Here is a 57671-nt window from a genome sequence, read left to right on the forward strand (position 1 = left end):
ACACAAACACGACAATATACTTCATTCCACTCCATCACCCTATTCAATTGGGCATTATTATAACTTAATTAAGTTAAGGGGATAGCTATGGAACACAACTTATCTGCAAGTGATTTTCTATAATCGTTTTATTGTATTCTGTCTTTTTCAAGTGTATTATACTGTGTCTGGGATATTCAAAGAGTCCTATTCCCCCTCCCTCAATAAACTTTTAATCTTTTGCTTGTATAATCAATCTAATATAATTTTTATCTACAAAGGATCGCTATGCGTAAAATAGCACTTATTGCTTTAACCGCTCTACCTCTGTTTGCAGGATTTTTTCCTTCTACCGTACATACTTCTGTCTCAAAAACAGGAGAAAACACTGTTTCACTAAAATCCTCTCTTCCTATTAACGGTATGAGTGCTGTAGTAATCCATGATTATGGTAATTCCCTGGAGGCTGTCACTGCTTATCTCACACAGACTTCATCTGACGGAAGTGCAAAAATCATAAGCAGGGACATCATACACCATGATGCACTGCCAACAATCAAAACAGCTGTTACAAAGGGGGACAAGGTTATCGGAGGATATCTTTACAATACTGTTCTGCTTTTAGCCCCGAATGCGGACACCTATGCCAAAATCACTTCTGCATATCATAAGAAATGGGTTCACCCGGATCTTTTTGCACTTTTTCTTTCTGAAGCGGGAGAATCACATCCGACCAGAGAAAATCTTGCAGCATTTGCCAGAAAATATGAAGTAGGGCTGATCTATATCGTACGTAATGGTTCCGCTGTACTTTTAGACCCTGTTTCCGGTCAGATAGTCAGCCAAAAAACCATGAGTAATCTTCCTAAACAAGGATTATACCCTTTCTATATGCGTTTTGATGAGATACAAACAGGCTGGTTCTCCAAAAGTGAAAAAGGAAACTACTACGAAACTGTGGAGGCCCTATAGTGCTGGATCCCAAACATATACAATCACTTAAAGATATTGTAGGAGATGAGAATGTCTATAGTGACAAAGCACATCTCATTGCCTACTCCTATGATGCTACCCGTACACGCTTTGAGCCTGATGCAGTGGTTTTTCCCAGAGATGAAGAGGATGTAAGCCGTATCCTTGTCTACTGTAACCACCATCACATTGTGATCACACCTCGTGGTGCAGGTTCCGGTTTTACAGGCGGTGCACTGCCTACCAGCGGCGGTATCACACTTGCTATGGAAAAACATATGAACAAGATCCTTGAGATCGATATGGAAAATATGGTTGCAGTCGTACAGCCTGGGGTGATCAATATGGATCTGCAAAAAGCGGTAGAAGAAGTAGGTCTTTTCTATCCACCGGATCCGGCAAGCGAGGAGTACTCAACACTGGGAGGGAATGTCAGTGAAAATGCCGGCGGTATGCGTGCAGCCAAGTATGGTATTACAAAAGACTACGTCATGGCATTGCGTGCAGTACGTCCCAATGGTGACATTATCCGTGCAGGAAAACGTACCATTAAAGATGTAGCAGGATATAACATTGCGGGTATCCTGATTGCAAGTGAAGGAACACTTGCGGTATTGACTGAAATTACGGTCAAGCTTATTCCAAAACCTAAATTTACCAAAGCCTATATGGGTATCTTCCCTTCTGTAGATGATGCGATGAATGCTGTGTTTAAATCTCTGGCAGCAGGAGCAAACCCTGTAGCAATGGAGTTCATGGATGATTTGGTTGTTCAGGCACTCAAAGAGAAGTTAGGTATTGAACTTCCTGAAGATGCAGGTGCACTGCTCATTGGAGATGTAGATGGAAATGTGACAGAGGAAGTAGAGTTCCAACTTGAGATCCTTGGAAAATCGTTCAAAGAGAATGGTGCACAGGAGTTTGTCATTGCCAACAATGACAAAGAGAGAGACGAACTCTGGTATGCCAGACGTAATGCATCCCCCTCCATTACCATCTTTGGAAGCAAGAAACTTAATGAAGATATCTCAGTTCCTAGATCCATGCTTCCAGAAGCACTTAAACGCATCTATTCCATCGGTGACAAATACGGATTTAAAGTACCGTGTTTCGGACACGCAGGCGACGGGAATATCCATGTTAATGTCATGGTGGACGGTTCTGATGAGAAGCAGCTTGAAGAGGGGCATCAAGCCATAGAAGAGATATTTGAACTCGTAGTCGATATGGGTGGTACACTCAGTGGTGAACATGGTATAGGCACAAGTAAAGCACCGTTTATGAATATTGCATTCAATGCTGCAGAACTTGACCTTTTCAAAAGTATCAAACATGCATTTGACCCTAACAACATTCTAAACCCTGGGAAAATGGGGTTACCTAATTAAAAGGGATAGACTCGTTCCCAGGTTCTCCGAGGACATGAGTCCTGTCAGGAGTAAACAATGAAAAAAACAAATACCGCATTCAAAACACTTCTTCGAAACTATTATCTATTCATAAGAGATTTCTTCAAAGACCTTTTTGAAGATAAACTGGGACACTATGCTTCCAGTTTAAGTTGGAGTACACTTTTTTCCATTATCCCTTTACTGGCTATCATGCTTGCTATTTTTACTACACTACCTCTTTTTGATACCGTTTACAGTAAAATAGAAACACTCATTTTTTCCAATCTGATGCCCACAGACTCGAAAGAAGTAATGGGATACATCAACACCTTTATCGCAAACTCAGATAAACTGGGGGTTATGGGTGGATTTTATGTACTCTTTGCCACTATCATGTTCTTTAAAAACTATGACTATATCGTTAATGATATTTTTAATGTCCCTACCCGAACGGTCTGGAGTGCCGTTAAAACGTATTTATTACTCATTCTTATTATACCGGCTATGATGGGGGGATCATTTTACGTCTCTTCCTTTATCCAAAGTTATCTGGATAAAAACAGTATTACAAGCGCCATACACATTTATACATTTTTACCTTACTTTATCGTTTGGATGATGTTCTATGCAGCCTATCAACTCTCCGCAAATACACGTATTGATGTACGGGCTGCCATGATAAGCTCTTTTATCGCTTCACTTATCTGGTATCTTTCTAAAAGTGCATTCATCTTTTACGTTATGCATAACAAAACCTATGCAAGTATCTATGGAAGTATCAGCACCTTACTCTTTTTCTTTTTATGGATCTACATTTCCTGGGCTATCTTTCTCCATGGATTAAAGTTCTGTGATCTGCTCAACAGGGATGAAGAGATAGAGCATATATAATACTGCTGCTCCAAAAACCATATAAAACAATCTCCGGTTCCAAATGGCTCCTAATGATAAACCAACATACCCAAGCACAGTCCATACAGGTAAAAGCTTTTCTTCTCCCCCTTGCGGAAGATCGAATAACCATGATAAAGTACTGTCAAATACTCCACCAAGACTTACTAGATGCAATACCATTACCAAAGGATAAAAAGGGATGAAGAGGAGTGATAACAGAGGAGACAAAAGCTGATACCCGCTTGTTAGACCAAAAATAGTGTGTACTATGGGAAGCATCAAGATAAAAATACCCAAAGGAATAAAAAGTAAAGTAATAATCCATGCATCAAACTTCTTCGTATATTGCAATAAAAGAAAAATATAAAACACTCCGGCAACAGAGAACCAAAAGCCAAGAGAGACCAAAAGAGAAGGGAAAAGTACCACAAGTATACACAGTACAGTTGTCAAAAATGTGAAACTTAGAAGTTCCATCCCCAGCAGAAGTACTGCCCACCCTACCAAGACCATTGCATATGAACGCAGAAGAGAAGGAGGAAAATCTACGAACCATACATAAATACCCAAACATATAACCGTAAACAGACCTACATCGAAAAGTGCATGACGATAAGGGAAATACCGCTGTTGTACTGGTCGGTAAAGAAAAGACAGCATTCCATATACCACTCCCCACAGTATTCCCAGATGAAATCCACTCAGTGCTACAAGATGACTTACTCCCAGCATACTTATTTTTTCTCTTAACGCTTTTGGCAAAGGAGTAGCAAAAAAGATCGCATGATAAAATGGCCGTAAAGTGGTCTCCTTATGCTGGGCAGAGACTTTTTTAAGCAAATCATCTTTAAATGTAAAAGGAAGGGCTTCTACATTTTTAATGCGGCTCTTCACATAGAAAGTACCTAAGTAACTAAGGAATGTGATCTTATCACTGGGAAATAACTGCATACGCAAACGTTGACCGGAAAAAGATCTTTTTTGATAACTGGTCGTATAAAAGGTCAAGCCCTCATCACTGCGTAGTTTCAATACTTTATAGGTTTTGCCATGTTTTGTTTTACTTGTTTCAGAAAGTACTTTGGCATAGGTATAGTAAAAAGGCTTGGAAATAAACTCCTGGTAAGTCCGGTACTCTATCGCAAGCCGTATTAAGATTATACATACCAAAATCCCCATTACCCATAAAAAACTTTTGGTTTCAGGAAAGAGTTTCGGTTTTTCCAGTTGCATAGTCCCCCACTTTGAATGGCCGCAGCTTCGGTTCCGCCAAACAATTTAAAATATATATCATAAATCGACTAACACCAAACTTGCATACAAACACATTATATCGGAGGCAACTCAATATTCCCTGTATTCATTGGTATATCATTCTCTTCATATACAACTTCAAATGCCGGAGAAACAGAAGCATCAACAAAACGTGTATATTTCTTCTGAAAGATCAGATCTACCGTACCAGTTGGTCCGTTTCTCTGTTTTCCTATGATGATCTCAGCCTGTTCTTCAGGTTTTTTTCTAAATTCGCTGATATATTCTTTCCCTTCTGCCTTTGCTTTCATCTCTTTCTCTTTCTCCTGTGCTTCACGATAGACATCATCACGATAGACAAAAAGAATAATATCAGCATCCTGCTCGATGGCTCCGGATTCTCTCAGGTCAGAAAGCATCGGACGTTTATTTTCCCGGCTCTCTACACCACGGTTAAGCTGGGAAAGGGCAACTATCGGTATTTGGAGTTCCCTTGCCAGCTGCTTAAGCCCTCTTGATATCTCAGAGACTTCCTGTTGTCTGCCTTCACGGCCTTCTCCACTCATTAACTGCAGATAATCGATGATCGCTACAGAGATCTCGGGATGTTGTGCTTTAAGCTTGCGAAGTTTGCTTCTCACATGGTGGATGGTTGCATAACCTCCGTCATCTACAAAGAGTTTCTTTTTCGAAAGTTCATCAGTCGCAGCTGAGAGTTGACTCCATTGCTCATCTCTAAGGTCACCTACCCGGAGGGCCTGAAGAGGTATGGAAGTCTTTGCCGAAAGCAGTCTGAGCATCAGTTGTTCAGCCGGCATTTCCAAAGAGAAAAAAGCCACCCCTTCATTACGTTCTATAGCTTTGAGTGCCATATTGAGTACCAATGCTGTTTTACCCATTGCCGGTCTGGCAGCAATAATGACCAGATCCCCTTTACCGAAACCGGATGTTTTATCATTAAGATTCCTAAACCCTGTATCTGTACCGATGAGTTTGGAGTTGCCCAATGCTTTAAGACGGTTGATCTCATCCATCATGGCAAGAGTGATCTCTTTTGAGTCCCTGAAATCTTCATTGGTATTATTCTGGGTGATCTCATACAGTTTCTTCTCAACAAGATTCATGATCTCTTCGGCAGGGAGATCATCTTCTATGGTTACTTTTTTGATCTCTGTGGCAAGTGTTGCCAAAGCTCTTTTACTGGATTTTGCTTTGATCTCGGCAAGGTATGCCGCTGTATTTGAAATAGGATTTGCTGAAAGCAGATCAAGCATTGCTACTTCATCAAATTTTCCCATAGAAATAAGTTTTGAACGCAGGAACTCTTCATCTATCGGTTTCTCTTCACGGCTCAACTCTTCCATTGAAGTAAAAACATACTGATGAAAAGGCAGATAAAAATCATGTGCCCTCAGTTTTGCAGCGATCTCTTCATAAATTTCCGGATCGAAAATAATAGCTGAGAGTACTGCTCTCTCTATGTTCAAGTTATACATATTCTCCATTATTGATTATCCTCTGCAAACTTCTCTACTTCAGCAACAAATCTGTCGACCAACTCTTTTTCCGGTAATTTGGCAACCACCTCCCCCTTTACCATGACAAGGCCTGTACCTTTGCCGTAGGCAATTGCCACATCTGCATGCTTGGCTTCACCGATAGCATTGACCACACATCCCATCACTGAAACATCCATTGGTGTTTTAATGTGTGCTGTCCGTTTTTCCACTTCTGCAACTGCTGTGACCAAATCAGCCTCTATGCGCCCGCAGGTAGGACAGGAAATGATATTCAACCCTTCCTGTACCCGTCCGGAATCCTTAAGTATGGCTTTGCCTACCCTGATCTCTTCTTCCAGCTCTCCTGTAATCGAAACACGCAGAGTATCACCGATACCGTCAAGCAGAAGCGTCCCTAAGCCTATGGCAGATTTCACTGTTGCATGGAAGATAGTCCCTGCTTCTGTTACCCCTAAGTGGAAAGGGTACTCATTTTTGGGGCGTAACATTCTGTAGGCATCTACGGTTCTATCAACATCAGATGCTTTAAGTGAAACTTTAATATCGGTAAATCCGAGATCTTCCAGGAATTTGATATTATACTCCGCAGAGGCTACCATACCCTCAGCAGTAGCCCCGTATTTCTGGTCAAACTCTTTTTCAAGTGACCCTGCATTGACCCCTATGCGTATAGGCAGAGAGCGTTCCTGACATGCCTTTACTATCTCTTTGATACGGGATTTCTCACCGATATTTCCAGGATTAAAACGGATACAGTCTACCCACTTTGCAGCTTCAAGTGCCAGTTTATAGTTAAAGTGAATATCTGCAATAAGGGGCAAAGAGATCTGCTCTTTGATCGCTTTAAGTGCCAATGCATCCTGCATCTCAGGTACAGCCACACGTACCAGGTCCGCCCCTGCAAAATGCAGACGGTTGATCTGCTCCACGGTCGCAGCTACATTATGTGTATCACTATAAGTCATAGACTGTACAGAGATCGGTGCATCACCGCCTACAGCTACATTGCCGACATAAATTTTCTTTGTTTTTACTCGTTCTTTCAACTTTTACCTTTGATTTTAATCTCATTCCCAACGTCCTCGTTGGGAATGCATATTCAATGTTTGCAGTATTGGAAGTTTTTTCCCAATCAATATCTATATATTCCCAAGCTGGAGCTTGGGAACAAGGTAATATTTATAAAAATATTCTATCCAAAAAACCCACTATTCACTATTAACTATTCTCTATTCTCTTCGAATTTTTACGAGAATTCGACCGGATCCATATCGATCTCAATTTCTCTACGATCCACACTGTGTAAAGCTTTAAGTAACGGTACCCTGCTTTCAGCTCTAAGCAAAATATGGAACCGGAACTTATTGGCTATTCTCTCCACAGGTGCTTTACCGTGTCCTACAATTTCAATATCTTCAAAGGTTTTGAGCTTTGTCACAGTATCCAGTGTGATCTTACTTGCTTTACTCTCATCTTTATGGGCTATGAGTATACGTGCAAGCGATGCAAATGGTGGATAATGCGCCATTTCCAAAAATGCCAACTCATCTTTGATGAACAGTTCATAGTCAGAGAGATAATTTTTGAAAAATGCTGCATCTCCTGTCTGCACGATGACATTAGCCTCTTTAGCCCTGCCGCTTCTACCTGCGATTTGAAAGAGTAAACTCATTGCTCTTTCTCTTGCACGGTAATCTGCCAATCCCAAGATATAGTCAAGCCCCATGACGACCGAAAGCGTTATACCCGAGTAGTCATGCCCCTTACTGAGCATCTGTGTTCCCAGCAATAAGTTACTCTCTCCACTCTCAAAGCGTCCCAGTGCCTCTTTAAGCTTCTTTGCTGTCGTAATGCTGTCTTTATCAAACTGCTCAATCTGTATCCCCTCTATGGCTGTACTTATGACTTCTATAGCTTCTTGTGTCCCCATACGTTCACTTTTAAGCGGTGTATGTCCACAGTTCGTACACGTATCTTGTATGGCTTCTGTAAAATTACAGTAGTGACATTTCAAATGTCTATGGTTTCTATGCAGTGCCATCCCCACAGAACAGTAGGGACAAAGATGCGTTTTTCCGCAACTCTCACAATAGAGGTATTTGAAGTTACCTCTGGTAGGTAAAAACAGTAGTGATTGCTCTTTTGCTTTATGGTTATGGTACAGAGCATTTAATATGGAGGAAGAGATACTGTCTCCTGTGATAAATGTATACTTTTTCTTGGCATCAATATAAGGTTTATCCAGTTTCACTACATTATACTTGTAATAAGAAGTCATACTGGGTGTCGCAGAAGCCAGGACTACTTTGGCACTTAATTTCTGTCCCATCAGTACTGCTACATCACGTGCATGGTAACGTGGTCTGGTCATAGCTTTGTAACTGTCATCATGCTCTTCGTCTACAATGATAAGTCCCAAGTCTTTAAGTGGTACAAACAGAGCAGAGCGAGCCCCCGCTACAATACGAACTTTTCCACTATATATACCTTCTAAAATAGATTCTTTTTTCTTTTTGGTCAACTTGGAATGCCACATTGCAACAGTGTCACCAAAATAGACTTTAAGACGTTTTTCCATTTGAGGGGTCAATGATATCTCAGGCATAAGGAATATGCAACTTTTATCCTCTTCCAGCATCTTTGCCATCAATGAAATAAAAATTTCTGTTTTGCCTGAACCGGTAACACCAAAGAGGAGAGCTTTATCTTTTTCCAGAAGTTGATCATAGGCTTTTTGCTGTTGTTCTGTCAATGTAGGGGCAGACCCCTGTGTCTGCCCATGGGCTGTTGAAGCTATTTGAGCTTCTATTGCATCCAAAGGGTCAACACAGGGGTTGCCCCCCGCAACATACGGTAAAAAAAGCGAGATCGCCTCTCCAAAAGAAGAAAAATAATACTCAGAGATAAATTTTGCTATTTCTATCTGTTCAGAACTGTAATATTTGTCTGAAACAGAAGCGATCTCTGCAGTTTCAAACTCAGGGATTTCGGTCTCTTTTAGAACAATGGCCTCTTTAAGCGTAGTTTTCAAAGGTACAGAAACAACCGACCCTTCAGGTATCGGATGTGGGGAACAGTAAGTCAAACCCGGAGCACTTGACCTTGTGAGAAAAATTTCGTAATAATACACTTACTTAAAAATCAAAATTACCACAATTGCTTGTACAAGTCAATTTGTTTCCGGAAAGGGTAAAAGTCACATCTGTACTGCCGGGTTCACGATAGGTATAGGTTGAGGCATCTACTCTGTTCCAGCAGGATCTGCTTGAAGCACTGCTGCAGTTCTTCACAGGATATTCCAGGACAGGGTAAGAACTGTTGCTGTCAAAATATCTGAAAGCATAGGTACTGTCTCCCAGGTCACCAATATCTGTAAAAACTCCCCGAAGGATCCTTTTCTGGCGTTCTGTGCTTAAAGAACTTCTTACAGAAGCAAAAGTTGTCCTGGCATTGGATATCTCTGCATCATCCCTTGTTGCAGCCAGTTTCGGAATAGCGATCGCTGAAAGGATCCCTATGATCACGATCACAAATACCAATTCCACCAGTGTGAATGCAGTTCTGTTACTATAGTTGTCAATTTTCATCATTCTACCCTCTTGCCTGATCACTTAGCGAACCATTTCAAGCTTTTATAAAAATATAAGTATATTCTATCATAATTTTGGCCATATTCGGGCCTTTTCATTTTATCATCATATAAATATTTAAAAAAGTAGATAAAGTTTTTTAGGAAAGAGTATGGGAAGAGGTACATCCAACAGGAACGTTGGATGCACTGTAATTAAAAGGATTTATTCCTTTTAAAGTAAATTTACCATTGGACTTTTTGTCCGCTGACCGTTACGTTTCGATCTGCAGGAACACCGAGATCATTAATCAGCATGTTTACAATTCCTGTTGATCCAGCACTTAATGCAACTTCCAGTTTTACACTATCTGTTGTACTGTCCGGGCAAGCAGCTAATGTATTGTTTGTATCAGCATCTTGCAATGTCAATGTAACTGTACCACCATCTCCATCACTATATGTTGCTATACAACCAGTAGTATCAAAGGTCCATACATTCTCATCTATACTCATTGCCTGCTTAATATCTGCGACTTTCTGTCCCTGATACCATGCCGGGATCGCATTGATCGCTGTTCCGATATCTGATTTGATAGATCCTGCTTTTGCATCATCTCTTGTTGCTGCCAATTTAGGGATAGCAACTGCTGCCAAAATACCTATAATTACAATTACAAAAACCAATTCTATCATTGTAAATCCGCGTCTCATGTTTGTCATGATTAACTCCTGAAAATAATTTTAGTACCAATTCAATAACCGGTCTGTTTTAATTCTACAACTTAAAACCTTAAGTATATCTAAAGCTTATGTATTTCCTTTATAAAAGCCTTATAATTTAGGCATTACAAATAAACTTCTACTCTGTTTTAGACTATGTTATAATAAAGAAGAAAAGAAGCTATTGAAGATAAAAGACTTTTATTACATTCTAAAAGAGAATGGAAAGGGGGGGGGGTAGCAGTTTGAGATTCTATAAACAGCACAGATCGGCTTTCAGTATGATGGAACTTATTTTCGTCATATTCATTATTGCGATATTGGCAGCGGTGGCTGTTCCCAGATTAGCTGCGATGAGAGACAATGCAGCGCTTGCCAAGGATGTATCCCGTATGGCAATATGTATCAAAGACGCAAATTCCCATACTCTGGGTACCGGCAGAAATTTTGACATCAACGACTCGGAAATCTGCCAAATCGTAAAATGTTATGATATCAATAGTAGTAATTACCGGCTTACTGTCACTATAAAAAGCGACAACCCTCCCGATTTTTGTGCCGAAATAGACGAATTGGGAAGTCACCTGGTAGGTACTTACGAACTTCGAGGGCATCATGCCAAATTTTAAGCGGCTGCGTTAGCAAAAAAGGATATTTTATGCAAAAAGAATGGTCATCATTCAGAATAACACTTTTACTTTACAGTATTGTTTTGATACTGCCTTTTAGCTTTTATTTTGTGTATAGCTCATTCAAAACGATGCAAAATGATACTAAGACAGGATATCTTATCAATTGGGCAGGAGGTGCCATAGAGCATCTTGCTATTGTACCTTCAGGACAGAATACCAGGCAGATGGTCGTACGTATCGATGATACTTTGCAAAAGATCTCCGGCTGGGTCATACAAAATGAGGATTCAGACCTATATATAGGTGCAGCAACACTTGCCACAGATTTTTCGACAGTACAGTCCTGTTGGAATGACTACAAACAGAAACTTTCACAGCACAATGAAGAAACAATAAGAGAACATGCTCTCCACTGTTACAGTTTAGTAGCTGATCTGGCGATCATTATTGAAAAAATGGTCTATTTGAAACAAAATAAAATGATCAATATATTTTATTTCAGCCTTGCCGTAGCAATGCTGCTTGCACTGCTCATGATCTATCTGGTAAGAGTATATATCCATATTCAAATGAAAAAACATGCCATATATGACCATGAGACCAGACTCTTTAACAGAAAATACCTTTTATCAGAACTTAAGACCACCTGCTCCAGATCTATACGATATAAGTATCCTCTTTCACTGTTATCGATCACTATTGCGGATCTTGCTGAAACAGATCATACCTATGACAAAAAAACAAAAAAACATATTCTTAAGATATTCGGTGCTCTTATGATCTCTTTAACCCGTGCAAGTGATGTTGCCTGCCGATATGATAAAAATAGTTTTTTTATTATATTGCCATTTACCGAAGAGAAAGATGCATTGATCTTAGAAGAACGTATACGAAAAGCACTTGAAAAACATGATTTCTTCACTACTCCAAAACCAAAATTCAAATTTGCAACAGATCATCTTAATTACGAAGAGACAGCAGAAGGATTTGTAACACGTATAGAGAACCTGCTGCACAAATAAGAAATTGCCGCTTAACAGATGGACTAAACTATTTAAAGTCCATCCAGGGTTTCAATAAGCAGTTCTATTTCATCTTCGTAAGAGGTCGCCTGTTTGGCTAAACGCAAATACGCTTTAAGCAGTTTATCCGGTTTGTTGTCTGTATGTAAGTTCACACCTGCGTCCTGTAAATCCCGGTTTACAAAGTCTGCAAAGGTGTCTTCCAGTTTTATCTCATAACGGTTACCCGAAACTGTAAGTGCTACGTTTTTCATGCTGTTCCTTTTTCTCACATTATCCTCATAAGTGCATTTCCTGCAGGATCTCCAGGCTACTTATGGATCCTGAGTCAAGCTGAGGATGACAAAAAATGATATTATTATGCTAATAAACTCTCTACCTGTGCGATGATCTTCTCTATCTCTGCATCTTTTTCTGCAAGTTCACGCTTGAGTGCTTCTATCTGCGACTCTTTTTCACTTTGTGTACCGGATATATTTGAAAGTTCTATTTTGAGTTGTGCATTTTCACTTTTAAGTGCTTCATGATCTACTCTCCACTGTTCTATCTTCTCCTGTAATTTTTGTAATGCCGACATTTTATACTCCATAATTTTGTTGTGTTATAATAGCAAAAATTTAAAAAAAACAACATAAACCAAAGGTTAATTTTGCCAAATTTCACAGTATCAAGTCCATACAAGCCTGCAGGTGACCAGCCTGCTGCTATAGAAGCCCTCAGCCATTCCATAGAAGAGGGAAACAAGTACCAGACTTTACTGGGGGTTACAGGTTCCGGAAAAACATACACCATGGCAAAAGTCATAGAAAAGACCGGAAAACCTACCCTTATTATGACACATAACAAAACTTTGGCAGCACAGCTCTATTCTGAATTCAAAAGCTTTTTTCCCAACAACCATGTTGAGTATTTCATAAGTTATTATGACTATTACCAACCTGAAGCATATCTGCCCCGTCAGGATCTTTTCATAGAAAAGGACTCTTCCATCAACCAGGAGCTGGAACGTTTACGCTTGAGTACTACAGCTTCTCTGCTCTCTCATGATGATGTTATTGTCATTGCTTCTGTTTCAGCCAACTATGGTCTGGGTTCTCCAGAGGATTACCGTTCCATTGTACAAAAACTTTCCGTAGGACAAGAGTATAACCAAAAAGCCCTCTTGCTCAGGCTTGTTGATATGGGATATAAACGCAACGATGATTTTTTTGACAGGGGAGATTTCAGGGTTACCGGAGAAGTCATAGATATTTACCCTGCCTACTCTGAGGAATTCGCTATACGTATAGAGTTCTTCGGAGATGAAATAGAAGCCATATATGAGTTCAATTCACTGACCGGTGAGAAGGAAAAAGAGATGAAAGAAGCCACTGTCTATTCTGCCAATCAGTTCATTGTTTCCAAAGAAAAACTGGCACGTGCTGTCAAAAGCATTGAAGAGGAACTGGATGAACGTTTGGCATATTTTCAACGTGAAGGCCGTATGGTAGAGTATCATCGTCTCAAACAACGTACGGAATTTGACCTTGAAATGATAGAAGCTACAGGCATGTGCAAAGGTATCGAAAACTATTCACGCCATCTTACAGGAAAAAAACCGGGTGAAACACCCTATTCCATGATGGACTATTTTGAAGCAATGCATGATGATTACCTTGTCATCGTTGATGAGTCCCATGTTTCACTGTCCCAGTTCAGAGGGATGTACGCAGGTGACCGAAGCCGGAAAGAAGTACTGGTTGACCATGGTTTCAGGCTCCCCTCTGCACTGGACAACCGTCCTTTAATGTTTGATGAATATATCAACAAAGCACCTCACTTCATGTTTGTTTCTGCCACCCCTAATGAACTTGAACTTGAACTTTCTTCCGTTGTAGCAGAACAGGTTGTACGACCTACAGGTCTTCTTGATCCTCTTATAGAAGTGATAGACAGTACCTATCAGGTAGAAAACCTGCATGACCGTATGAAACCTGTTATTGCACGGGGTGAACGTGTACTTGTCACTGTATTGACCAAAAAGATGGCAGAGGAGTTGACAACATACTATAATGATCTTGGACTCAAGGTACGTTATATGCACTCGGATCTTGATGCCATAGAGAGAAATCAGATCATACGCTCTTTACGTTTGGGTGAATTTGATATTTTGGTCGGGATCAACCTGCTTCGGGAAGGACTTGACCTGCCTGAAGTAAGCCTTGTTGCCATACTCGATGCAGATAAAGAAGGATTTCTTCGATCCAAAACCTCACTCATCCAAACTGCAGGACGTGCAGCCAGAAACATCAACGGACATGTACTCATGTATGCTAAAAAGATCACGGATTCCATGCAGGCAACTATAGATGTCACCCAACAAAGACGCAAAAAACAGATAGCCTACAACAAAAAACACGGCATCACTCCCAAAACCACCTTACGAGAACTTGATACCAACCTCAAGGTAGAAGATGCGGGAGAGCTTTACAACAAACGAAGCAAGCTTGACAAAATGCCAAAGGCAGAAAGACAACAACTTGTCAAGGAACTCAAAGCCAAAATGTTAGCCGCTGCAAAGAATTTGGAGTTTGAAGAGGCTGCAAGGCTGAGAGATGAAATTGCAAAAGTGAAAAAACTGTAAATTTCGCTATAATACAGACAATCATTATAAAATAACAATCCTCGTTCCATCTCTCCTGAGGCTGTGAAAGAACTAGGTACCCCGGAAGTGAAGGCTTCAGCCTCACCCAAATATTTGCATATTTTTAGGTTATTTTGACAGAAAAAGCAATATTTTCCATTAAATACAGACTTTTTTAGGCAAAAAAGCTTTTTGGTGGGACTGAAGTCTCCACTTCCATGGGTTCTTTATGCATTCCCGCTCAGGAGAGTGGGAACGAGACGCTATAAGGTATAAAATGGCATTAGACTTAAATTCATCACAACTCTATTTTAACCGTGAACTTTCATGGCTACAGTTTAATTCTCGTGTTTTGGCACAGGCACTTGATGAAAAGCTTCCTCCACTTGAACGTTTAAAGTTCCTTGCTATTTACGGAACGAACCTGGATGAATTCTATATGATACGTGTGGCAGGGCTTAAAGCACTTTTCAAAGCACGCATACAGGAAACCGGTGCCGACAAACTCACCCCCAGTGAACAGTTGAAGCAGATACATGACTATCTGCATAAAGAGCATCAGGTGCTTGAATCCTGCTATACTTCCATCATCTCTGAACTGCATACCCACAGTGTCCATGTAAAGAACTATGATGCACTGAATTCAGAAGAGCAGACAGAAGTCAAAGAGATGTTCTTTAATGAAATATACCCCGTGATCATCCCTATCGCAGTAGATGCAACACATCCTTTCCCGCATCTTAACAATCTTAGTTTCGGTTTGGCTATTACACTCGAAGATGACTCCAGGAACATCAAACACGGACTGATAAGAATCCCCCGGATACTTCCAAGATTCATACAGATAGGACAGATTTTTATTCCTATAGAAAGTGTCGTTGAACACTTTGCTTCCGAACTTTTTCCCGGTTTTACACAACTGGCTTCTACACCGTTCAGAGTCACAAGAAATGCTGATATAGAGATAGAGGAAGAGGAAGCAGATGACTTCCTTGAGATCCTTCAGGAAGGTCTACGTTCCAGAAACAAAGGTTCACTTATACGTCTTGAACTCATGGAAGGTGCCGATAAAGGACTTCTCAACTTTTTACTTTCTCATCTTAATCTTGATGAAAATGATATCTACTCTTACAAAAGCCTGCCGCTGAATCTGGGTTCTTTATGGCAGATCGTAGGTGATAAAGCACTCTCTCACCTTGTTCTCCCTACCTTCAGCCCCAAAACACTTCCCCCGCTTGACAGCGAAAATATCTTTGAAGCTATAGAGAAGCAGGATATACTGCTTTATCATCCTTTTGACAGTTTTGAACCTGTAGTACAGTTTATCAAACAGGCAGCTTCTGATCCGGAAACACTTGCCATACGTATGACTCTCTACCGTGCAGGCCAGAAATCCCCTATTGTCAAAGCACTTATCGATGCTGTACGTGACGGAAAACAGGTCACCGTACTTGTAGAACTGAAAGCACGCTTTGATGAAGAGAACAACCTGCGTTGGGCAAAAGCACTTGAAGATGCAGGAGCACATGTTGTTTATGGTATTCCCGGCCTTAAAGTACATGCCAAGATCACACAGATCATTAAAAGGAAAGGTAAAAAGCTCCAAAGTTATGTTCATTTGGCTACAGGGAACTATAACCCCAGTACAGCAAAAATATATACTGATGTATCTTACTTTACAGCAAAAGAAGTATTTGGCAAAGATGCAACACATTTTTTCCATTTCCTTACAGGTTTTTCAACCTATACCAAACTGGACACACTTTTCATGTCCCCTGTACAGATCAAACCCGAACTGATCAAACTGATAGAAAAAGAGAAACGATATGGCAAAGAGGGGCATATTATTCTTAAAGCGAACTCTTTGGTAGACAAGGATGTGATCAAAGCACTTTACCATGCTTCACAGGCAGACTGCAGAGTTGACTTGATCATACGGGGGATCTGCTGTCTGAAACCAGGTATTAAAGGGATCAGTGAGAATATCACTGTCTCTTCCATCATCGGGAAATACCTTGAACATCCCCGCATCTATTTCTTTAAGAACCATAAAGTGAAATGTTATATCTCAAGTGCTGATCTTATGCCGCGCAACCTTGTACGACGTGTAGAGCTTATGACCCCCATCCTGGAAGAAAATCTTACAGAGAAAATCGAACAGATCCTGATGCTGCAGCTTGCAGACAACCAGCTGCGTTGGGAACTTCAGGAAGACGGGAACTATATCAAAGTACCTCTTTTGGGGAAAGCAGTGAACAATCATACCATTTTGGAACGGTATGTCAATAAAATCCATGATAAAACCAAAAAAGAGACTCCTGATTATGTGAGCCGCCTTGCCAATCGTATATTGAAGGATAATTGATGATTTTAAAATTCAAAGAGTGGGCCCCGGAACTAGGAAAGAACAGTTGGATAGCGGAAGGAGCCTCCGTCATCGGCAGAGTAAAAATGGGAGAGGATGCTGCTGTATGGTTCGGTTGTGTGGTACGCGGTGATGTACATTTCATCACTATAGGTGACAGAAGCAATATTCAGGACCTCAGTATGATACATGTTACCCACCACAAAAAAGCAGATATGTCTGACGGGAACCCTACTGTCATTGGCAATGATGTTACCGTAGGCCACAGAGTCATGCTGCACGGATGCACCATAGAAGATGCCTGTCTCATAGGTATGAGTGCTACTATACTCGACGGTGCTATCATTGGCAAAGAATCCATCGTCGGGGCAGGAAGTCTAGTCACCAAAAACAAAAAATTCCCACCCCGAAGTCTCATTATGGGAAGCCCTGCCAAAGTAGTACGTGAACTTACAGAAGAAGAAGTAGCAGAGCTCTATGCTTCTGCCGAAAGATATGTAAAGTTTAAAAACGAATACTTGTAACATAAAAAAACTGTACTGAGGGATACAGGAGTCAGTTCCCTACACAAGCAGAAAGGAAACCCATGAAACAGATCATTCAAAAAAGTTTACAGGACATTCTCTCCAAAGAAGTCATCTTTTTTGTACTCAAAGTCGGTTTTGGTTCGATTCTCCTCTGGATCATTCTCCTGTGGATCTCATGGGATCTTTATGCAGGAGTGATTTCTGCATATATTCAGAAAATTCCTTTTATCGGGAGTTGGGAGTGGTTTCAATCCAGCGGTGCTTTTCTGACAGCATTGATCATAGGCTATATGCTGATCATCATCACGATCTCCATCCTTACCTCTCTCTACAGTGAGCCGCTCCTCATCAAGCTGGCACAGAAACACTACTCCCATGTCACAGTAAAGGGCAGTCCGAAGATCACAACCTCTATTATTTTAAGTATCAAAGCAGGTCTTGTTTTCCTTCTGCTGTTTCTTTTTACTTTTCCACTGATCTTCATCCCTATACTCGGACAGATATGGATGTTATGGCTCTGGTCGATACTCATCAAAGAACCCACTGCCTATGATGTAGCTTCACTTTTTACTGCAGAAAAGAAAAAGGGAAAAGAGAAAACAAAAAGCTCAGTAGCGATCGCCATGATCGCATCACTTTTTAACTATATACCTGTATTGAATATTTTTGCACCTGTATTTGCACAAATACTGTTTTTACATCATATTTTGGGAGAGAAGTCCCACTAGGGGGGGACACAGGGGTCCTCCCCTACAGACACTCTTTCTTTATACGTCTTGCTTTCTTACTTGAAACAGAAAATCTCAGCAGATCATCCGTTGTTCTGACATACTCCGGCAGGGTCTCAAAACTCTTTTCCATCACTTTCGCTGCACATACTGCATCACTGTAAGCCCGATGATGTGTTGCTGTTTCTATCTCAAGAGCATCTATAAGAAAAGCCAGTCCGTAACGTTCACTTTCAAAGGTACGTCTTGCCAGATCAATGGTACAAAGCTTTGGATTACCGATGCCTCCCAGGCCAAAACGGTCAAATGAAGCATTAAGGAAGCTGTAGTCAAAGTTTGCATTATGTGCTACAAAAACTGCATCACCCATAAAGTATCTCAACTTCGTCAATGCTTTCCTTCTGCTTGGTGCACCAATGAGATCGGTCGGTTCTATCCCTGTGATCTTGGTAATGTACTCAGGAAGAAAAGCACACTCGACAAATGTTTCAAATGTATCGACGATCTTACCCTTCTGTACCATTACGGCACCGATCTCTATGACTTGTGAAGTACCCGGTTTGCTTCCATTGGTCTCAATATCTATCACGCAGTACTTCTGCTCTGTATAAGGCGTAAAACAGGTTTTCAGTCTGTACATTCCGTCTTCAAGCAGTTCTATGGGATAACCTGACGCCTGAAGCAGAATAAAGATCGTATCACTGTCTTCCAGTAATGTAGTATATTTGATGGCAATATGCGTATATTGTTCCCTGTTCAGTACTCCGTCATGTTTACGGAATGCTGTGGTCAGCTCATCAAAGACTTTTTGCATTAGCGATGAACTGTTCCACTTTTTTAGGATCTTTTTTACCTTTGATCAACTCTACGCCTGAACTTACATCTACACCATAAAAACCAAGTTTTTTTACCGCTTCCAAATTATCCGGGGTCAATCCGCCGGCAAGAATGATCTTGGAACAATCCATCCCTTCGAACCATGCAAGATTGAGCTGTTTTCCTGTACCGCCGTATATTTCACTGTATGCATCCACCAAACGGTATCTGTCTGAGAATTTATGAATATCTTCCGGAGATTGTGCCCGTACAACAGGAAGTGTTTTATAGCCTATAGCATTCAGAGACTCTTCATCTACATCAAAATGGATCTGTGCAAGAGAGATACCTGTATATTTGCAGATCGTATCTATCGTTTCAACACTTTCGTTGACAAAAAGTCCTACTCTCTCCACAAAAGGAGGAAGTTCATCAATGATTTTTTTTGCTGCAGCAGGAGTAATATAACGCGGTGACTGGTTATAAAAAACAAATCCCAATGCATCTGCTCCGAATTCTACTGCATGGAATGCATCTCTAAGATTGGTGATACCGCATATCTTTACTTTTAACTTTCGTTCTTTATTTTTCACTTTTCATCCTTTATTTCAAAGAAGCGATCGCTTCTTTTACCCCTTTTGGATGTTTATACACGAACGAACCTGCAACAACAATATCAACACCGGCTTCCTCGAGAAGCTTTACATTTTCATCATTTACTCCACCGTCTACCTCTATGAGACATTTCAGATTGCGTTCATTAATGAGTTTTTTAAGTCTTTTGGCTTTTTCTATGACCGAAGGAATAAATTTCTGTCCTCCGAAACCGGGATTGACACTCATAAGCAGAACCATATCGACATCTTCAAGCAAAAATTCTATCGCTTCAGGCGGAGTATGCGGATTCAATACAATTGCCGGCTTTATGCCTAAAGCACGGATCTTCTGTATCAGTCTGTGCGGATGTTTTTCTTCTTCTATATGAAAGGAGATGAACCCGGGCTTCAAAGGAGCAAAAAGATCTACAAAAAAACTGTTATTCTCAACCATAAGATGCACATCAAGCGGCTTGCTTGCTGCTTTGGCTACAGCTTCAACCACAACCGGGCCTATGGTCAGATTGGGTACAAAATGTCCATCCATCACATCAACATGTACAAGATCACATCCCCCCTCACAAATAGCCTCAACATCACGGGCCAAATATCCAAAATCGGCAGAAAGTATACTTGGTGCTACTTGCATATCTCAGCCTCCTCTGCCTGGAACAGAGTCCCTGCTAAATTCCTTTCACATTTAAGGCTGACGCCCAATGCATGAAAACCATCAAATAATTTCTTGTAAAAGCTTTGCCTTTGGCTCAGAAATTTCATTTCATTTATCCTAATATAAATATTTTTGACATTATATCTATATCTTACTTTGAGTCATTATCTATATTTCCTAATGATTAATTAAGTTCTTTTTGTCTATAATCGCACAAAATATTCACCGTTTTCCACTTCACTTTTAAAAATAGTGTATATAAAACGATTAATCTAAAGGAAATATCATGGCAAGAAAATGCGACATTACGGGTAAAGGCCCATTGACAGGGAACAATGTTTCTCACGCAAACAATAAAACAAAAAGAAGACAGCTTCCGAACTTGAGATCTGTCAAGATCACACTTGAGGATGGGACAACAAAAAGAGTAAAAGTTGCGGCTTCTACTCTGAGAACAATGAAAAAGAAAGCTGCCCAAGCTGCAGCGGCCAACTAAAAAGCTTAGCCATATACGAAGCAAAAAGTGACCAGTCACTTGAGCCTTCTGCTGAGGAGAACTCAGCGTTAGCTTAGCTTTGTTCAGCTTTGCTAAAAAGCGTCCGATTAATGGCTGCTATACAAAAAACCAAAAAGTTTCTCGGATGGAGAAGCGCACCCAAACCACATATCACACTGAATGACGAATATTACAGTCATTTAGCCCCTTTTAGACTTCCCCTTATTTTAACTGTTCTTATCATGCTCCTGGGTACGATAGGATATATGGTTATAGACGATTTTCCACTGATGGATGCCATTTACCAGACAGGTATCACTTTCACGACTGTAGGGTTCGGAGAAATACATCCTATCTCTGACATGGGACGTATCTTTACCATTACACTGATCATCTTTGGTTTTGTCGTCTTTTCTATTGCAGTGGGGATCATTGCTGAAGTGGTTAAAAAAGGTGAATTTCAAAAAACTGCCAAGGAGCGTAAAATGCTTTATGAGATCGCTAGACTTAAACACCATTTTGTCGTCTGTTATCACAATGAGTTTACCATTCAGGTTACAAAACAATTACGTGCAAACCATATCCCGTTCGTTGTAGTAGATCCGAGAGAAGATATGGAAGAGATAGCAAAGAAACACAAATACCCCTACTTTGTAATGGCTGAAGCCCATACAGAAGAAGGCATATTGAAATCACATCTTTCTTCTGCAAAAGGGGTGATCACCCTTGCGGACAATGTGGCAGACAATATTGCAACGATTGCTTCTGCACGTCTTTATGAAACAGAGATCCATAGAGGCAGGAAATATCTTATCATTGCCAATGCAAAAAGCTATGAAGATGAACAAAAACTCCTGAAATTAGGGGCGAACAAAGTAGTAACGGCAACAAAACTTATGGCACAGCGCATTAATGCAATGGCAGCACGGCCGGATATGGAAAACCTGCTTCAGGAGTTCCTCTATAAGAAAGATACACCACTGGATATGGAAGAAGCCAGAGTCTCAAAAACTTCATGGCTTGTACTTAAAAAGATCAAAGCTGCAAGATTCAGAGACATTGCCAACGTTACAGTCATCGGTATTCGTCAGAAAGACGAGAAGTTCATTCCCATGCCAAAAGGAGACACTATCATCATGCCGGAATCAAAACTGCTTCTCATCGGTACAGGAGAAGGCATACGTAAAGCCAAAAAAATACTTCGCAAAAAAGAAAAACCGGAGGAATTAAAATATGTTTAACATTCTGTCTCTTGAAAATGGTCTGGAAAATGTTCAAGGTTTTTTTTGCGGGGCGACAAATGCAGGCATGCGGACAAACCCTTCAAACTCCGGTATCGGTGATCTTGACGGAGATGTTGCTTTTATACGTTCTGAGACTCCCTGCGACATCTCTGCAGTTTTTACAAGCAATATATTCCAGGCAGCACCTATCAAACATTTTCTAAAGTACCCTAAAGGATTTCAAACCGATTTTGTACTCATCAATGCCAAAAATGCCAATGCCATGACCGGTGACAAGGGGATAGAGGATATTGACACTATCATGTCAACACTGCGCAAGAAGATCAATGTTCTCAACCCAGTAATGAGTTCTACCGGTGTCATAGGGTATCGTTTACCGGTTGACAAAATTACTTCGGCATTTGACACTTTGAATTTTTATGCATCAGATTCCCATAAAACAGCACGTGCAATTATGACTACCGATAGTTTCAAAAAGGAACTGGCCTACAAAGTGGAACTTGGAAACGGTGAAAGTTTCAATATCTCGGCTATATGCAAAGGAGCAGGAATGATAAATCCTGCAATGGCAACAATGCTCTGTTTTATTATCACAGATGCCGATATTCCGAAAAATGAGATGGATGAACTACTCATTCAAAGTACAGAAAATTCATTTAACCGTATCTCTGTAGACGGAGATACTTCCACAAACGATACCGTCATGCTTCTTACAAACAGGAAAAGTGGTATCTACGACAAAGAAGCCTTTAAAGAGGCCCTTAACAAGATCATGTTCGAACTTGCTATGATGATACTAAAAGATGGTGAAGGTGCAAACAAACTTGTAGCCTTTGAAGTCAGAAGGGCAAAAAGTGAGGAAGACGCAAGAAAAGCAAGTATTGCACTAAGTAACTCCCTGCTGGTAAAGACCGCCCTCTTTGGTGAAGATCCGAACTGGGGACGGATCGCTTCCACTATCGGAGCAAGCGGTATTGCATGTGACGAAAAGAAACTTACCATACATTATGATGATCTTCTGATCTATTCCGATACTTTTCGTGAACTGGATCAGAAGAGAGAAGACCAAGCCTACAGTATCATGAAACAAGAGCATTTCAAAGTCACTTGTGACATTGGTCTGGGTAATGGTTCTTATACCTCTTACGGTTGTGATCTGAGTTATGAATATGTTAAAATCAATGCAGAGTATCGGACATAAAATTCTTCCGTTCAAACTGATTTTAACTCTTTACTAACCACAAAAAAGTTATAATACAAATTATATTAACACTAGGAATTGACATGTTACATGAATATAGAGATGAGATCCATGACCTCAAACAGGAAAATGCACACTTTGCAAGAATTTTTGAAAAGCATAATGCTCTTGACCAAAAAATAGAAGATGCAGAAGCAGGAAGAGAGATTCTGACTGATATGGAACTTGAAACACTTAAAAAAGAAAAACTTCTTTTGAAAGATGAAGCTTATAAAATGATCATGGATTACAGAAAAAGCAAAGCCTAATGATCCTGCAGTGGGCTTCGGCTCACTTTCCTATTAATATAAACTATTCTACTAGCATAAATATACTGCATATAACATCCGGGAAATACTAAACATGGCATCATTTAACACCATAACGAACATACCAAAAGCACTTCTAGACATTATCGATACATTTAATTTCAGTGAAATGAGTGAGATACAGGAAAAGGCTGTCAACCCGATCCTGGAGGGCAAAGATATTCTGGCCCAATCCAAGACCGGTTCAGGTAAGACATTGGCTTTTGGACTGCCATGTATCATGCGTACAGATATGAGCAGGAACAAACCCCAGACCATTATCATAACTCCAACCCGGGAACTGGCAGACCAGGTCGCAGTAGAGCTTAGAAAAATAGCTGCTTATAAACCCAACCTCAAAATACTGACACTTTACGGAGGTGTACCTCTTCGTGCGCAAGCAGAGTCATTAGCCAAAGGTGCACATATACTCATAGGAACTCCGGGACGCATACAGGACCATTTGGCCAAAGAAACCCTGGTGCTTGACACTATTCAAACACTGGTACTCGATGAAGCAGACCGTATGCTGGATATGGGGTTTTATGATGAGATAGTCAAGATAGGCTCCAACATGCCCAGGAATAAACAAACTCTACTCTTTTCAGCCACCTTTCCGGAAAAAATAGAAAAACTGGCAAAAGCTCTCCTGAAACAACCTCTTACTATCAAAGTAGATACCGTGCAGGAGAGTACCAAGATCGATGAAGTCGTCTATGAAACTTCCGATAAATTCAAAACACTCACTGCACTCATACAATCCTATAAACCAGAGTCGTTGCTTATCTTTTGTAATACTAAGGCGGAAGTGATCTCGCTTGCTGATAAGCTGCATAGACATGGTCACTCTGTGATAGACCTGCATGGAGACCTTGATCAAAGAGAACGCAATGAAGCTGTCATTGCGTTCTCTAATGGTTCTAAACGTATCCTTGTCGCCACGGATGTTGCTTCAAGAGGACTGGATATTAAAGGTATTGAACTTGTTATCAACTACGATTTGCCTTTTGACAAAGAAGTTTACACTCACCGCATAGGACGTACAGGACGGGCAGGAGCCACAGGAACAGCGTTCTCTCTATATGGACCTAAAGATAGTACTAAATGCTCTTATATTACTTCTCATGCACGTATGGGAGAAATGAAAAAATTACGAGTAGATGCAACATTTAAAATGGTCTCTCAGTTCGATACCCTCTGTATCAATGGCGGGAAGAAAACAAAACTGCGTGCCGGAGACATCTTAGGGACATTATGCAAAGAGATCGATATTGATCCTAAAATGATCGGGAAAATAAACATTACAGATACAAAGTCTTATGTTGCACTTCATCATACTGTTATAAATAAGGTCTCTAAAGCATTAAAAAAAGTCGCTATAAAAAAGAAAAAATATGTAACTTGGATATTGAACTAGCCCTCAAAAAAGATATGCTTCTGCTCCCACTTCTCCCCCCATCATAAAGTAAAACTTTGACAAACTTTGACAAACTATTGCTATATACTTTTACATTATGCTGAAAGGTAGACATGGGCAAATGCAACTTATGTAATTTTAAAAAATTAGTAATGAATAAACAGATCGATACAGAAGAAATAAAAGTAGATCTGTGCAGTATTTGCCTTTTTAAAACATTGACAGGGAGACAAATAGATGAGCTGGTCAAAATCAGTTCTGTTAAACAGTTTCATGAAGGAGAAATTCTTTTTCTTGAAGAAGAGAAGCCTGCTTATTTATATTTTTTACTAAAAGGAGCTATTAAAGAATATAAATATGATTCATTTGGAAATACAGTAGTGGTACAAAACTATTTTATTCCTAATATGGTTGGGGAAGCAGCCAATTTTGGATATACTGTCTATAATACCACTGCCGAATGTGTTAATGAGTGCACAGTATTCATTATTACTTATAAAGATTTTGAAAAAAAATTTTTTAAAAACCTGGATATTTCCCTTAAATTAAGGCTTCTGCTTGCAAAAAAATTAAAAACGGCCATAAACTACAATATACCAAAAAATTCTATCTCCAAATTGGCAGAATTTATTTATGAACATGAAGAATTATTTAATACAATGAAAAAATACAAAATAGCCGAGATCCTTAATATTTCACCTGAAACTCTTTCCAGATTATTTAAAAAACTTGAAAAACAACAAATCTTCAAACGCACAGAAAATGGCCACTATAGTATAGTAAACAAAGAAGGGCTGAAACAGTTTTATAAAGGGGATTTTGAATTATTATAAGAGGTTAATAACTACCCTGTTAAAACAATGTTTTATGGTATTATTTGATATTACTATACCGATTAATCCAATATCTCTTTTCTTCTTTTATTGCGAACAATATAAAAAAGCGTGATCAATACTGCACAAATTAAAGCAATGGCAGTTGCCGATCTTAGATATTCTGAAATAAGTGCTTCATTCGAGCCCAGTAAATACCCCAAAGCAACTAATACCATTACCCAGATACCTGCACCCAGTCCCGAGTAAAAAGAGAACTTGGCTATATTCATTTTTGCCAATCCTGCCGGCAGAGAGATAAGTTGACGTATACCGGGAATGAGTCTTCCGTTGAAAGTGGAAAGTTCTCCATGTTTCATAAAGAACTTTTCCAGTTTGTCCAGTGTCTCTTCATTGATGAAAAAGTATTTTCCATATTTCAGGATGAATTTTCTACCGAAATGCATTGCCAGATAGTAGTTAAAAAGTGCTCCTGCAACAGAGCCGATGATACCTACTAATATAATAATGTAGATATTCATCTCACCTTTAAAAGCAAGATAGCCTGCCGGTATCATAATAATCTCACTGGGAAAAGGGAAAAAAGTGCTCTCAAGGAACATAAGAATAAAAATACCAAAATAGCCCATATCTCCAATGTACTGGACGATAGATTGGGCTATTTCATGTATCATTAATGAAAAATTCTAGAGAAGATTATTCGCTATATGCGCCAACAGCAGTCAATCTTTTATAGCGCTGATCCAGTAATTCATCTACTGTTAGCTCCCGAAGAGATTTGACATTCTCCAAGAAGTAATGCTTCAATACTTCTGCAGCAGTAGCTTTATCTCTATGGGCACCGATAAGAGGTTCATCAAGTACATCATCGATCAGTTTATGTTCAAGTAGATCATTTGGTGTAATTTTTAAAGCTTTGGTTGCTGTCTCGACTTTGGACGGGTCATTCCATAAAATAGCTGAACATCCTTCAGGAGAGATAACTGCAAATACAGAGTAACGCATCATTGCAAGTTTGTCTGCAACACCGATCGCAAGTGCCCCGCCGGAACCGCCTTCTCCTATCACCACAGAGACCATAGGTACTTTCACTGAGGCAAATTCAAAAAGATTCTTGGCGATCGCTTCACTTTGACCTCTCTCTTCCGCACCAAGCCCCGGATAGGCACCCGGAGTGTCTATAAGCATCAGTACAGGAATATCAAACTTCTCTGCCATTCTTACTGCACGAAGTGCTTTTCTGTATCCTTCCGGATTTGGCATACCAAAATTTCTTTTGATCTTGTTTTTTACTCCACGCCCTTTCTGCTCACCTATGAGCATGGTCTTTTGGCCATCGATCCAACCGATATAACATAAAATAGCCGGATCATCACGAAAAGCACGGTCTCCATGTATCTCATAGGCATCATCCATGATAAATTTGATATAATCCAAAGCATAGGGCCTGTCCGGATGACGTGCCAGTTGTAGTTTCTGATAATCACTGAGAGAACCGAAAGTCTTTTCAACTTCTTTTTCCAACTCTTTTTGATACTTCTCAACTGCTTCTAAATTGGCAATGGCATGTGCAGATACGATCTCTTCCTGTATCTTTTCAATTTTATTCTCAAAATCTAAATAAGTTGCCATTTCTTTGATCCTTATATTTTCTTAAAGATGACTACACCGTTCGTACCACCAAAGCCAAATGAGTTGCTCATCACAACATTGATCTCTGCTTTTCTCGCTTCATTAGGAATATAATCAAGGTCACAATTCTCATCAGGTGTTGTATAATTGATCGTTGGAGGCAGAATACCATCTCGCATAGCCATCAATGATACAACTGCTTCAATAGCACCTGCTGCACCGAGGCAGTGGCCGATCTGGCCTTTGATTGAACTTACAGGAGGACAATTCTCTTTTCCGCCAAACACTTCTTTCAATGCAGCTGTTTCATTCTTGTCATTCACAGGAGTGGATGTTCCGTGTGCATTGACATAATCCACTTTTGGTTCTCCTGCCATTTTGTATGCACCCTTCATTGCACGAAGCGGTCCATCCATTGTTGGCGTAGTGATATGATTGGCATCTCCACTCTCACCGAAACCAATGAGCTCTCCATATATCTTTGCACCGCGAGCAACAGCAGCATCATAACTCTCAAGAACCAAAGCACCTGCACCTTCACCCATAACAAACCCGTCACGATCTGCATCAAACGGTCTTGAAGCCGTTTTTGGATCATCATTTCTGGTAGAGAGCGCTTTCATTGCAGCAAATCCACCTACACCTACAGGGCAGATAGCAGATTCCGCACCTACAACAAGCATCTTGTCAGCAGTACCTACCATGATACTTTTTGCTGCTTCACCTATGGCATGTGTCCCTGCTGCACAGGCTGTTACAGAAGAGAGGTTCGGCCCCTTAAGGTTTTGATAGATGGAGACGAATCCGCCAAGCATATTCACCAGTGAAGAAGGGATGAAGAAAGGAGAGATTCTTCTTGGTCCTCTGTTTTCACATACAACAGAGTTTTTTTCAATATTTGGCAGTCCGCCTATCCCTGATGCAGAAGCAACCCCGAATCTTTCCCTGTCAACATCTTCCGGAAGATTTGCATCGTCCATCGCTTCAGCAGCAGCTTTAAGCCCGAGCTGGATGAATCTGTCCGCTTTTTTTGTCTCTTTTGCATCCATTACACTTAACGGATCAAAATCTGTGATCTCGCCTGCAATCTTTGCCGTCTGCTTCTCAGGATCGAACAGTTCTATGGTCTTAATACCACATTTTCCTTCTATAATAGCAGAAAATGCACTCTCTTTATCAAGCCCTAAAGAATTTATCATTCCCAAACCTGTCACTACTACTCTTTTCACTGGTTCTCCTATGTGTTCTCAAATAAGATATATGTCAAAATTTAACATAAAATACTGAAATATATATTATTTATCCCCATTAAAGGGGATAAACTCTTTTATACATTTTCGATAAATTTGATCGCATCTGCTACTGTTGCGATAGCTTCTGCCTGATCATCAGGAATTTCGATATCGAACTTCTCTTCAAGAGCCATTACCAACTCAACAACATCAAGACTGTCAGCCCCAAGATCTTCTACAAATTTAGACTCTTCTTTCACCTCATCCGGGCTCACATTTAGCTGCTCTACAACTACCTCTTTTACATCATCAAATAATGCCATTGATTACTCCTTAAGTTTGTTAAAAATACGTACAAGTATAACAAAAAAATGATAAAAAGGAGTTAGGCCCTCTTTATATCCATTAAAAATATTTCTTTTTTCTTTACGGATACCAAATGCAGTATATTATTGTCCTAAAAGCTTCTTTTTAACAAAAGGATCATGGAGGTTCTTCCCCTGAAGCATCAAAAGCTTCATCTCATCATAAGGGATAAACCCCTCTTTTTTATTTTCATAGGCAGCAAATCCGTAACCCATAGGCGAAGGAGCTGTACGCGAATACCAGGCTCCGGTCGCATCAACCCACCGGTGTGTATCCAGGGTCTGCGTCACGATCTTGTTGATCTGTGGTGTATGATTTTTAAGCCAAAGTACTACACATCCTATATCATCAAAAAAATACGTATCACCTTCTTGGGTAATAAGCTCTGCTGTATAGTTCAGATCCACTACATCCATATTGCATTCTGAACATTGGTATTCTTTGGGTTTGACGGAAACAGGCTGATGTGCTGTATTTCCTTTATAGACGTATCTTGCTCCTTCTTCACTTCCCAATGAAAGTAACAGTATCACGATCACAGCGACAACGATGACAAAAGTCAAAAGATTTATAAGTATTTTTTTCATAAAAAGACTCCGTTCTTTAAATAATAGATAATGACATATACACTGCACAGTATGACGAAAATCGTAAGCAATAATAGCGAAAATCGCTTTATGGTTTTTGAATATTGATGAAAAAAATATTGCATCACGGCACTGTCGATGATCAAAAAGACACTCAGCAGCAAAAATCCCCAAACGGCATAGCCCACATAATAATAATGGTCCTGCAGCATACAAAAAGGGCATTGATGTGTCGGTAACTCATAAATATAAGTACCAAAAAAATAGACAACTGCATAATAAGCCACCACAGCAAAAAGCAGACTTGCAACAATACTCATAAGTGCAAGGTCTGAAAATACTGTCAAAATGACCAATGCATAAAGCAGATAAAAAAGCATCAGGAGTTTGGGGATATCCAAGCCGAAAGGAAGTCCGTTCGCCCCGCCGGTCTGTCCGAAGATCACAGAACAGCAGCTCACTGCTTTTGTCGTTTCTATATGGGTAAAATAAAGTATATCCAGTAAAAATTCAATACTTAAAAACAAAAAAATTGTGATGAAGAACCATGATTTCAATTTCAGATACGGGTAATCCTTTGCTTTAAGATCGATCTGGTTGATACTCAGCCAGATACCGCTCAGAAAAAGTATGATGATCTTAAGCGATAAAAGCGGATTACCGTATGCATTTGCCTTAATGACCCCTGCTCCGCACATCGCTCCGGGAATAAGATCGGAAAGATTATCAATAGTATAAACAAAATAAGGGAGCAGGATCACTTTAAGCAACATCACAAAAAAGATAATGGTCATTACCAGATAGGAACGGTTTTCCAAAGTGAACTGCTCTGTAGTAAAGGCATTGAAATTCCATTTTCTCAACAATCCGATCGTAGAGAGAAAAGCAATCAAAAGCAAGAAATAAAGTACTGTTTCGGAAAGAAGATAGACAATTACTTCATTACTTAATAGTATCTCATTCAAAACTGCTACCTGCTATCTGCTTGCTGTCCACTATACTGCCATCCTCCATATGAACCAGTCTAACAGGAAAAGAGAGTGTCTCAAAAAGCGGATCATGGGTTGCAACAATAATTGTTTTTCCCAATTCATGCAGGGAATGAAGTATCTCTATGAAATTAAGAGAATTCTCTCTGTCAAGATTGGCAGTAGGTTCATCACAAATAATAAGTTCAGGTTCATGTACCAAAGCTCTGGCAATAGCACAACGCTGTTTCTCCCCGCCAGAGAGTGCTTTGACCTGCTGATCCGCCTTATGCTCAATAGCAGACATTTTCATACTCTTTGCTGCTTTGGCTTTGATCGTTTCAATATCAAGTCCGGAGTTGATCAGGGGTGCGATCACATTCTCTTCCACACTCAATGCCTCCAGGAGATTAAAATGCTGAAATATGAACCCTAAACTTTTTGCACGATAGGCTGATGCATGCAGATCAGGAAGTTTTGATATTAGCTCCCCATCAACCACTATTTTCCCTCTACTGGGTTTATCGAGTGCAGCGATGAGTGACAGGAGTGTTGATTTTCCGCTGCCACTTACACCACTTAATATGATCGTTTCACCTTTAGCTATCTGCAGATCAATAGACTTGAGTGCTTCAAAAGCCTGGGAAGTTTTTTCATTGAATATTTTATTGACATTTTCTATTCGGATCATCATAACATTGCCTCTTTAGGTGATGTCACTGCGATCTTCCAGGCAGGAATAATTACTGCAGCAAAAAATGGAATGGCATAAAAAAGGAAAATCGATCCCAACAATCCAAACTTTATCACTGGTACAAAACTTACATGATTGGGCAAATTTACACCTCCTAAAAATATCTGACTAAGCAGTGGTGCACCCCATACAAATACATACAGATATGCCAACACCACACCCAATATAAAACTAATCACTACAATCACTGCTGTTTCATAGAATTTCAACTTCAAAATATCTTTGATACTCCAACCTACTGCACGAAGTATGCCTATCTCTTTTCTCTCTGTTGAGTACACCATAGAGTAACGCTGGTAGAGTATAAGCATAAAGGTGACTATGGTAACAAGATAGAGTATTAAGAAGAGTCCCCCTTTGTAGTTATAGAGGTTTTCATAGGCTTTTGCAACCTCTCTTTTCTCCACCACCCGAACATCATAAAATAGCAGGTGTAGTTTAGTGATAATGTTGTCCCACTCTGCATCATTGGGAACATTGAAAGTAATATCCGTTATTTCATCTTCTCCCAATCCAAAAATTTCTCTGGCCAGATCTATAGGCATAATGATCATATCATTAGCGATGAGATTACTCTGAGTAGGAAGTGTTTGGTAGATTTGTACTTTTTTAAAACTCCCTTCCGGGGTCTTAAATGAAAAATTCTCACTATAATAGTGTTCTGACAAAAAGGTTTTTACCCCTTCGCCTACGATCATACTATCTGTAGATAAAAAGCTTTTGAGGTCTATACTCTCTATAAGTGATCGAAGTTCTCTACTGCTTTGTTCATCAAAAAAATCTACGCCGACCACTAAAAAGGATTTCCCGCGAGGGGTAAAAAAATACCTGCCATAAACCCTGGGTGCAACCTTGGATACCCCATCGATCTCAAGTACTTTATTTAGCCAACCCATAGGTGTGTTGACAGCTCTTCCTGCTTGAACTTTATTTAACGTAAAATCCGCTTGACTCTCCAGCGTACTCAAAAGTGAATTTTGCAAAGAGGAGGAGATAAAGAGTACAGAACTCAAAAGAAAGATGATGGTCACAGAGATCAACACTGCTCCAATATGTTTACCTTTTTGTTTAAAAAGCAGCAGTGTAAGAAAGTGCAGAAAAGCACTATGTCCAAAAATATTATTTTGCATAAACCAGATCCATTTTATTTATAGTCTGCATTTGAGGATATGCAGGATTTGAGACCTCATCATAGAAAAGAACTCTTGGTTCATAGTAAGCAACACTTAACGAGGGAGAAGAGAGTTTTGTGACCTTCGCAACACTACTTAACATCTCTTTTGAGGAGGTGCCGCTATAAGTCAGATAGTGTACAAGTACAAAGCCTGCCAGCAACAGTACCATGGATACCAATATAGAAAATTCTTTAATCAATTGCTACCTGCCAATTTCTAATTACAGCTGTTCTATGCCATCTAATGCCATCACCATTTTATCGGTAATTTCATCAAACTTCACTATCGCTTTACCATGATGCTCAGACATAAATGTTTTTGCACTTTTTTGGCTCTTAAACGGGATAAGTTCATATCCCATCGGTCCAAAAATATCTGCATCCAGCACATAAAAAGCCTCTTTAGCAGGAATCTCTTCCAGTGTGTAATAATCACTCACTGTCATCTGGGAAATATGGCTACGGTCGTAGAGGAAATCCCCATCAAAGATGTAATATTTCATCATATCTTTCACGCCGTCAAAGTAGTGTTTTTTACCATCATACTCCATAGATGCTACCCATTTTGGATACTTACTCACAAACATACCGCACACAGGACATTTTGCATCATGAGGAACATGTATATGTTTACTTACTTTTTTCATACTCCCATTACTCACAAAATACGCTACTGCTTCCAATTTAGATTTTGAAAGAGCCGGACAGGCATGAGAGGTTTTAATCTTTTCTATTAATTGTTCTATACTGCCTGCAGCCTTTGGTAGTTTTCCGCTTTCACAAAGTGTTTGAACAATCTTTTCACCTTTTTGTGAAAGCTTTATTACTTTGGTAGAACTACTCTCTTGAGCATAAAGCAACCCAACTGTATATATTCCTACAAAAATAATCTTCTTCATGCAATCCCACCCTTACTCTCGTTCCCACGGTTTCCGTGGGAATACATACTAACTTATCTATTTTTCAAATAAAGTCCAACAGCCTGTAACTGTTTACCATTCAAACCTTTACAGAGTTTATTCTCAACGATGAATGCTTTTGCTTCAGCTGTAGTAGCAAACTTCTTATCAGTTTTCTGACACATTTTACCATACATCATTTTACCTTTTTCAGCCATCATTGCTTGTTTTTTAGCAATCATCTTACTGTCTTTGGCAAAATCACCTTTAGCAGCTTCTAATGCTCCTTTGAAATCAACCACTTTACCACCATTGGCTTTAACAAAAGCATCTGCATCTGCTTTGGAAACAAAAGCATATTTACTCACTACTGTCATCGTACCTTTTTTACTGCTTCCTACAACATAAAAAGCTTTTGCAGCATCAATAAATTTTAAAGAGTTTGTATCAACCACTTTGATATCTGTAAGTTTAGAACCTTTTTTCATATCTTCTACGACACAGTGAATAGAACAATACTGTTTTACTTTTCCATTTACTGTTGCTGCATGATTCGTTTTATAGAACATTGGCAGTGTCATTCCGCACTCAGTACAAAAAGCTTTAGCTTTCCCCTTCTGTAAAAGTATTGCTTTCTCTTTAGGTACCGATTGGAACATCTTCATCATTTTTTTCGGTTTTCCCGGTGCTTTCATAGCTGCACCACATTTTCCCGGAGCACATTTCATCTCTGCCTGTGAAAAGCTGACTATTGTACCCAGTGCCAATAGAACCAGTAACATTTTTTTCATTTTATATCCTTATAGTTTTGATAATATATAGTAATATACTTGTGTTAAATAAGTGTTAATGGATATCTTGCAAAACCCATAAATAGATATATTTGATTGAGTTCTCATAAGATATCTAATATAGTCTATGAATTTCCTCAAGCATATTGTCAACTGTTATATCATCTCCGTGAGATTTTAAAAAATCAGTCAAATACTTCTCGGATACTTCCATACCACCCTCTTTTTCAATCTCTACCAATTTTTTATAAATAGGTTCAAGTACCTCGGTCACATGTTTGGATATTTTCTTTCTTGAAGCTTTATATCCTGTTATTTCACCATTCTCATCTCTGAGTACTTCAAAATGAGTAAATACCCAGTAATATCTTCCGTCTTTTGCAAGGTTTTTCACTGCTGCTACAAAATTATGTCCATTTTGTATACGGTCCCAGAGGATCTTGAATAAAATCTTAGGCATATCGGGATGACGGACGATACTATGCGGCTGTCCTATCAACTCTTCTTTACTATAACCAGATATTTCGGCAAAATAGTCGTTACAGTAGGTAATGATCCCTTTTGTATCGGTATCACTTTCTATATAAACATTGTTTTTAAGTTCTATCTCTTCATCTATGGGTTCTGGTCTTTTCATGGTCTATCCTTTCTTTAAAGTTCGTGAATAAAGCAGTTGTCATTTACTTAACCGGTTTCCTGTCTTCACGGCTACGCTATGCTGCGACCGCTCCGGTTTCGAACCTATAAACGACAAGCAGTTGTCGTTTACTTAACGGTTTCCTGCCTTCGCGGCTACGCTACGCTGCGACCGCTCCGGTTTCGAACCTATAAACGACAAGCAGTTGTCGTTTACTTAACGGTTCTCACATATCCAAATAGCGTATCAGACCTTTGGTAAGTTTCGCATATGGTAAAATTTTCGTACCGCCATTTTTCATCATAAAAAGCTTTGCATTCTCTTCTGATACAAACGGAATAAGGTCATCTCCATGAGGTCCAACCATTCTGCTTCCAAATATATACACTGCTTTCGTCGCATCTATTTTTTGACCATTGATAAAATCCTGTACATATAGTTTACTGATAGAAGCATCTAAAAGTTTATGTCTTTTAAAATAATCCTGATGAAAATAGACTTGCATCATGGATTTCACAGAAAGAAACTGTACTTTTTTACCATTCTTCAATGTTGCTTCACAGAGCCATTTTTGGTATGCTTGTTTATTTAGAGGCAAATTATATGTAAGATCTGTAGCATTTTTATCTAAGAGCATTATCTTTCCTGTAAACATAGTATCTGCAAAGAGTATCCCCACAAAAAGCAATAAGCCTAAAACTGTTTTTTTCATTATTTTCCTTTATAAAAGATCTTTTTTTCTAAATGCAATATAGCCAAAATAAGCCAAAATCAAGCCTATCACAATAGGGTAAACAATAGCATAAATGATCAATAGATTTGATCCCAGTGTATCAAGAAGGTAGTAGGCAACAGGACCAATCACCGTCAATTCAGGATCAAAAAGAGAAATTGCTCCAATACGGAATACTTCTATAGGATTAAGCATTGCTATAGTAATGATCACTTCATCACTTATTCTGTTTTGCAACATAAGCCCCATCAGAGCAATATCTATAAAGGCAAGCATTATGATCCAGGCAACAAAAGAACTGCCCAATGCCACATCCGTTGATTTAACTATAGTAGAAAGAAAAAATGCTAATCCCAAAAATACAAAACTGAGTGAAAAAAGAAGTGAGGAGTAAAGAAATACCATTCTCCACGGCAGATCGCCCCCTTTGAACAGACCAAATAGCACTCCTAACAGTAACGCCAGGAAAACAGGCAGAAAAACTGTCAGAAAACGTCCAAGCATCTTACCCCAGTAATAATCTTTAAGTGATACAGGAAAAGAAAGCATATATTCAAGTACATTACTCTCTCTATCCCCGGAGATCGATTTGACCGTTGTGATCAAAATAAAGATCGGTAAAATAATGATAGTCACCTGTATAAAGATCAAAAGCATTCTGCTGAGTCCTGTAAATCCCATCACTACCGAATCAGAAACTCCTGCAATAAAAAAAAGTGCCATTAAACCACCAAACACTACAGAATAAACATAGAACCATTTAGAACGAAGAGACTCTTTTACATCCAGATAGGCGATCAAAAAAAGATTTTTCATTAGTATGTCCTTACCTTTTGGCTATTTAATTTTTCAATCTCTATGATCTTCTTACTGATAAAAGAAAAATCAAATACTTTTGCACCTTTGGGGAGTGTCTTATCTGTATAGGCTGCAAAACCGTATGCCATAGGGGTAATAGCATCTGCAGTATATTTTACTTTTCTTGCATTGATCCATTCACCCGTTTTAGCATCTGTGACCCAAATTATCGCCTGATCTTTCCATGGTAACTTTGTCTCATCCATCCAAAGCACTGCACAACCAATATCATCAAATTTATACACTTTCCCGGTTTTCGGATCGATGATCTGAGAAGCAAATTTGCGCTCACTGATCGCCATTTTACAGCGTTCGCACATATCCCTGTCCCAGTGCATCTTCTCAACTGCACCTATCGGTTTTTTTTCACATCCTGAAAAACCCAATAATAAGAATATCCCCGCAAAGAAAAGAAAATTAAATTTTTTCATCTTCTGTTACCTTTCCAAGATCCATATAAATCTTTCGATTTACCAAGCCTTCTATCTCATCAAGTCTGTGTGTGATAAAAAGAGTTGAACACTCTGCATCTATCTCTGTAAGAAGTTCATAGAATTTTTCTCTACCCTTAGGATCAAGATTGGCTGTGGGTTCATCAAAAATGAGTAGACTACTCTTTTTCGACAGAGCAATAGCGATCAAAAGTTTTTGTTTCATACCTCCAGAGAGTTTAAAAAACGGCTTCTTAATATGACTTTTCAGATCCAGATCCATTTTAGAAGATTCTTCAAAGATCTTCTCTTTGGAAACTCCGGAACTACGCTCAACATACATAAGCAATTCTTCTATACTTAATTTTACCGGAGGAGGCAACTGAGGAATAAAACTGATATTTTTCAACACATCTACTCTCTTTTTAACCGGATCAAAACCGTTCACACTGATCTCACCGCTGTCTATATGATAAAAGCCAAGTATTGCACGTACCAGCGTGGTTTTCCCTGCTCCGTTAGGGCCCATCATTGCGATACGGTCCCCACCGTTGATAGTCAGACTTACATTATCAAGAACCTTTGTTCCCATAAATTTCTTACTTATATTTTTAGCAACAACTAACATCTATACCAGATCCTTCAATCTAAATTCATAATTGTAGGCATCTGTATGACAGACATCAAAACATCTGCCACACATGGTACAGTCACCGTTTATAACAAGTTGCTTTTCTATCCCCTTTTCAGCACGATCTTTATCATATTTAGGTTTGATAAATTCAAGCACATGGTCTTCAAAACAGGCATTTAGACATGCACCGCAATGGTCACATTTATTCATATCCCACTGTACTTTGGTAGCACTGACCCATCCGAGCGCATTATAGGTCGTACCTACCGGACAGATATATTTGCACCATGCCCTTCTGGAATAGAATATTTCAATAGAAAGCACAACAAGCACCCATACCAACGCCAGACTCCAGCCATAAGTGATCGCACGGCTCATATAGCCTATAGGGTTGATCATTTCAAATACCAGGTATCCGTCTATCGCTGCTGCTGCAAGGAAAATAGCCCAAAAGAAAAAACGGATATTCGGATTAAATTTATGTTCTTTGATGAGCTTTTTACGGATCAGTATCTGATGGATACGCTCTCCGATCTCACTAAACAATCCATAGGGACATACCCATGAACAATACGCTTTTCCCCCTACAAGAAGATAAAAAATGATCAGTGTTACACTGCCAATGATCACATTGGTATGGAAATGGTGCTCTGCCGCAAAGATCTCCAGTGCCGTAAACGGATCAATAAGATGAAACCCAAACAGCCTTGAACCGTTCAGTGTCCCTTCCAGCATCTGCATATCGATATGGAACGAAAGAAAAAAAAGCAGGTTAATGATGAAAATACTTAACCATCTCCATGCCCTGATCGTAAGCCTGAACTTTCCATCGAGATTTTTATAATACAAGGTACTAAGCAGTGATGCATTGATCAACTCTTTTACACTACCGTTATATCTATCCATTTGATATCCTTTTTATCACCCTACTAAGCTACTCTGTAAAGCAGCCTGCATTATTGTTGCTGTTCTTTAAGTTTCTGCTCAAAAGATCCAATCTCATCAGAGAGTGTTTTAAGCTGACCATCATCCATTTTACTCAGTAGACCATACATAACATAATTTTTTCTCTTACCGGATTTGAAATCGGTTAACGCCTGATAGACTTTTTCAGAATTGTCACCAATGAGTTTAGGACCGATAATACCTTCACCATTAACCCCGTGACAAGATGAACATTTTTGCTTATAGAGCGGGCTTACTTTGAATGCAGCCACATTCCCTGCTTTATTTTTAAGTGCTTGAAGTTTTTCATCAAGTTCTTTCTTTTTCTTTTTCTGTTCCTGCTCAATACTTGCATCTGATTGAGCAGTGACAGATGGTTGAGATACAAATTGTCTTGTTCCCAAATTAACTTTTACCTGACTTTTTGAAATTGTTTTACTGATCTCTTCAATCTTGTTGACCTCTTTGTCTGACTGATAGACTAAGAACATTGCTCCCAATGCCAATACAGTTGCAACTGCAGCTATAATATGTTTCATTATTTTTTGCTCCTCATTTCTTTAATTTGTGTGTTAAATCTCTCGATCTCTTTTGCGATCGATTTAAGTCTCTCTTCATCTATCCTCGTAACCAGTTCTTTCATCAATGCATTCTTTTTTTCACCTGTTTTGAATGCCGTTATATTCTTGAAAATAAATGATGCATTTTTATCCAGCAATGCCGGGCCGATAACACCATTGGCATAATCATCATGACAGGCAGAACAGAGAAGACGATAATCAGGACTGAGCTGCTTGATCATCAGTGTGATCTGTACTCTCTCATAAGGAGATCTGATATCTCTATAGGCATCCAATTCTGTTCTTGTTTTTGATGCTTCCGAGTTATAACTTCCCTCTTTTTTTTCTTTATTATAAGCATAGTAGAACTGTCCACTGTTCTCCTTACTCTTATCACTCTTTTTCAACTCTTCAACAACACCTTCAGTAACAACGATACCCGCTGGAGTTTTTGCTTCATCTGTCTGAGTTTTTGATTTCTTTTCACTACAGCCATTAAATAGAAACAGTGTTATACTCAGTGGGAATATCCATAATATACTACGCATTTTCCGTTCCTTTGTTTTTTTGATATACATCTGCATACGTAGCATGCGGAAGGATCTGCAATACTTTGGTAGGGCAGAGCTCTACACAGGCACCACAACCGACACAGGCATCACGAATTTCAGGGAAAAGTCCACCCTCTTTGGAGACCATACCTATTGCCTTACTTGGATCCGGCGTAAAAGGACAAAGATCTGCACAAATACTGCAATTCTTCCCCTCTTGCTCACTCAATTTTTTCAAAAGTCTCTTTTGTAACATTACTTTTTCTGAGTCATTATCATACATTTCCACTTTTACATTCGCTTTCTCCTGCTCAGAGATCACTTTTGTATGGTCATATATTCTGGATATCATCTCTTTGGTTACTTTTTTATTGGTCAGTGCAAGACAGGCACTCTCATTAACCACAATAGCCATCCCCATATGTACTTTCTCTATCACATTTGATTCATGATCCAATGCTCCTGTAGGGCATGCCAATACACAAGGGAAAGCCTCACAAAGATAACACCCTCTTGCCAGTGGGTCAATATAAGCCGTTCCGACACCTGCTTTACCTTCGTAATCTTCTAACAAGATAGAATCATAAGGGCATACCTGCAGACATTGACCACATTTGATACACATTGTCAGATAGCGATCTTCTTCAACTGCACCCGGTGGACGTAATCTTTCTTTTTCAGGCTTGAACTTTTTTGCAGCCCAGATACCGCCTGCCGCAGCAATACCCAGAACACCCAGACCTGCTGCCTGCTTCATGAACTGTCTTCTTTTTTGCTCTTCTTTTGAAGTCATTTTTTGCTCTTTTTCTTCCATTACACTTGCCCTTCATACATTTTAGGATGTTCATCACTTAAAAGCAGTACCGGCTCAGAAAAAGGTGCCAGTTTTGCTAAAAAATTCAATATCGAGATCACAGGCGATCCATAAAAGAATTTGATATTTGGATTAAGTAGCCAGACTTTATCTGCATAGGCATAATAGTTGTAGGTACCATCACCTATACCGTCGCCGTCCTTGTCAAAGCCTTCATAATCATCCCAGTAATTCCCATCAAAATAATTTTCTGTTACTTTCGTATTGTAGGAATCATTGACCACATTTTCAATATTCCCTTTAAAAATATTATCTATGAATCTATTGTGAAGACTCAAAGAGTGAAAACGGATCCCCTCACTATTGTATATAATACGGTTTCCTTCGATCAAATTGGTCTCATCCGGTTCAAACGGTGATCTATCCACATACAAGCCTCTGGCACAATAGATAATAGTATTATCTTTTATCGTAAAGTTGGTCGCATCTTTCATTCCGATACCCAATCCTGTAGTTCCCAGTGAATTCTGTATCAAATTCCCTGTTGCAACACTATCACGCGAATACATAAAAAAGATACCCACAGAATTATGTTTATAGACATTGTCTTTTACAAAATTCTTACCGGTATACATAAAATGTAAAGAGTATCTTCCATACTCTCCTATATTTTTTTCTATAAGATTTCCATGAGAATACCATACGACAAAATCTCTTGACTTATAGAGATGGTTGTTACTTAGATGATTATCATTGCTATACCATAACCGAATACCATCTCCCCGCAGACCCAGATTAAAGGGTTTTGATTCAATATAATTACCGTTGATCTCAGATCTGCTTACTTGAAGCATATCTATACCAAACAAACAGTCAACAATTTTACAGTTTTCTACACTGCATTGCTCTACTTTTTTTAGAACAATACCGGCATCAACTCTTTCATGCTCTTCTCCACTGTGCCTGATCGTAAGATTTTTGACAGTGACCCCTGAACTCAGAATGGTCACTACCGTACCTTTACCGTTACCCTCAATGATCGCTTTTTGATCCCTTCCATCAATGATAAGCGGCTTATTAATCACAATATTCCCACGGTAGATACCTGCAGGTAATTCCAGACGTGATCCTGGTTTTGCTTTATCAATAGCCTCCTGCAGTACATTATCTGCCCATAACAGATGAGATATGATAATAACAGAGACCATGATCTTTTGTATCATTTTATGCTACTTTTTCACTTTTCTGATATTTTCGTTTTGCCGCCAAAGCCAGGATACTCAATATGCTGATCGCCACTAAAAGCCAAAAACCAAGGCTTGGATAAGAATGTGTCGTAAACTGAGCTACCTTTCCATCCCCGAAAACCGTAGGGGTAAAAGGTTTGATCTTAAATGCTCCCCAGGCATGCATATGGTGTCCGAACCAATAAAGCCAATACGAATAGAATCCTATAAAGATCAGAGGAAGAGATATAGGAACCAGCATCAAAAGATTCAACAGTTTATTATTATAGATCAGGAACATGACCAATAGCCATGCCACAAAGATCAAGGCATACGGTGCCAGCATACGAAGATACGGAGCACCTCTCTCCATCGGATCCATCCCGATGTAGTGGTTGATCGTATTCATTTCATGCACATCCCCTGAAAATCCGTCAAAGTGATAAAAAACAGGGATCCCTTCGGGAAAAGCATCTTTTGGATAGTTAGGCGCTTCCAGAGAAACATACCATATCGGTGCAGTAACCACATTCAATTCCATATCATCTTCGATCATTTTACGCAGATTGTTTGCATCCTCTTTGGGAATATTCGGTGAAACATATTGCCCCTTCTGATAATAATCCCAGGCTTTGATCGTCAGATCGGAGAGTTGCCCTCCTTTCCCCTGTCGTCCCATCTCCACAACATTATGTGTCAATACAGCAGGAATCACAAACCAGTAGAGCAGTATACCCAGTGCCAAAAGTGTAAATATCCTTGACTTTGCCAATGAACTCATTTTTAATCCTTCGTATAATCTATTTATCAACCAAATCGATAAAATAAGGTTGAGTTCAATAAAGACTCATAGTTTTCACAAAAGCTAACAGTAAACAAGTTTTTTTCCTTTTTGGACTTTGGTACCAGCACATAAAACGTCTTGTGTTAGCTTTATAAAATCATCTATAGGATGCTAAGGAGGAGTGTAAGAACTTCTACCTTGTATAACACGAAGCTATGAGAACTTTAAAACTAACACTCAAGGGGTTTAAAATGTATTATGTTGGAATTGATGTTGCTGAAAAAAAACATTATGTGTGCATCCTGGATGATGCTGGTGAATTTGCTGTAAAACCATTTTGGATCTATACGGATATTCTTGGGTTAAGAAGGCTGATTGAACAGTTTGCCAACCTGTCATTAGACAATGATGATTTTATTATTGGTATAGAATCAACAGGAGCTTTTTCTGAGAATTTGTATGAATATATTACAGACAATGACTACCAAGCCGTTTTGCTAAACGCTTATCAGACTGCCAAGTTTCGTGATTTCCGTACCATACGAAAAGTAAAGAATGATGCGATTGATGCCTATGTCATTGCGGAACTTTTATCTACCGGTAAATACAAAGAGAGTCATATCTCCAATGATGCCTATCATTCAGTCAAGGTATTAGGCAGAACCAAACGTTCACTGGAGAAGAAGATAAAAACCATCAAGAGGGAAATCTCTACTGTAATGGCGACTGTCAATCCTGAGATTGGCAGAGTATTTCCAAATATCTTTACCAAGACAGCACTTGCGATCATCAAAGTCTACCCTACTGCAATAGATATGCAAAAAGCTACGCCAAAGAAGCTGACTCGTCTATTCCGTCATATCAAAGGTAACAACTTCTCTGAAGATAAAGCCAAGTTCCTGATCGATCTTGCCAATACTTCAGTATATGCTGGTCGTGCCTATGAAGCCAGATCTCTAATGATCACTACTAATATTAGGATATTAGAGCTTTTATGTCAAGAAAAGAAGCATATTGAAGAACAAATCAAACAACTTATTACCGAAGAAATAAATACAATTGACAATTCTATTGAAAATCTCCAAAGTATACCCGGTATCTCAGATAAAACCATTTCTGCCATATTAGGAGAATGTGGAGATCTCAGGCGATTTGATTCAGCCAAAGCTTTTATTGGCTATCTTGGTCTTTATCCTACACAGTATCAATCTGGCAACTCCAATTCTATAGGCAGGCTTGCAAAAAGAGGCATACCTATTGCCAAACATGCACTTTATATGGCTGCAGTAGGATCTGTATTGCACAATCCTCAGCTAAACAAGATCTTTCGAGACAAAGTCTCTTCGGGTAAATCCAAGAAAGAAGCTTTAATCATTATCTCCAAGAAAATAGCAGCGATCATGTATTCCATAGTCAAACACAATGAACCTTATCAAGCCCATAGAGTATTTATCCCCAACAGGTAAATATTCCCGTTAGTTTTAGCACTTGTGAAAACAATGAGTTTTTAATGAACATTGACCAAATATTGTTTTAGTATCTATTTGATCATTTGAATATTCTTTTCAAATACTCAAATAATCCAACAGGATACCTCTGTCTATAAAAAACAGCTATTGGTTTAAGCTATTCTTTATAGGATGGTTTCTTAATTTAGATATCTCAAAAAACTCTTATAAAATAAATTTTTTGAGATACCTATACATAGTATTTATTCTACATCAAAACACTAAATACTTACTTGATAAACATCAAGTAAAATTATATTTCTTATAGATAAGTGTAAATTATATTATGAAAGGTACAAGGGAAGCTGAACTCCCTTGCACACTGTAGTTTCTAGAAGAGGTTTGAATTCTCATCAATCCATTTTAGATATTCAATAATATCTTTAGTTTGTGCTTCTGTCATACCCTGGTTAGGCATACGAAGGTTAAAGTAATTGACCATAGATTTGATATAGTCATTATCATACATTGTTTCAGGATGCATGATCCACTCTGCTACCCATTTTTCAGCATTTTCATGTCTTTGGAGTACACCTGTCAAGTCTGGCCCGGAACTTACTTTTCCGATGACGTGACAACCGTTACATCCACCTTCAAGATATGCTTCTTCACCACGTTTAGCTGCTTCATTCATAGGTTTTGCTACTTTTTTAACCAAAAGATCTTTGGCACGAATACCTACATCAGCAGTTTTTACCATATATTGCCAGATCATATTTTCAAAGAGAATGGCTTTATCCAGATTACCGGCTTTAACTGCTTCGTCAGATTTCTTTTTCTCTTCAGCAATCTTGCCATATTGATCAAGTGCATCAACAACCAATGCTTTAATTGTTGGATACTTCTCATAATGATTTTCTTTAAGGAACTTCACTACACTTTGAATAACTTTGTCTGTTGCATCATTCACTGCTACAGTTTGATCATACTCTTTTTTCAATTGTTCAGGACTCATTTTTGCTATTTTAAGTTTCGCAGCTTTTGTATATTTCTTGTTTGGATCTTTGACCATAAGGTAACCCATCATTTCCAAGTGAAGTGCTGAACAGAATTCTGTACAGTAATAAGGGAATACTCCTTCAAGATCAGCTTTGAATGTAAGTGCAACAGTTTTTCCAGGTTCAAGTGATGCATGAACATTGTATTGATCCACTGTAAATCCGTGTGTTTCATCTTCAGCTCTTTCAAGATTGGTCAAGTAGAATGTTACTGTATCACCTTTATTTACTGTTACATGTTCAGGATTAATATGGGATCTGACCATTGTTCCGTAAATATACACATGATTGCCTTTTCTTACGATCTTCTCTTGACCTGCAAGTGTTTTCCCTTCATGGATCTTACCGGTAAATGGATTTGTACCCATTTTGTATCTTACTTCATGCTCCATTTTACTTGCACGGATCGCAACTGCTTGGTGAGGTTCACCTAGAGGAATCGGCATATCATAAAGAAGTTGCATCTTTTTACCGCGAATATCAATAAGTTGGTGATTTTGTGGATGTAGTGGTCCAATCTCATTAAATCTATCAATTGCTAACTTGTTAAGTGCAATAATATACTCTCCCTGAGGATCAGCAGATTTTCCTTCCATACCGCAAAGGTGACCAATGTTATAGTTTACATTTTGTCTGTCTTCTACTTTACATGTAAGGAAATTCCATTTTACAACTTGACTGTCAACATACAATGAAGTATAGATTTCACCTTCTGTTTTCCATTTTGTTCCCATTTGATTATGCAATGGCCCGAGACCCAACTCAGCTTGACAATGTAAAGCTTTTTTCATATCAATGATAGGAATACCGAAAGGATCTTTTCCTGCAAAATCTTTGTTTGCAATGGCTTTTTGGATTTTTTCCCAGCTATATACACTTGCATGAGTATCCAATTTACCACAAACAACAATGTGTTTACCATCTGGTGACACATCTACACCGTGTGGAGATTTTGGCTCAGGAATTAGGAAAAGAGCATCATTTTTAACTGCCACATCAATAGGCACTACTCTATGACCATTAATGACTTTTACATTTTTTGGATCTTCTGCAAGTTTTGCAAGTTTTTTCCAATTATATACTTGTAAAAAGTCTGTATCGTTTCTTGAACAACCTGCCTCAAAAGGAGGAAGACCTTTTTCGATACCACCCGTATACATTTCAGAGTTAAATGAGTTGGTAAATCCCCAACCGTCACTTACTCCTTTACCCGCATCAGATAAATCCTGCATATAAGGAGGGAGCTCGAGCGTAAAAGAGTTTTTAGGTTCAATCTTTCCTTCTTTATGATTAAATTTCCAGATAGTTACACCACCACGGTATGTTTCTGCATATTCTTCCATTGGATGATAATTGTTATCTAATGGAGCCGCATATTGACATGCTTCCAAAATATACTCGGAGTTCGGTGTAAAAAATGCTCCACCATGATCACTTTTAAATACAGGGTTAACAACGATCTGTTTTGTAACCATATCATCTAAATCTATTACGGCTATTCTTGGATTGGCTTTATCATTGATCACCAACCATTTACCGTCATACTTACCATCAATTTCAGAAATAGCCGGGTGGTGTGTATCACCCCATGTTATCTCTTTACCACGGATGTTACCCTGCGCAAGTATTTTTTTAGTATCATCATCATAACCCCATCCTTGCCAAGGTTCCGGCGTAAATACAGCAATATATTTAAGAATTCTCATTGACGGAACCCCATATACCATCATCTGGCCGGATTGTCCGCCTGAACTGAATACCAAATATTTATCACGTCCACCGCTTGGTGTGTATGTTTTAGCCGCTGCTAACAGGTCTGATTGTGTCAAACCTCTCTCTTTCATCACATCATCTAGGGCACCTGCACTGAATAGTGTTGTAACACTCAATACAGAACCAAGAAAAAGAGATGTGAATTTACTAAGTCTGTAATTCATTTTTCCTCCTCAAAATTACAATTATAAAAATAAGTTCAGAGTATTCTAAACTAACGCCATTGTCCAATAATAAGCTATTCTTATCATTATTATCAAACACTCTTCATTATAACTAAATAAAATAATAAATATAATTGACTTACATCAAGAATTTAACACTAATTTAACACTTCTATGTATTTTAGGAGAGGATATCGGAATTTTTACAACATATTGATGTGGAGGAACACTTCCGTAAGAGGAAGTGTTATATAAACTAAAATTTATATCTTATATTCGTATAAACATATCGTCCCGGCTCATTCATGAGCATAACTTCATTGCTACCTATAGTTGGAAGCAAAATCAAATCTTTATAGGTATTAGATATCGCATATGTCTTATCAAACACATTATCTACACCTAAAGTCAATTCAAAATTCTTGCCAAAGTTCTTTATTCCTTTAATATTAAGTACAGCATATGCATCCAATTCCTGCTCACCATTTTCCCAATCAATATCTGTCCAACTGTCAGAAGCAATTAATTCAGCTCTCAGTGTTAAGCTCTCATCATAATCATAGTTTGCAGCAGCATTAACTTTAAATGGTGGGATCTCAGGCATATCCGTTCCTGTTTGTCCAGTTAAAGGATTGTCTTTTTCCCCTCTTTGGTATGACAACCCATAATCAAAATAGAGTGAACTTGTTGCAATATAGGTTCCGCTGAATTCAAATCCATAGATAGTTGCATCTACGTTCTCATAAGCATTTTCTGCTGCACCCATTGCATTAACATTACTAGCATTATATGCAATGAAATTATCAAGTTTTGAGTAAAATGCTTTCACTTTGAATGTTGCATCTTCAAATTTCTTCTCCATACCGATATCAAACTCATAGTTTATAGTATCTTCTAGATCAGGGGTACCAATAGAGTTACCCGCACTTCCTATCCAATACAGCTCTTTAGCATCAGGCACTCTTGATGATTTACCTATACCTGCAAAATATTTTGTATCCTTGTCTACATGGTATGTAGCAAATAGATATCCGTTTAGTTCATTATAATTATTATCTTGCTGTGCAGCATTCTCAGAAGTGATTTTTGTATCATCATATCTTAAACCTAGATCCAAGACAAACTTATCCACCTTGATCTTATCTTTTAAAAAGAATGCAACATTCTTAGTATCTACATCATATATACTATGGAAGTATGCCTCAGGTAAAGCAACTCCATTTTTATAATAGCCTCCATCCCAATTTCGCAAGCTGTAATCCACTCCGGCTGTGATCGTATGATTATCAACATCAAAACTATTTTTGATCTTGGCCCCCTGCATCTTGGTATTCAACTTATGTGTCAATTCATTATTGGAATCACTAATACCATCACTAAGATTACTGTCAGAAACAAGTCTATAGACAGTTGACATAGGATGCTCAACTGTTGACTGATAAAGCTGAACACCAAGCTCTTTCGAATATTTTCCAAGATCTTTAGCTATATACTCTATATTAAAAATATCAGAATCATCATAAAGTGCATCCATCTTGGAAGAGGGATAAAGAATATCATCACTTCTATTTCCCGTATAGCTTAGTCTTAGCTCCTGATTATCTGTAATATCCCAAAAGAGTTTTGCCATGACCGTCTTTTTAGTATAGGCATCCATATCCTTATATCTGTCTTGATATTGAAAGAGAGGAGAGACCTTTCCATCATCAATCTCACGTTGAATCTGATCGACAAAATCATTACCGTCACCATCTTTATATTGTTCACTAGTTTCGACTGAACCACTCAGCAGGAATCTTACATTATCCGTACCTCCACTCAATGAGAATGCACCCTTTTGATACCCCCAGCTTCCAAAACCCAGATTGATATCTCCTTCAAACTCTTTGGCCGGCTTAATAGTATGTATTTTGACATCCGCACTCAATACCCCGAAATCTTCTACATTATAAGGACCTTCATTGATCTCAATATAATCAATATTATTCGTCAGGACATGAGAAACCGGTGGATCCATTCTGTTTGGACAGGCACCGAATACTTTAACTCCGTCCATCGTCACATTGACATTGTCTTTCTTCTGTCCTCTTACGATCACATCATTGGCAATACCGCTTCTTCTAACCATTGAGATACTTGGTGACTGCTTAAAAAGTGCTTCTGCCAGGTCTGCTGACTTGATATCTTCCCCATGCACATCTTTGATGACCTCCGTATCTGCTTTTGCTTCCACATCTATGGTCCCTAACTCTACTTGTGCTGCCTGCAGTGATAACGAGCATACCAAAGAGAGGTAGATTGCTTTTTTCATCCTTGTCATTGTAACTCCTCCAAATTATTTTGGCTATTATTACATGCTTATGTTAATTATGTGTTAAACTTATCGAAGTTTGTAATGAAGTGTGATATTTACACTTTGAGGGAGTACAATAGGTACATTTCTTGTACTCACAGGAAAAGCGCTTTTAACTGCATGTCGTGCTGAATTATGAAACACCTTTGGTCCACTTACAGAAATATGTCCCACATTGCCATTGGCAAGTATGGTAAATTTTACCTTGACAATCCCCTGCATCCCTCTTCTTTTTGCTATTTTAGGATAATTTTTATGTCGATTGATTTTTTGTCTCACTTTTGTAAGGAATTGATTTTTTTTAGCTGTATTGTTTTTTGATGCCCCTGTTCTTTTAAGACCTTTTGTTGTTTTTGCTGACGCTTTTTTTCTTACTCTCTTTTTAAGCTTTTTTTTCTTAGATATTTTCTTTTTCACCAACAGTTTTTTCTGAATTTTTTTAACCACCGGTTTAGAGATGATCTTAGGTTTTATGGCTTCAGGGATGATCTCTTCCGGAACCGGTTTTTCTTCAACTACAGGTTCCGGCTCCGGTTCTATGACAGCCTTTTCTTCGATGACAGGTTCTTCTTGCTCTATCTCTTCGGGTTTCTCTACAGGAGGTACAACTTCCGGAACAAAAGAAGCGAGGCAGAGGTGTATGGTTGTGTCTTGCGGTTTTTGGTCTGTGATAAGATACTGGGTTTGTACATAAAAATAAGCCACAGCCAACGAAAGATAAAAAAGTGTTGTAGTGAAGAAGGATACCAGATACCGATATTTTACCAAAATATCCCTTTAATAGTTGATTTTATAAGGATATTGAAGTGTAGCAAAGATATGTTAAACAAATATTAATTTAAATCAAGACTTATCTTTTTTTACTCTTCATCTTCTCCAAAGAATATATTTTCTAAACCTATTTTATTAAAAAATACATTAAACTGTTTGGTAACATTGTATTAACAAAATTACTATACAATCATAAAAGTCAGGAGTTGTCATGCATAAATTTATTATTTTAATATTATCTTTTTTTTTACTTATTGTACAAATTGATGCCAAAGAAAAAACAGATCAAACACAATCTATACAAACATTAATTAAACAAATTAAAAATAGTTCTTCAAATGACAGAAGAGTTGCTATGAATAAACTGAAAATAGAACTTAGAAAGATGAATAAAGAGACGAGAAAACAGATTATGCTGGATTTACAAAAATCTTTTACTGCCAATAGCTCGTCATTACAAGGGTCTGATAATAAATCCAACATGCAAAATGATTCTCAAACTCATATCCTAAATCAACAACCTTTTGGCCCCATAAACAATACTCCTGTCAGAAATGGGCAACATGGAGGACACAAGTGAATTTTATAAAAATAATTCTATCTGTGTTATTGCTCTCATCAACCCTTTTGGCATATGAAGATCATGATATTGATGGTGTAGACGACAGCAAAGACCTCTGCCCAAATACTCCTTTCGATACTATTGTAGATGAAAGAGGATGTTCCTATGATAAAATATTTTTAGGAAAACTCACGCTGCAAATAGGAAGTACTATTAGATTCAATACACTACCAGACAGATCAGATACATTAGATCTATATATAAATTATCATTATCTTCATTGGGATTTTTCACTTTCAAGTTCAAACTATAATACAACCAACCTCAACACGATAGCAGACCAAGAAAATGATCTTTATCTTACCATAGGACAGCTCTTTCAATACAACTCTTTAAATACTAAGATATCAGTTGGAACAAAATTTGCTTTGATGGATAATGAAGCCGCCAGCAGAGACAATGACTATTTCGCTTCCGTTAACTTTGACTATTTTATCAATAAAAAACAAAATATTTTTCTTTATTACAATTATACATTCAGTGGTGACAGTGATACAACTGACTATAATGACTTTTATACCTATTCCGTAGGAAGCGGTTATGCATTGAGTGATAAATGGTATAGTGCGATCTCCTACAACTATGCTGGTTCTCTTCATCCGGAGGATGAAGCATATAAGGCTATCTCATGGTTCAACTCTTATACTCTATCTAAAGATTTTTTTATTACCTGTAACTATGCCTATACATTGGATGATCTCTCTTATGATCATACGATATCTTTGAATATAGGAGTATATTTTGAATAAATTACTTCTTCTTGAAGATGATCCTGCCCTTTCAAAAACACTGATAAAGTATCTTACACATCATGGTTATGAAGTGGATTGGGCAAAACATGGTGAAGAGGCAATGGATCTCAGCTATGAAAACACCTATAGCCTTTATCTTTTTGATATCAATGTACCTTTAATGAATGGTATTGACCTGCTTGCAGCCCTCAGAGAAGCAGAAGATTTTACTCCAGCTATTATTATCAGTGCACTTATAGATATTGGTTCCGTGACCAGAGGGTTCATTGCCGGAGCAGACGATTATATAAAGAAACCTTTTGATCCGGATGAACTTATTGTAAGGATCAAAGCCAAAACCAGTACATTAAAGGAACTTCTTAAATTTAAAGATTTTGAGATTGACATCAGAAAAGAAGAGATTTTTCATCAGGGAGCCCCTATACATTTGGGCGAGGTACAAAAAAACATTTTTACGACATTGGTCAGAAACTACCCTGATCCGGTTACAAAAGATGAACTCATACTACTGCTTGAAAAACCTTCTGATCTCGCACTGAGGGTCAATATTGCAAAACTCAAGAAAAACCTTGATATTCAAATCAAGAATGTAAGAGGAGTCGGTTATAAAATTATCTGAAAAAGAGTCTTTGCTCAAAAGTTTTATCCTGTTCTTTCTTGTAATTGAGATCTTCCTGATCTTTATTTTCTATCATTACTATAAAATAGAAGAAGAACATACAAGAGAAAACCTTTTTTTGGAAATGAAGAATTACAGTCTCTTTTTTGATGATGACCGCTTTGATATCGATGTTGTTCAACGAGATCAAAAAAGTAAATTTTATGAATTATATTTTGATAAGGATTCACTCTTTATCCTAATCCCTTTCCCTACGGAGAAAGATGACCTTCTCAAAGTTTTTTATCCCAAGAAAAAGTATAAAGCACTTTTATATACCATTAAGCTCTCCATACTTTGGCAATTTCTTTTCCTCTCTTTTATCGCTGTCCTGATCTCACTTTTGTTCTCTTTCTATGTACTCAGCCCTTTACGTCAGTCTTTACAGCTTTTAGAAGTTTTTATCAAAGATATCATCCATGACCTCAATACTCCTCTTACTTCCATCCTTATCAATCTCAAAATGATGGATGCTAAAAATGAAGAGGTGGAAAGTATCACTAACAGTGCAAAAACCATCTCTATGCTACATCATAATCTTGATGCTTATCTCAAAGAGATAGCTTTTGAAAAAGAAAAATTTCATCTTGAAAAAATGATAAACGAACAGATTGCTTTTTTTGCTCCGATGTATCACTATCTTGATTGGGAGATAGACATACAGGATAGCATTATAAAAAGTGATAAAAATGCTCTTGCACGGATCATCTATAATCTGTTCAGCAATGCATGCAAATATAATACTTCAGAAGGCTTCATTAAAATAAAAACAGACAAAAACACTATCTCTGTCTCCAACAGCAGCTATGGTATCAAAAATCCTTCAAAAATATTCAGACGTTTTTACAAAGAGAGCGACAGAGGCCTGGGAATCGGATTGCATATTGTAGAACAATTATGTTTGCAGCTTAATATTGAAAAAAAACTGGAAGTAAAAGATAATATTGTCACCATACACCTGTACCTTGAGAAGGTAACATTGAAGTAACAAATATTTTTTATACTTTTGTTTATAATTTGATAGACAAAAGGAAAAAAATGATCAGAAAATATCTTATCGGGTCAACACTAACTGCATTGCTTTTAGTGGGATGTGGAGGGGGTAGCAGTGATACTGTTGTCTCAACAACAGGTTATTTAGTCGATTCAGCTGTAGCAAATATTGATTATGACTGTATTACAGATGGTGATTACAATAAAACAACAGGCATTGATGGTGCATTTACATGTAAAAACATGAATCAAGTTCGATTTAGACTTAATCATTTAGTACTTGGAGATATTTCTGCATTGCCGGCAGATGGATATGTTTTTCCTCAAGATATTGTAGGTGTAGCTAGAGATCAGATTGAAAATGAAGAAGTAACAGCCATGGCACAATTACTTCAATCATTGGATGAAGATTCCAATTTAACAAACGGTATTCAAATCTCAGAAGAGGCAAAAAGAACACTTTTGGAAGATGAGAATTTTACTGCGCCAAATCTTGATGAGTATGCCCATCGTGCTGCTATACGTGTCCGTACACAAACTGAGGCACAGGAACATTTAAGAGAAACCCTGCAGGAGATCGTACTGAATGAAGGAAATGTTTTTGACCTTTCACTCTATCCGGAGTCCAACTTGACAGATGCACAGAAATATACGATCGCCTTTATGTGGAATGAAGAGAAACTGGCAAAAGATATTTACCTTGCACTTAATAGTCTCTATCCTACCCATCAGCTTGAAACCATTGCAACACGGTCTGAAACAAAACATCAGGCATTGGTAGAGGAGTTGGTGCAAAGATATGATCTCAATATCACTAATCTGGTAGACTACTCAGAAAATTATTCTGAAGAGGAGTTAAGAGCATTTGAAGCGGGTGAATTCGGTATTCAGGCTATACAGGACCTCTATGATGCCCTATACAGTAAAGGAAGCCAATCCCAACAGGACGCTCTTGAGGTAGGATGTATGGTAGAAGTGACTGATATCAATGATCTCAATGAAGAAATTGCCATTGCCGAAGAGGTGAATGCTTCTGATCTTGTTGCTGTATTCAGCCATCTGCGTGATGGAAGTTACAATCACTATTGGGCATTCAACAGAGGGCTTCAAAACATAGGTGTAACTGAAGGATGCTGTGCTTTAGGTACGATTGATGGTGTGGACTATTGTCATAATGAATACCCACAAAACAATCATATGAACTGGTAAATACCCTTACGGAGAGTCATTTACTTCCATGTATTCCGATTATCCCATCCTGAATTAAACCAGGAGGGGATCATTCAAATCACTCTCCACTCTCTCCTGCTCTTGCATATATCTAAATTCTCTATAATAGGATTCACTTTTGGTTCACACTCTAGGATTACAATAAAGATATCCTTTCTTTTAAACAGCGAGGATTTCACTCAAAAGGATAGAAAATGAAAAAAGTTATTATGTTAGCACTATTTGCTTCGGCTACCTGGGCTGTAGATTTCAGTCAAATGAGTACAGAAGAGTTAATGGGCATGAGAGGTACCATTTCAGTCAGTGAACGACCGGTATTTAGAGCAGAGATGCAAAAAAGAATGCAAACGATGACCCCTGCAGAGCGTCAACAATTCATGCAAAGTCGTGGCAAGGGACAAGGGATGGGAAAAGTGAGAGGCATGGGTAAAGGTATGCAGGATAGACCTACTTTTGCAACCTTTGATCTTAACAATGACGGGAAAATCACACAAACAGAATTTTATGATGCTCAAGCCAAACACATGACACAAAAAGCCAACGAAGGCAAAATGATGAAAAATACGGGGAATGCACCTACATTTGAGAGTATCGATACCAATAAAGACGGCATCGTTACACACACTGAGTTCAATACCCATCAAATCAACCAGATGCAAAAAATGCGTCAGGGTGGAAAAGGTATGGGTAAAGGCATGATGAACTAGACTTAACATTTCAGTAAGAGTTTTGAGCTAAATGACTTAAAACTCTTACGCTTCTTCTACGCTATTTCTCTTTTTTTAGTAACATCCAAGTAACAATGCTGTTCTATAATTTAACTGTCTAGGAAGTATGACTTCTTAAAAAAGATTCAAAGGACAGACTATGAAAAAATTCATTTTAGCAGCAGGTTTATTGACGGTTGGCTTACTGGCAACAGACTTTTCTCAAATGACAATGGAAGAACTTAATGCTATGAGAGGGACAGTCTCAACAGAAGAGAGAGATGCTTTTAGAGCAGAGATGCAAAGCCGACTCCAGGCAATGACACCTGAAGAGAGACAAGCATATTCAGCAGAAAGAAGAAACAATTCAGATCAGGGCCAAGGGTCAATGCAAAGGCTTAGGGATGGTTCCGGTGGCGGTATGATGCACAGAGGTGGCGGTAAAAGATAATCTACCTGCCATTATGAGGGATTAGTCTCCCTCTTTCTCCTCGCCAAAAGTGTTTTTCAACCCTTGTATCAAAATTTCTTTTTCTACATCAGATAATCTTGCTTCAGGATGAGCTAAAAGATAAGAGGTTAAAGGCATTTCACCCTCTTCTACTTCTTCAGCTGCATCTTTACCTTCATTTTTCTTTTGATGTCCCCAGGCAGAAACATTAAAGTGTTCTCTCCCCTCTTTCACATGATGAAACAGAGACCAGGATATCGGTGCTATATTGCTATACCATGGCCATTTTGTTTCATAAGAATGACAATCAGCACATGCCCGATTGAAAAGTTTCTTTGTCTCTTTTGTATCCCATTTAGGCTCTGCAACCACAGGCGGATTGGTATAATCTTTACCATATGGTATAAATTGTATAAGTACAAAAAGAACCACAACACCAAATAAAAACTTTTTCATCTTTCTCTCCTGCTAATTAATTCTCATATCATATTCACTCACTAAAGCTTCACTCTTGGCGAAAAGGAGTCATTTTGACTCCCAAAGTGTATGGTATACTATAGCATACACTATATAGTACGAATTTTCTCCTCTTTCACCGTCCATATAAATACAATAGGGATAAACACTAACGTCATAAATGTCCCCACAATAAGTCCACCTATAGCAACCGCTCCAAGTGGTGCCAGTCTTTCCAGCCCTATGGCTGCTCCCTGTGCTACAGGCAGCATACCGACAGAGACGGCAAAAGCTGTCATGAGTACCGGTCTTGTACGGATCTTGATGGACTCAAGCATCGCTTCACGCTTATTCATTCCTGCCTGTATCTGTTCCAGGGCAAAATGTATGAGCAAGATGGCGTTGTTTACAATGACCCCTGAGAGCAGCATGAATCCCATCATCGCAGGCATAGAGACATGGTACCCTATCGTAAGCATTGTCCAAGATGCACCTATAATAGTAAGCGGGATGGAGAAGAGTATCATCAGCGAAATCTTTACATTGGCAAACATTACGATAAGTGTAAAAAAGATAAGTACCACTGCAACAATAATCGCTCCTGCCATACGCTCAGCTGATGCCTTAAACTGTTTAATATCGCCTATCTGCTCCAGCTCTACACCTTTAGGCAGTTTGACCGACGCTAACTGTTCTTCAAAGTTTGCCATAATGTGAGAGATTGCCGCTTTTTCTCTGTTCCCATAGACTTCAAGCGTATATTGCAGATCTTCCCTTGTAATAAGACTTGGCTCTTTTTTAGAGTCGAGTGTAGCGATTTTATTGAGAGGAATCTTTCCTTTAGGGGTATCAATAAGCATATTTAACACTGTGTCGAACTGGTCTATCTGCTTCTGAGGCAACCATACTCTTACTGTATAATCCATACTATTGGCTTTAGGGAAACTTGCTACCGGTACTCCACGAAGAGCGAGTTGAAGCTGGGCAGTTACGTCTGAACGGCTCAAACCATAACGCATCGCTTCTGCTTCATCTATCTTAAGATTATAAACCACTTTATCCATATCCCAAGTCGTAGAGGTAGAGACCACACCTTTTGTTTTAGATAAAGCCTTTTCAACCTTGTCTCCTGCCTCTTGCAGCAGGTTGATATCTGAACTACTTAACTTGGCATCTACATTGGACCTGATGCTTGCTAAGGCAGTTGCCCCATAAGGGGTAATATCCAGATATTTCACATTTGGTATTTTAGAGATCTCTTCTCTCAGGGCTTTTGCAATTTGCCAAATATCATCTTCTCTTTTGTATCTGTCTACATAGGTTGCAACAATAGCAATATGATCTATACCACTTCCACTACCGATACTTAGCACTCCGGCTTCACTACCGATACTTCCGGATATTCTCAAAAGTTCACCCTGCTCTTTGATGATCTTATTGACCTTTTTCATAATGGCTTCACTCTTTTCTATAGGTAGATTAGCTTCCGTAGTAATATTAATATTCACTCCACCCGTATCCATAGGTGGCATAAGCTCCTGACCTACAACCGGCATAACCAACTTTACTGAAGTCACAAAAAGTGCAATAAGTACAAATACCGAGACAAACCCTAAAAGTTTAGAGTCAGTAATGGCACGAACAATATTTGCAAAGAACCCTTGGATATAGTCATTCGCTCTACCGATCACAGCATGAAACCACCCTTCTATTCTCAGTAAAAGAGGATTTTTAATAGCCAAAATATACAGTGAAAGCAAAGGTACTGCAACAATTGAAATAAAATAAGAAGCAATTAAAGCTAAAAGTAGTGTTCCCACTAAAGGTGCAAAAACTGTTTG

62 protein-coding genes (2 of these 62 cut by a window edge) are annotated in these 57671 nt (G+C 38.6%); 23 read left to right on the forward strand and 39 right to left on the reverse strand.

From position 1 onward, the window contains the following. On the reverse strand, positions 1 to 25 hold the 5' portion of the coding sequence (locus ACZ48W_RS04815) for a peptidoglycan DD-metalloendopeptidase family protein (protein ID WP_464830216.1). Its footprint begins 1265 nt before the window's first position; the window shows 25 of its 1290 coding nt (coding positions 1–25); its start codon is at positions 23 to 25; its stop codon lies off the left edge, out of view. Positions 26 to 267: 242 nt separating this feature from the next. Between ACZ48W_RS04815 and ACZ48W_RS04820 the strand changes: the two genes are divergently transcribed. The 3 genes from ACZ48W_RS04820 to ACZ48W_RS04830 are packed head-to-tail and all read left to right on the forward strand — an operon-like array spanning position 268 to position 3233. Then, positions 268 to 951, forward strand: coding sequence for a plasminogen-binding N-terminal domain-containing protein (locus tag ACZ48W_RS04820; RefSeq protein WP_464830217.1), 684 nt, complete (start codon positions 268 to 270; stop codon positions 949 to 951). Then, positions 951 to 2339 (forward strand): FAD-binding oxidoreductase, encoded by a 1389-nt coding sequence (locus ACZ48W_RS04825; protein WP_464830218.1) that lies wholly within the window; start codon positions 951 to 953, stop codon positions 2337 to 2339. Before ACZ48W_RS04820 ends, ACZ48W_RS04825 begins: the two co-directional genes overlap by 1 nt. Positions 2340 to 2396: 57 nt before the next feature. Beyond that, positions 2397 to 3233: a YihY family inner membrane protein gene (locus ACZ48W_RS04830; RefSeq protein ID WP_464830220.1), complete on the forward strand. Its 837-nt coding sequence runs from the start codon at positions 2397 to 2399 to the stop codon at positions 3231 to 3233. Here the strand turns inward: ACZ48W_RS04830 and ACZ48W_RS04835 are convergent. From ACZ48W_RS04835 to ACZ48W_RS04860, 6 genes are all read right to left on the reverse strand, one after another. Then, positions 3183 to 4469: a ComEC/Rec2 family competence protein gene (locus tag ACZ48W_RS04835; protein WP_464830221.1), complete on the reverse strand. Its 1287-nt coding sequence runs from the start codon at positions 4467 to 4469 to the stop codon at positions 3183 to 3185. The genes ACZ48W_RS04830 and ACZ48W_RS04835 overlap by 51 nt on opposite strands. Positions 4470 to 4564: 95 nt before the next feature. Next, positions 4565 to 5995: a replicative DNA helicase gene (locus ACZ48W_RS04840; RefSeq protein ID WP_464830222.1), complete on the reverse strand. Its 1431-nt coding sequence runs from the start codon at positions 5993 to 5995 to the stop codon at positions 4565 to 4567. Beyond that, entirely contained in the window at positions 5995 to 7056 is a 1062-nt protein-coding gene (ispG, locus tag ACZ48W_RS04845) for a flavodoxin-dependent (E)-4-hydroxy-3-methylbut-2-enyl-diphosphate synthase (RefSeq protein ID WP_464830223.1), read from the reverse strand. The genes ACZ48W_RS04840 and ispG overlap by 1 nt, the downstream gene beginning before the upstream one ends. Positions 7057 to 7256: 200 nt before the next feature. Further along, on the reverse strand, positions 7257 to 9095 hold the full coding sequence (locus ACZ48W_RS04850; protein WP_464830224.1) for a primosomal protein N': 1839 nt from the start codon (positions 9093 to 9095) through the stop codon (positions 7257 to 7259). Positions 9096 to 9144: 49 nt separating this feature from the next. Continuing rightward, complete coding sequence (locus ACZ48W_RS04855) at positions 9145 to 9600, reverse strand: type II secretion system protein (protein WP_464830225.1); 456 nt, start codon at positions 9598 to 9600, stop codon at positions 9145 to 9147. A gap of 224 nt (positions 9601 to 9824) precedes the next feature. Beyond that, positions 9825 to 10301 (reverse strand): prepilin-type N-terminal cleavage/methylation domain-containing protein, encoded by a 477-nt coding sequence (locus ACZ48W_RS04860; RefSeq protein WP_464830226.1) that lies wholly within the window; start codon positions 10299 to 10301, stop codon positions 9825 to 9827. A gap of 245 nt (positions 10302 to 10546) precedes the next feature. Between ACZ48W_RS04860 and ACZ48W_RS04865 the strand changes: the two genes are divergently transcribed. Continuing rightward, a complete protein-coding gene (locus ACZ48W_RS04865) occupies positions 10547 to 10930 on the forward strand; it encodes a type II secretion system protein (protein ID WP_464830227.1) in 384 nt (127 codons plus the stop codon). A 29-nt stretch (positions 10931 to 10959) separates the two neighbouring features. Continuing rightward, the gene (locus ACZ48W_RS04870; protein WP_464830228.1) at positions 10960 to 11955 is read left to right on the forward strand and encodes a GGDEF domain-containing protein; all 996 of its coding nucleotides are present in this window, start codon (positions 10960 to 10962) and stop codon (positions 11953 to 11955) included. Between the two features lie 32 nt (positions 11956 to 11987). On the opposite strand, the gene ACZ48W_RS04875 is transcribed toward ACZ48W_RS04870, so the two are convergent. Both ACZ48W_RS04875 and ACZ48W_RS04880 read right to left on the reverse strand, forming a co-directional pair. Beyond that, entirely contained in the window at positions 11988 to 12209 is a 222-nt protein-coding gene (locus ACZ48W_RS04875) for a hypothetical protein (protein WP_464830229.1), read from the reverse strand. A 104-nt stretch (positions 12210 to 12313) separates the two neighbouring features. Further along, a complete protein-coding gene (locus ACZ48W_RS04880) occupies positions 12314 to 12532 on the reverse strand; it encodes a hypothetical protein (RefSeq protein WP_464830230.1) in 219 nt (72 codons plus the stop codon). 72 nt (positions 12533 to 12604) lie between these two features. Here ACZ48W_RS04880 and uvrB point away from each other — a divergent pair, with 72 nt between their 5' ends. The 4 genes from uvrB (at position 12605) to ACZ48W_RS04900 (ending at position 18198) form a co-directional block, all read left to right on the forward strand. Beyond that, positions 12605 to 14578: an excinuclease ABC subunit UvrB gene (gene uvrB / locus ACZ48W_RS04885; protein ID WP_464830231.1), complete on the forward strand. Its 1974-nt coding sequence runs from the start codon at positions 12605 to 12607 to the stop codon at positions 14576 to 14578. A gap of 277 nt (positions 14579 to 14855) precedes the next feature. Further along, positions 14856 to 16943, forward strand: coding sequence for an RNA degradosome polyphosphate kinase (locus tag ACZ48W_RS04890; RefSeq protein ID WP_464830233.1), 2088 nt, complete (start codon positions 14856 to 14858; stop codon positions 16941 to 16943). Then, complete coding sequence (locus ACZ48W_RS04895; protein WP_464830234.1) at positions 16943 to 17467, forward strand: gamma carbonic anhydrase family protein; 525 nt, start codon at positions 16943 to 16945, stop codon at positions 17465 to 17467. Before ACZ48W_RS04890 ends, ACZ48W_RS04895 begins: the two co-directional genes overlap by 1 nt. 62 nt (positions 17468 to 17529) lie before the next feature. Next, positions 17530 to 18198, forward strand: coding sequence for an EI24 domain-containing protein (locus ACZ48W_RS04900; RefSeq protein WP_464830235.1), 669 nt, complete (start codon positions 17530 to 17532; stop codon positions 18196 to 18198). Positions 18199 to 18220: 22 nt separating this feature from the next. Here ACZ48W_RS04900 and ACZ48W_RS04905 read toward each other — a convergent pair whose 3' ends face one another. The 3 genes from ACZ48W_RS04905 to rpe are packed head-to-tail and all read right to left on the reverse strand — an operon-like array spanning position 18221 to position 20259. Then, entirely contained in the window at positions 18221 to 19012 is a 792-nt protein-coding gene (locus ACZ48W_RS04905) for a 3'-5' exonuclease (protein ID WP_464830236.1), read from the reverse strand. Continuing rightward, entirely contained in the window at positions 18996 to 19607 is a 612-nt protein-coding gene (locus ACZ48W_RS04910) for a phosphoribosylanthranilate isomerase (RefSeq protein ID WP_464830238.1), read from the reverse strand. Before ACZ48W_RS04910 ends, ACZ48W_RS04905 begins: the two co-directional genes overlap by 17 nt. Positions 19608 to 19617: 10 nt before the next feature. Then, entirely contained in the window at positions 19618 to 20259 is a 642-nt protein-coding gene (gene rpe, locus ACZ48W_RS04915) for a ribulose-phosphate 3-epimerase (RefSeq protein WP_464830239.1), read from the reverse strand. 307 nt (positions 20260 to 20566) lie between these two features. Between rpe and rpmB the strand changes: the two genes are divergently transcribed. From rpmB to ACZ48W_RS04945, 6 genes are all read left to right on the forward strand, one after another. After that, positions 20567 to 20776, forward strand: coding sequence for a 50S ribosomal protein L28 (gene rpmB, locus ACZ48W_RS04920; RefSeq protein ID WP_295421035.1), 210 nt, complete (start codon positions 20567 to 20569; stop codon positions 20774 to 20776). Between the two features lie 110 nt (positions 20777 to 20886). Then, positions 20887 to 22017 carry a potassium channel family protein gene (locus ACZ48W_RS04925; RefSeq protein ID WP_464830240.1) on the forward strand — a complete coding sequence of 377 codons (1131 nt, stop codon included), beginning with the start codon at positions 20887 to 20889 and terminating at the stop codon, positions 22015 to 22017. Beyond that, on the forward strand, positions 22010 to 23221 hold the full coding sequence (argJ, locus tag ACZ48W_RS04930) for a bifunctional glutamate N-acetyltransferase/amino-acid acetyltransferase ArgJ (protein ID WP_464830242.1): 1212 nt from the start codon (positions 22010 to 22012) through the stop codon (positions 23219 to 23221). The genes ACZ48W_RS04925 and argJ overlap by 8 nt, the downstream gene beginning before the upstream one ends. Before the next feature lie 83 nt (positions 23222 to 23304). Further along, complete coding sequence (locus tag ACZ48W_RS04935) at positions 23305 to 23529, forward strand: YdcH family protein (RefSeq protein WP_464830244.1); 225 nt, start codon at positions 23305 to 23307, stop codon at positions 23527 to 23529. A 94-nt stretch (positions 23530 to 23623) separates the two neighbouring features. Then, on the forward strand, positions 23624 to 24985 hold the full coding sequence (gene dbpA, locus ACZ48W_RS04940; protein ID WP_464830245.1) for an ATP-dependent RNA helicase DbpA: 1362 nt from the start codon (positions 23624 to 23626) through the stop codon (positions 24983 to 24985). Between the two features lie 152 nt (positions 24986 to 25137). Further along, positions 25138 to 25818 carry a Crp/Fnr family transcriptional regulator gene (locus ACZ48W_RS04945; protein ID WP_464830246.1) on the forward strand — a complete coding sequence of 227 codons (681 nt, stop codon included), beginning with the start codon at positions 25138 to 25140 and terminating at the stop codon, positions 25816 to 25818. A gap of 62 nt (positions 25819 to 25880) precedes the next feature. Here the strand turns inward: ACZ48W_RS04945 and ACZ48W_RS04950 are convergent, their stop codons facing one another. The 22 genes from ACZ48W_RS04950 to ACZ48W_RS05055 all read right to left on the reverse strand — a co-directional run bounded on the left by ACZ48W_RS04950 (position 25881) and on the right by ACZ48W_RS05055 (position 42391). Continuing rightward, a complete protein-coding gene (locus tag ACZ48W_RS04950) occupies positions 25881 to 26492 on the reverse strand; it encodes a DedA family protein (RefSeq protein ID WP_464830247.1) in 612 nt (203 codons plus the stop codon). A 22-nt stretch (positions 26493 to 26514) separates the two neighbouring features. Further along, the gene (accA, locus tag ACZ48W_RS04955) at positions 26515 to 27450 is read right to left on the reverse strand and encodes an acetyl-CoA carboxylase carboxyl transferase subunit alpha (RefSeq protein ID WP_464830249.1); all 936 of its coding nucleotides are present in this window, start codon (positions 27448 to 27450) and stop codon (positions 26515 to 26517) included. Positions 27451 to 27461: 11 nt separating this feature from the next. Continuing rightward, entirely contained in the window at positions 27462 to 28679 is a 1218-nt protein-coding gene (locus ACZ48W_RS04960; RefSeq protein WP_464830250.1) for a beta-ketoacyl-ACP synthase II, read from the reverse strand. Between the two features lie 98 nt (positions 28680 to 28777). Further along, positions 28778 to 29005 (reverse strand): acyl carrier protein, encoded by a 228-nt coding sequence (gene acpP, locus ACZ48W_RS04965; protein WP_008244620.1) that lies wholly within the window; start codon positions 29003 to 29005, stop codon positions 28778 to 28780. A 126-nt stretch (positions 29006 to 29131) separates the two neighbouring features. Beyond that, positions 29132 to 29635 (reverse strand): hypothetical protein, encoded by a 504-nt coding sequence (locus ACZ48W_RS04970; RefSeq protein WP_464830251.1) that lies wholly within the window; start codon positions 29633 to 29635, stop codon positions 29132 to 29134. Continuing rightward, entirely contained in the window at positions 29632 to 30600 is a 969-nt protein-coding gene (locus tag ACZ48W_RS04975; protein WP_464830252.1) for a hypothetical protein, read from the reverse strand. The genes ACZ48W_RS04970 and ACZ48W_RS04975 overlap by 4 nt, the downstream gene beginning before the upstream one ends. After that, on the reverse strand, positions 30593 to 31294 hold the full coding sequence (locus tag ACZ48W_RS04980) for an ABC transporter ATP-binding protein (protein ID WP_464830472.1): 702 nt from the start codon (positions 31292 to 31294) through the stop codon (positions 30593 to 30595). The genes ACZ48W_RS04975 and ACZ48W_RS04980 overlap by 8 nt, the downstream gene beginning before the upstream one ends. Continuing rightward, positions 31294 to 32487 (reverse strand): ABC transporter permease, encoded by a 1194-nt coding sequence (locus ACZ48W_RS04985; protein ID WP_464830253.1) that lies wholly within the window; start codon positions 32485 to 32487, stop codon positions 31294 to 31296. The genes ACZ48W_RS04980 and ACZ48W_RS04985 overlap by 1 nt, the downstream gene beginning before the upstream one ends. After that, the gene (locus ACZ48W_RS04990; RefSeq protein WP_464830254.1) at positions 32477 to 32731 is read right to left on the reverse strand and encodes a hypothetical protein; all 255 of its coding nucleotides are present in this window, start codon (positions 32729 to 32731) and stop codon (positions 32477 to 32479) included. The genes ACZ48W_RS04985 and ACZ48W_RS04990 overlap by 11 nt, the downstream gene beginning before the upstream one ends. A 21-nt stretch (positions 32732 to 32752) precedes the next feature. Beyond that, the gene (locus ACZ48W_RS04995; protein ID WP_464830255.1) at positions 32753 to 33430 is read right to left on the reverse strand and encodes a nitrous oxide reductase accessory protein NosL; all 678 of its coding nucleotides are present in this window, start codon (positions 33428 to 33430) and stop codon (positions 32753 to 32755) included. Between the two features lie 53 nt (positions 33431 to 33483). Next, positions 33484 to 34221 carry a nitrous oxide reductase accessory protein NosL gene (locus tag ACZ48W_RS05000; protein WP_464830256.1) on the reverse strand — a complete coding sequence of 246 codons (738 nt, stop codon included), beginning with the start codon at positions 34219 to 34221 and terminating at the stop codon, positions 33484 to 33486. Positions 34222 to 34336: 115 nt separating this feature from the next. After that, complete coding sequence (locus ACZ48W_RS05005) at positions 34337 to 34858, reverse strand: PAS domain-containing protein (RefSeq protein WP_464830257.1); 522 nt, start codon at positions 34856 to 34858, stop codon at positions 34337 to 34339. A gap of 226 nt (positions 34859 to 35084) precedes the next feature. Beyond that, the gene (locus ACZ48W_RS05010; RefSeq protein WP_464830259.1) at positions 35085 to 35570 is read right to left on the reverse strand and encodes a nitrous oxide reductase accessory protein NosL; all 486 of its coding nucleotides are present in this window, start codon (positions 35568 to 35570) and stop codon (positions 35085 to 35087) included. A 9-nt stretch (positions 35571 to 35579) separates the two neighbouring features. Then, entirely contained in the window at positions 35580 to 36407 is an 828-nt protein-coding gene (locus ACZ48W_RS05015; protein WP_464830260.1) for an ABC transporter permease, read from the reverse strand. Then, positions 36407 to 36880, reverse strand: coding sequence for a hypothetical protein (locus ACZ48W_RS05020; protein WP_464830261.1), 474 nt, complete (start codon positions 36878 to 36880; stop codon positions 36407 to 36409). The genes ACZ48W_RS05015 and ACZ48W_RS05020 overlap by 1 nt, the downstream gene beginning before the upstream one ends. After that, positions 36867 to 37508 (reverse strand): ABC transporter ATP-binding protein, encoded by a 642-nt coding sequence (locus tag ACZ48W_RS05025; protein ID WP_464830262.1) that lies wholly within the window; start codon positions 37506 to 37508, stop codon positions 36867 to 36869. The genes ACZ48W_RS05020 and ACZ48W_RS05025 overlap by 14 nt, the downstream gene beginning before the upstream one ends. Beyond that, entirely contained in the window at positions 37509 to 38420 is a 912-nt protein-coding gene (locus ACZ48W_RS05030) for a NapH/MauN family ferredoxin-type protein (RefSeq protein ID WP_464830263.1), read from the reverse strand. A gap of 50 nt (positions 38421 to 38470) precedes the next feature. Continuing rightward, positions 38471 to 38998 (reverse strand): c-type cytochrome, encoded by a 528-nt coding sequence (locus ACZ48W_RS05035; protein ID WP_464830264.1) that lies wholly within the window; start codon positions 38996 to 38998, stop codon positions 38471 to 38473. Continuing rightward, positions 38998 to 39567 (reverse strand): c-type cytochrome, encoded by a 570-nt coding sequence (locus tag ACZ48W_RS05040; RefSeq protein WP_464830265.1) that lies wholly within the window; start codon positions 39565 to 39567, stop codon positions 38998 to 39000. Before ACZ48W_RS05040 ends, ACZ48W_RS05035 begins: the two co-directional genes overlap by 1 nt. Continuing rightward, a complete protein-coding gene (locus tag ACZ48W_RS05045) occupies positions 39560 to 40384 on the reverse strand; it encodes a 4Fe-4S dicluster domain-containing protein (RefSeq protein WP_464830267.1) in 825 nt (274 codons plus the stop codon). The genes ACZ48W_RS05040 and ACZ48W_RS05045 overlap by 8 nt, the downstream gene beginning before the upstream one ends. After that, on the reverse strand, positions 40384 to 41607 hold the full coding sequence (locus tag ACZ48W_RS05050) for a nitrous oxide reductase family maturation protein NosD (protein ID WP_464830268.1): 1224 nt from the start codon (positions 41605 to 41607) through the stop codon (positions 40384 to 40386). Before ACZ48W_RS05050 ends, ACZ48W_RS05045 begins: the two co-directional genes overlap by 1 nt. 1 nt (position 41608) lies before the next feature. Further along, on the reverse strand, positions 41609 to 42391 hold the full coding sequence (locus tag ACZ48W_RS05055) for a cytochrome C (protein ID WP_464830269.1): 783 nt from the start codon (positions 42389 to 42391) through the stop codon (positions 41609 to 41611). A gap of 218 nt (positions 42392 to 42609) precedes the next feature. Here ACZ48W_RS05055 and ACZ48W_RS05060 point away from each other — a divergent pair, with 218 nt between their 5' ends. Beyond that, on the forward strand, positions 42610 to 43860 hold the full coding sequence (locus ACZ48W_RS05060) for an IS110 family RNA-guided transposase (RefSeq protein ID WP_464827685.1): 1251 nt from the start codon (positions 42610 to 42612) through the stop codon (positions 43858 to 43860). A 373-nt stretch (positions 43861 to 44233) separates the two neighbouring features. Here the strand turns inward: ACZ48W_RS05060 and nosZ are convergent, their stop codons facing one another. The 3 genes from nosZ to ACZ48W_RS05075 all read right to left on the reverse strand — a co-directional run bounded on the left by nosZ (position 44234) and on the right by ACZ48W_RS05075 (position 49958). Then, entirely contained in the window at positions 44234 to 46837 is a 2604-nt protein-coding gene (gene nosZ / locus ACZ48W_RS05065; RefSeq protein WP_464830270.1) for a Sec-dependent nitrous-oxide reductase, read from the reverse strand. 256 nt (positions 46838 to 47093) lie between these two features. Beyond that, positions 47094 to 49157: a TonB-dependent receptor gene (locus ACZ48W_RS05070; protein ID WP_464830271.1), complete on the reverse strand. Its 2064-nt coding sequence runs from the start codon at positions 49155 to 49157 to the stop codon at positions 47094 to 47096. Between the two features lie 60 nt (positions 49158 to 49217). Next, positions 49218 to 49958, reverse strand: coding sequence for an energy transducer TonB (locus ACZ48W_RS05075; RefSeq protein ID WP_464830272.1), 741 nt, complete (start codon positions 49956 to 49958; stop codon positions 49218 to 49220). A 214-nt stretch (positions 49959 to 50172) separates the two neighbouring features. Here ACZ48W_RS05075 and ACZ48W_RS05080 point away from each other — a divergent pair, with 214 nt between their 5' ends. The 7 genes from ACZ48W_RS05080 (at position 50173) to ACZ48W_RS05110 (ending at position 55374) form a co-directional block, all read left to right on the forward strand. After that, a complete protein-coding gene (locus ACZ48W_RS05080) occupies positions 50173 to 50541 on the forward strand; it encodes a hypothetical protein (RefSeq protein ID WP_464830273.1) in 369 nt (122 codons plus the stop codon). 23 nt (positions 50542 to 50564) lie between these two features. Further along, positions 50565 to 51332 (forward strand): hypothetical protein, encoded by a 768-nt coding sequence (locus tag ACZ48W_RS05085; protein WP_464830275.1) that lies wholly within the window; start codon positions 50565 to 50567, stop codon positions 51330 to 51332. Continuing rightward, positions 51325 to 51954 (forward strand): response regulator transcription factor, encoded by a 630-nt coding sequence (locus tag ACZ48W_RS05090; protein WP_464830276.1) that lies wholly within the window; start codon positions 51325 to 51327, stop codon positions 51952 to 51954. The genes ACZ48W_RS05085 and ACZ48W_RS05090 overlap by 8 nt, the downstream gene beginning before the upstream one ends. Before the next feature lie 10 nt (positions 51955 to 51964). Further along, positions 51965 to 52981: a sensor histidine kinase gene (locus tag ACZ48W_RS05095; protein ID WP_464830277.1), complete on the forward strand. Its 1017-nt coding sequence runs from the start codon at positions 51965 to 51967 to the stop codon at positions 52979 to 52981. 50 nt (positions 52982 to 53031) lie between these two features. Next, positions 53032 to 54195: a DUF2202 domain-containing protein gene (locus ACZ48W_RS05100; protein WP_464830279.1), complete on the forward strand. Its 1164-nt coding sequence runs from the start codon at positions 53032 to 53034 to the stop codon at positions 54193 to 54195. 215 nt (positions 54196 to 54410) lie between these two features. Continuing rightward, positions 54411 to 54923: a DUF1104 domain-containing protein gene (locus tag ACZ48W_RS05105; RefSeq protein WP_464830280.1), complete on the forward strand. Its 513-nt coding sequence runs from the start codon at positions 54411 to 54413 to the stop codon at positions 54921 to 54923. A 160-nt stretch (positions 54924 to 55083) separates the two neighbouring features. Further along, a complete protein-coding gene (locus ACZ48W_RS05110) occupies positions 55084 to 55374 on the forward strand; it encodes a DUF1104 domain-containing protein (RefSeq protein WP_464830282.1) in 291 nt (96 codons plus the stop codon). A gap of 21 nt (positions 55375 to 55395) precedes the next feature. On the opposite strand, the gene ACZ48W_RS05115 is transcribed toward ACZ48W_RS05110, so the two are convergent. Then, positions 55396 to 55830, reverse strand: coding sequence for a heme-binding domain-containing protein (locus ACZ48W_RS05115; protein ID WP_464830283.1), 435 nt, complete (start codon positions 55828 to 55830; stop codon positions 55396 to 55398). A gap of 110 nt (positions 55831 to 55940) precedes the next feature. Next, a protein-coding gene (locus ACZ48W_RS05120) for an efflux RND transporter permease subunit (RefSeq protein ID WP_464830284.1) crosses the window boundary here: on the reverse strand, positions 55941 to 57671 show its 3' portion. The gene runs 1377 nt beyond the window's last position; only the last 1731 of its 3108 coding nucleotides appear in the window; the start codon falls outside the window, past its right edge; its stop codon occupies positions 55941 to 55943.

It is taken from the genome of Sulfurovum aggregans (assembly GCF_055385215.1).

Coding starts and splice junctions, on each gene's coding strand:
- ACZ48W_RS05100 (WP_464830279.1), top strand. CDS start 53,032: ATGATCAGAAAATATCTTATCGGGTCAACACTAACTGCATTGCTTTTA.
- ACZ48W_RS05045 (WP_464830267.1), bottom strand. CDS start 40,384: ATGGAAGAAAAAGAGCAAAAAATGACTTCAAAAGAAGAGCAAAAAAGA.
- nosZ (WP_464830270.1), bottom strand. CDS start 46,837: ATGAATTACAGACTTAGTAAATTCACATCTCTTTTTCTTGGTTCTGTA.
- ACZ48W_RS05035 (WP_464830264.1), bottom strand. CDS start 38,998: ATGAAACATATTATAGCTGCAGTTGCAACTGTATTGGCATTGGGAGCA.
- ACZ48W_RS05015 (WP_464830260.1), bottom strand. CDS start 36,407: ATGAAAAATCTTTTTTTGATCGCCTATCTGGATGTAAAAGAGTCTCTT.
- ACZ48W_RS04985 (WP_464830253.1), bottom strand. CDS start 32,487: ATGCAAAATAATATTTTTGGACATAGTGCTTTTCTGCACTTTCTTACA.
- ACZ48W_RS05060 (WP_464827685.1), top strand. CDS start 42,610: ATGAGAACTTTAAAACTAACACTCAAGGGGTTTAAAATGTATTATGTT.
- ACZ48W_RS04935 (WP_464830244.1), top strand. CDS start 23,305: ATGTTACATGAATATAGAGATGAGATCCATGACCTCAAACAGGAAAAT.
- ACZ48W_RS04840 (WP_464830222.1), bottom strand. CDS start 5,995: ATGGAGAATATGTATAACTTGAACATAGAGAGAGCAGTACTCTCAGCT.
- ACZ48W_RS05110 (WP_464830282.1), top strand. CDS start 55,084: ATGAAAAAATTCATTTTAGCAGCAGGTTTATTGACGGTTGGCTTACTG.
- ACZ48W_RS04855 (WP_464830225.1), bottom strand. CDS start 9,600: ATGATGAAAATTGACAACTATAGTAACAGAACTGCATTCACACTGGTG.
- accA (WP_464830249.1), bottom strand. CDS start 27,450: ATGGCAACTTATTTAGATTTTGAGAATAAAATTGAAAAGATACAGGAA.
- ACZ48W_RS04945 (WP_464830246.1), top strand. CDS start 25,138: ATGAATAAACAGATCGATACAGAAGAAATAAAAGTAGATCTGTGCAGT.
- dbpA (WP_464830245.1), top strand. CDS start 23,624: ATGGCATCATTTAACACCATAACGAACATACCAAAAGCACTTCTAGAC.
- ACZ48W_RS04835 (WP_464830221.1), bottom strand. CDS start 4,469: ATGCAACTGGAAAAACCGAAACTCTTTCCTGAAACCAAAAGTTTTTTA.
- ACZ48W_RS05020 (WP_464830261.1), bottom strand. CDS start 36,880: ATGAAAAAATTTAATTTTCTTTTCTTTGCGGGGATATTCTTATTATTG.
- ACZ48W_RS05000 (WP_464830256.1), bottom strand. CDS start 34,221: ATGAAAAAAATGTTACTGGTTCTATTGGCACTGGGTACAATAGTCAGC.
- ACZ48W_RS04830 (WP_464830220.1), top strand. CDS start 2,397: ATGAAAAAAACAAATACCGCATTCAAAACACTTCTTCGAAACTATTAT.
- ACZ48W_RS04995 (WP_464830255.1), bottom strand. CDS start 33,430: ATGAAGAAGATTATTTTTGTAGGAATATATACAGTTGGGTTGCTTTAT.
- ACZ48W_RS05080 (WP_464830273.1), top strand. CDS start 50,173: ATGCATAAATTTATTATTTTAATATTATCTTTTTTTTTACTTATTGTA.
- ACZ48W_RS05025 (WP_464830262.1), bottom strand. CDS start 37,508: ATGTTAGTTGTTGCTAAAAATATAAGTAAGAAATTTATGGGAACAAAG.
- rpe (WP_464830239.1), bottom strand. CDS start 20,259: ATGCAAGTAGCACCAAGTATACTTTCTGCCGATTTTGGATATTTGGCC.
- ACZ48W_RS04905 (WP_464830236.1), bottom strand. CDS start 19,012: ATGCAAAAAGTCTTTGATGAGCTGACCACAGCATTCCGTAAACATGAC.
- ACZ48W_RS04860 (WP_464830226.1), bottom strand. CDS start 10,301: ATGACAAACATGAGACGCGGATTTACAATGATAGAATTGGTTTTTGTA.
- ACZ48W_RS05105 (WP_464830280.1), top strand. CDS start 54,411: ATGAAAAAAGTTATTATGTTAGCACTATTTGCTTCGGCTACCTGGGCT.
- ACZ48W_RS04950 (WP_464830247.1), bottom strand. CDS start 26,492: ATGATACATGAAATAGCCCAATCTATCGTCCAGTACATTGGAGATATG.
- ACZ48W_RS05040 (WP_464830265.1), bottom strand. CDS start 39,567: ATGCGTAGTATATTATGGATATTCCCACTGAGTATAACACTGTTTCTA.
- ACZ48W_RS05030 (WP_464830263.1), bottom strand. CDS start 38,420: ATGGATAGATATAACGGTAGTGTAAAAGAGTTGATCAATGCATCACTG.
- ACZ48W_RS05050 (WP_464830268.1), bottom strand. CDS start 41,607: ATGATACAAAAGATCATGGTCTCTGTTATTATCATATCTCATCTGTTA.
- ACZ48W_RS05055 (WP_464830269.1), bottom strand. CDS start 42,391: ATGAGTTCATTGGCAAAGTCAAGGATATTTACACTTTTGGCACTGGGT.
- ACZ48W_RS04875 (WP_464830229.1), bottom strand. CDS start 12,209: ATGAAAAACGTAGCACTTACAGTTTCGGGTAACCGTTATGAGATAAAA.
- ACZ48W_RS04890 (WP_464830233.1), top strand. CDS start 14,856: ATGGCATTAGACTTAAATTCATCACAACTCTATTTTAACCGTGAACTT.
- ACZ48W_RS04895 (WP_464830234.1), top strand. CDS start 16,943: ATGATTTTAAAATTCAAAGAGTGGGCCCCGGAACTAGGAAAGAACAGT.
- ACZ48W_RS04900 (WP_464830235.1), top strand. CDS start 17,530: ATGAAACAGATCATTCAAAAAAGTTTACAGGACATTCTCTCCAAAGAA.
- ACZ48W_RS04970 (WP_464830251.1), bottom strand. CDS start 29,635: ATGAAAAAAATACTTATAAATCTTTTGACTTTTGTCATCGTTGTCGCT.
- ACZ48W_RS04980 (WP_464830472.1), bottom strand. CDS start 31,294: ATGATCCGAATAGAAAATGTCAATAAAATATTCAATGAAAAAACTTCC.
- ACZ48W_RS05115 (WP_464830283.1), bottom strand. CDS start 55,830: ATGAAAAAGTTTTTATTTGGTGTTGTGGTTCTTTTTGTACTTATACAA.
- ACZ48W_RS04880 (WP_464830230.1), bottom strand. CDS start 12,532: ATGTCGGCATTACAAAAATTACAGGAGAAGATAGAACAGTGGAGAGTA.
- ACZ48W_RS04820 (WP_464830217.1), top strand. CDS start 268: ATGCGTAAAATAGCACTTATTGCTTTAACCGCTCTACCTCTGTTTGCA.
- ACZ48W_RS05010 (WP_464830259.1), bottom strand. CDS start 35,570: ATGAAAAAAACAGTTTTAGGCTTATTGCTTTTTGTGGGGATACTCTTT.
- ACZ48W_RS05005 (WP_464830257.1), bottom strand. CDS start 34,858: ATGAAAAGACCAGAACCCATAGATGAAGAGATAGAACTTAAAAACAAT.
- argJ (WP_464830242.1), top strand. CDS start 22,010: ATGTTTAACATTCTGTCTCTTGAAAATGGTCTGGAAAATGTTCAAGGT.
- ACZ48W_RS05070 (WP_464830271.1), bottom strand. CDS start 49,157: ATGACAAGGATGAAAAAAGCAATCTACCTCTCTTTGGTATGCTCGTTA.
- acpP (WP_008244620.1), bottom strand. CDS start 29,005: ATGGCATTATTTGATGATGTAAAAGAGGTAGTTGTAGAGCAGCTAAAT.
- ACZ48W_RS04870 (WP_464830228.1), top strand. CDS start 10,960: ATGCAAAAAGAATGGTCATCATTCAGAATAACACTTTTACTTTACAGT.
- rpmB (WP_295421035.1), top strand. CDS start 20,567: ATGGCAAGAAAATGCGACATTACGGGTAAAGGCCCATTGACAGGGAAC.
- ACZ48W_RS04925 (WP_464830240.1), top strand. CDS start 20,887: ATGGCTGCTATACAAAAAACCAAAAAGTTTCTCGGATGGAGAAGCGCA.